The 57671-nt window shown below is 64.3% G+C and carries 46 protein-coding genes and 1 pseudogene (2 of these 47 cut by a window edge); 21 read left to right on the forward strand and 26 right to left on the reverse strand.

Annotated features, from left to right (window positions below; translation table 11 throughout):
• The 6 genes in view from LU671_RS03125 to LU671_RS03150 are tightly spaced (at most 9 nt apart) and all read right to left on the reverse strand, a layout consistent with a single transcriptional unit that may run on beyond the window.
• Positions 1-1110: the 5' portion of an AMP-binding protein gene (locus LU671_RS03125; protein ID WP_232854929.1), read on the reverse strand. Its footprint begins 570 nt before the window's first position; 1110 of the gene's 1680 nt are visible here — the first part of the coding sequence; its start codon is at positions 1108-1110; its stop codon lies beyond the left edge, outside the window.
• Complete coding sequence (locus LU671_RS03130; protein WP_203648436.1) at positions 1107-1652, reverse strand: hypothetical protein; 546 nt, start codon at positions 1650-1652, stop codon at positions 1107-1109. Before LU671_RS03130 ends, LU671_RS03125 begins: the two co-directional genes overlap by 4 nt.
• Positions 1649-1903: an acyl carrier protein gene (locus LU671_RS03135; RefSeq protein ID WP_203648434.1), complete on the reverse strand. Its 255-nt coding sequence runs from the start codon at positions 1901-1903 to the stop codon at positions 1649-1651. Before LU671_RS03135 ends, LU671_RS03130 begins: the two co-directional genes overlap by 4 nt.
• Positions 1904-1912: 9 nt before the next feature.
• On the reverse strand, positions 1913-2185 hold the full coding sequence (locus LU671_RS03140; protein WP_186711983.1) for a phosphopantetheine-binding protein: 273 nt from the start codon (positions 2183-2185) through the stop codon (positions 1913-1915).
• Positions 2154-2972: a lysophospholipid acyltransferase family protein gene (locus LU671_RS03145; RefSeq protein WP_232854930.1), complete on the reverse strand. Its 819-nt coding sequence runs from the start codon at positions 2970-2972 to the stop codon at positions 2154-2156. The genes LU671_RS03140 and LU671_RS03145 overlap by 32 nt, the downstream gene beginning before the upstream one ends.
• Positions 2948-3670, reverse strand: a complete 723-nt coding sequence (locus tag LU671_RS03150; RefSeq protein WP_232854931.1) for a beta-ketoacyl synthase chain length factor — start codon at positions 3668-3670, stop codon at positions 2948-2950. Before LU671_RS03150 ends, LU671_RS03145 begins: the two co-directional genes overlap by 25 nt.
• A gap of 317 nt (positions 3671-3987) precedes the next feature.
• Here LU671_RS03150 and LU671_RS03155 point away from each other — a divergent pair, with 317 nt between their 5' ends.
• The 3 genes from LU671_RS03155 to LU671_RS03165 all read left to right on the forward strand — a co-directional run bounded on the left by LU671_RS03155 (position 3988) and on the right by LU671_RS03165 (position 5478).
• Positions 3988-4761: a ParA family protein gene (locus LU671_RS03155; RefSeq protein ID WP_028688427.1), complete on the forward strand. Its 774-nt coding sequence runs from the start codon at positions 3988-3990 to the stop codon at positions 4759-4761.
• A gap of 62 nt (positions 4762-4823) precedes the next feature.
• The gene (locus LU671_RS03160) at positions 4824-5132 is read left to right on the forward strand and encodes a type II toxin-antitoxin system HigB family toxin (RefSeq protein WP_050707314.1); all 309 of its coding nucleotides are present in this window, start codon (positions 4824-4826) and stop codon (positions 5130-5132) included.
• On the forward strand, positions 5122-5478 hold the full coding sequence (locus tag LU671_RS03165) for a helix-turn-helix domain-containing protein (RefSeq protein WP_110735277.1): 357 nt from the start codon (positions 5122-5124) through the stop codon (positions 5476-5478). The genes LU671_RS03160 and LU671_RS03165 overlap by 11 nt, the downstream gene beginning before the upstream one ends.
• Before the next feature lie 6 nt (positions 5479-5484).
• Here the strand turns inward: LU671_RS03165 and trxC are convergent, their stop codons facing one another.
• The 7 genes from trxC to betI all read right to left on the reverse strand — a co-directional run bounded on the left by trxC (position 5485) and on the right by betI (position 16952).
• The gene (gene trxC / locus LU671_RS03170) at positions 5485-5919 is read right to left on the reverse strand and encodes a thioredoxin TrxC (protein ID WP_203648428.1); all 435 of its coding nucleotides are present in this window, start codon (positions 5917-5919) and stop codon (positions 5485-5487) included.
• Positions 5920-6048: 129 nt separating this feature from the next.
• Positions 6049-7509: a protein adenylyltransferase SelO gene (gene selO, locus LU671_RS03175; protein WP_232854932.1), complete on the reverse strand. Its 1461-nt coding sequence runs from the start codon at positions 7507-7509 to the stop codon at positions 6049-6051.
• Between the two features lie 162 nt (positions 7510-7671).
• Positions 7672-10977: a mechanosensitive channel MscK gene (gene mscK, locus LU671_RS03180; RefSeq protein ID WP_203648424.1), complete on the reverse strand. Its 3306-nt coding sequence runs from the start codon at positions 10975-10977 to the stop codon at positions 7672-7674.
• 35 nt (positions 10978-11012) lie between these two features.
• Complete coding sequence (locus LU671_RS03185; protein WP_110735265.1) at positions 11013-12755, reverse strand: potassium/proton antiporter; 1743 nt, start codon at positions 12753-12755, stop codon at positions 11013-11015.
• A gap of 255 nt (positions 12756-13010) precedes the next feature.
• Positions 13011-14708 carry a choline dehydrogenase gene (gene betA, locus LU671_RS03190; protein ID WP_203648422.1) on the reverse strand — a complete coding sequence of 566 codons (1698 nt, stop codon included), beginning with the start codon at positions 14706-14708 and terminating at the stop codon, positions 13011-13013.
• Between the two features lie 76 nt (positions 14709-14784).
• A complete protein-coding gene (gene betB / locus LU671_RS03195; protein WP_232854933.1) occupies positions 14785-16257 on the reverse strand; it encodes a betaine-aldehyde dehydrogenase in 1473 nt (490 codons plus the stop codon).
• 38 nt (positions 16258-16295) lie between these two features.
• The gene (gene betI, locus LU671_RS03200; RefSeq protein ID WP_110735256.1) at positions 16296-16952 is read right to left on the reverse strand and encodes a transcriptional regulator BetI; all 657 of its coding nucleotides are present in this window, start codon (positions 16950-16952) and stop codon (positions 16296-16298) included.
• A gap of 478 nt (positions 16953-17430) precedes the next feature.
• Here betI and LU671_RS03205 point away from each other — a divergent pair, with 478 nt between their 5' ends.
• Positions 17431-19434 (forward strand): BCCT family transporter, encoded by a 2004-nt coding sequence (locus tag LU671_RS03205; RefSeq protein WP_203648412.1) that lies wholly within the window; start codon positions 17431-17433, stop codon positions 19432-19434.
• Positions 19435-19569: 135 nt separating this feature from the next.
• Entirely contained in the window at positions 19570-24240 is a 4671-nt protein-coding gene (locus tag LU671_RS03210; RefSeq protein ID WP_232854934.1) for a dermonecrotic toxin domain-containing protein, read from the forward strand.
• A 40-nt stretch (positions 24241-24280) separates the two neighbouring features.
• On the opposite strand, the gene LU671_RS03215 is transcribed toward LU671_RS03210, so the two are convergent.
• From LU671_RS03215 to gpmI, 5 genes are all read right to left on the reverse strand, one after another.
• A complete protein-coding gene (locus LU671_RS03215; RefSeq protein ID WP_232854935.1) occupies positions 24281-25675 on the reverse strand; it encodes a trypsin-like serine peptidase in 1395 nt (464 codons plus the stop codon).
• Between the two features lie 212 nt (positions 25676-25887).
• Complete coding sequence (locus tag LU671_RS03220; protein ID WP_203648408.1) at positions 25888-26652, reverse strand: divergent polysaccharide deacetylase family protein; 765 nt, start codon at positions 26650-26652, stop codon at positions 25888-25890.
• A gap of 9 nt (positions 26653-26661) precedes the next feature.
• Positions 26662-27990 carry a S41 family peptidase gene (locus LU671_RS03225; RefSeq protein WP_062572581.1) on the reverse strand — a complete coding sequence of 443 codons (1329 nt, stop codon included), beginning with the start codon at positions 27988-27990 and terminating at the stop codon, positions 26662-26664.
• Positions 27991-28239: 249 nt separating this feature from the next.
• On the reverse strand, positions 28240-29538 hold the full coding sequence (locus tag LU671_RS03230) for a murein hydrolase activator EnvC family protein (protein ID WP_203648406.1): 1299 nt from the start codon (positions 29536-29538) through the stop codon (positions 28240-28242).
• A gap of 225 nt (positions 29539-29763) precedes the next feature.
• Positions 29764-31299, reverse strand: coding sequence for a 2,3-bisphosphoglycerate-independent phosphoglycerate mutase (gene gpmI / locus LU671_RS03235; protein WP_232854936.1), 1536 nt, complete (start codon positions 31297-31299; stop codon positions 29764-29766).
• Positions 31300-31505: 206 nt separating this feature from the next.
• Between gpmI and LU671_RS03240 the strand changes: the two genes are divergently transcribed.
• Genes LU671_RS03240 through secB form a run of 3 tightly spaced genes read left to right on the forward strand, consistent with a single transcriptional unit; the run spans position 31506 to position 32697 of the window.
• A complete protein-coding gene (locus LU671_RS03240; RefSeq protein WP_028688411.1) occupies positions 31506-31919 on the forward strand; it encodes a rhodanese-like domain-containing protein in 414 nt (137 codons plus the stop codon).
• Position 31920: 1 nt separating this feature from the next.
• Positions 31921-32175 carry a glutaredoxin 3 gene (gene grxC, locus LU671_RS03245; RefSeq protein WP_003249204.1) on the forward strand — a complete coding sequence of 85 codons (255 nt, stop codon included), beginning with the start codon at positions 31921-31923 and terminating at the stop codon, positions 32173-32175.
• A gap of 39 nt (positions 32176-32214) precedes the next feature.
• Positions 32215-32697, forward strand: a complete 483-nt coding sequence (secB, locus tag LU671_RS03250; protein ID WP_203648402.1) for a protein-export chaperone SecB — start codon at positions 32215-32217, stop codon at positions 32695-32697.
• A 265-nt stretch (positions 32698-32962) separates the two neighbouring features.
• On the opposite strand, the gene trmL is transcribed toward secB, so the two are convergent.
• Positions 32963-33424: a tRNA (uridine(34)/cytosine(34)/5-carboxymethylaminomethyluridine(34)-2'-O)-methyltransferase TrmL gene (gene trmL, locus LU671_RS03255; RefSeq protein WP_203648400.1), complete on the reverse strand. Its 462-nt coding sequence runs from the start codon at positions 33422-33424 to the stop codon at positions 32963-32965.
• On the opposite strand from trmL, the gene LU671_RS03260 reads away from it, so the two are divergent.
• Both LU671_RS03260 and LU671_RS03265 read left to right on the forward strand, forming a co-directional pair.
• Positions 33423-33860: a hypothetical protein gene (locus tag LU671_RS03260; protein ID WP_232854937.1), complete on the forward strand. Its 438-nt coding sequence runs from the start codon at positions 33423-33425 to the stop codon at positions 33858-33860. The genes trmL and LU671_RS03260 overlap by 2 nt on opposite strands.
• Positions 33861-34177: 317 nt before the next feature.
• Complete coding sequence (locus tag LU671_RS03265; protein ID WP_232854938.1) at positions 34178-34951, forward strand: RHS repeat-associated core domain-containing protein; 774 nt, start codon at positions 34178-34180, stop codon at positions 34949-34951.
• 109 nt (positions 34952-35060) lie between these two features.
• Here LU671_RS03265 and ntrC read toward each other — a convergent pair whose 3' ends face one another.
• The 3 genes from ntrC to glnA form a co-directional block, all read right to left on the reverse strand.
• Positions 35061-36497: a nitrogen regulation protein NR(I) gene (ntrC, locus tag LU671_RS03270; RefSeq protein ID WP_232854939.1), complete on the reverse strand. Its 1437-nt coding sequence runs from the start codon at positions 36495-36497 to the stop codon at positions 35061-35063.
• Entirely contained in the window at positions 36494-37579 is a 1086-nt protein-coding gene (glnL, locus tag LU671_RS03275; protein WP_110735235.1) for a nitrogen regulation protein NR(II), read from the reverse strand. Before glnL ends, ntrC begins: the two co-directional genes overlap by 4 nt.
• Positions 37580-37973: 394 nt before the next feature.
• Positions 37974-39380, reverse strand: coding sequence for a type I glutamate--ammonia ligase (gene glnA, locus LU671_RS03280; protein ID WP_203648383.1), 1407 nt, complete (start codon positions 39378-39380; stop codon positions 37974-37976).
• A 491-nt stretch (positions 39381-39871) separates the two neighbouring features.
• Here glnA and thiI point away from each other — a divergent pair, with 491 nt between their 5' ends.
• Positions 39872-41326, forward strand: coding sequence for a tRNA uracil 4-sulfurtransferase ThiI (thiI, locus tag LU671_RS03285; protein WP_203648381.1), 1455 nt, complete (start codon positions 39872-39874; stop codon positions 41324-41326).
• A gap of 127 nt (positions 41327-41453) precedes the next feature.
• Positions 41454-43274 carry a translational GTPase TypA gene (gene typA, locus LU671_RS03290; RefSeq protein ID WP_203648379.1) on the forward strand — a complete coding sequence of 607 codons (1821 nt, stop codon included), beginning with the start codon at positions 41454-41456 and terminating at the stop codon, positions 43272-43274.
• 204 nt (positions 43275-43478) lie between these two features.
• Here the strand turns inward: typA and LU671_RS03295 are convergent, their stop codons facing one another.
• Entirely contained in the window at positions 43479-43883 is a 405-nt protein-coding gene (locus LU671_RS03295) for a YkgJ family cysteine cluster protein (protein ID WP_203648377.1), read from the reverse strand.
• Positions 43884-44081: 198 nt separating this feature from the next.
• On the opposite strand from LU671_RS03295, the gene LU671_RS03300 reads away from it, so the two are divergent.
• The 3 genes from LU671_RS03300 (at position 44082) to LU671_RS03310 (ending at position 48402) form a co-directional block, all read left to right on the forward strand.
• Positions 44082-46547, forward strand: a complete 2466-nt coding sequence (locus LU671_RS03300; protein WP_232854940.1) for a glycogen/starch/alpha-glucan phosphorylase — start codon at positions 44082-44084, stop codon at positions 46545-46547.
• Between the two features lie 244 nt (positions 46548-46791).
• Positions 46792-47802, forward strand: coding sequence for a class 1 fructose-bisphosphatase (locus LU671_RS03305; protein ID WP_203648374.1), 1011 nt, complete (start codon positions 46792-46794; stop codon positions 47800-47802).
• 3 nt (positions 47803-47805) lie between these two features.
• On the forward strand, positions 47806-48402 hold the full coding sequence (locus LU671_RS03310) for a DUF924 family protein (RefSeq protein ID WP_203648373.1): 597 nt from the start codon (positions 47806-47808) through the stop codon (positions 48400-48402).
• Between the two features lie 122 nt (positions 48403-48524).
• Here LU671_RS03310 and LU671_RS29630 read toward each other — a convergent pair whose 3' ends face one another.
• Together LU671_RS29630 and LU671_RS29635 are read right to left on the reverse strand one after the other, a co-directional pair.
• Positions 48525-49355, reverse strand: a complete 831-nt coding sequence (locus LU671_RS29630) for a methyl-accepting chemotaxis protein (protein ID WP_442800014.1) — start codon at positions 49353-49355, stop codon at positions 48525-48527.
• A 24-nt stretch (positions 49356-49379) separates the two neighbouring features.
• Positions 49380-50417, reverse strand: a pseudogene (locus tag LU671_RS29635) (cache domain-containing protein); the annotation flags it as partial.
• 223 nt (positions 50418-50640) lie between these two features.
• Between LU671_RS29635 and bamE the strand changes: the two are divergent.
• On the forward strand, positions 50641-50895 hold the full coding sequence (bamE, locus tag LU671_RS03320; protein ID WP_028688397.1) for an outer membrane protein assembly factor BamE domain-containing protein: 255 nt from the start codon (positions 50641-50643) through the stop codon (positions 50893-50895).
• Complete coding sequence (locus LU671_RS03325) at positions 50892-51464, forward strand: lipocalin family protein (protein WP_232854942.1); 573 nt, start codon at positions 50892-50894, stop codon at positions 51462-51464. The genes bamE and LU671_RS03325 overlap by 4 nt, the downstream gene beginning before the upstream one ends.
• A gap of 146 nt (positions 51465-51610) precedes the next feature.
• On the opposite strand, the gene LU671_RS03330 is transcribed toward LU671_RS03325, so the two are convergent.
• Positions 51611-52975, reverse strand: coding sequence for a formimidoylglutamate deiminase (locus LU671_RS03330; protein WP_232854943.1), 1365 nt, complete (start codon positions 52973-52975; stop codon positions 51611-51613).
• A 144-nt stretch (positions 52976-53119) separates the two neighbouring features.
• On the opposite strand from LU671_RS03330, the gene hutC reads away from it, so the two are divergent.
• From hutC to hutH, 4 genes are all read left to right on the forward strand, one after another.
• Positions 53120-53830, forward strand: a complete 711-nt coding sequence (gene hutC / locus LU671_RS03335) for a histidine utilization repressor (RefSeq protein WP_203652717.1) — start codon at positions 53120-53122, stop codon at positions 53828-53830.
• Positions 53827-54399 carry a HutD/Ves family protein gene (locus tag LU671_RS03340; protein WP_232854944.1) on the forward strand — a complete coding sequence of 191 codons (573 nt, stop codon included), beginning with the start codon at positions 53827-53829 and terminating at the stop codon, positions 54397-54399. The genes hutC and LU671_RS03340 overlap by 4 nt, the downstream gene beginning before the upstream one ends.
• A gap of 201 nt (positions 54400-54600) precedes the next feature.
• A complete protein-coding gene (hutU, locus tag LU671_RS03345; protein WP_203648367.1) occupies positions 54601-56274 on the forward strand; it encodes a urocanate hydratase in 1674 nt (557 codons plus the stop codon).
• 87 nt (positions 56275-56361) lie between these two features.
• Positions 56362-57671: the 5' portion of a histidine ammonia-lyase gene (gene hutH / locus LU671_RS03350; protein WP_232854945.1), read on the forward strand. It continues 223 nt past the right edge of the window; only the first 1310 of its 1533 coding nucleotides appear in the window; the start codon lies at positions 56362-56364; its stop codon lies beyond the right edge, outside the window.

Genomic DNA, 57671 nt, shown 5'->3' on the forward strand with positions numbered 1-57671 from the left:
GAGGTAGGCGCGGCCTTCCTCGATCACCCCCAGGCGTGCTTCGGCGACCCAGGCATTGGCGCACAGGGCCTGTTCGAGCATGGGCAGCGAGATGCGTTTCTCTTCGAGCTTGACGATGCGGTCCAGCCGGCCGAGCAGGCGGAAGCGCCCGTCGTCGCTGAACTCGGCGGCGTCGGCGCTCTGCTCGACGTGACCGGCGGGCAGGTAGGGCGAGGCGATGCGCAGGGCGCCCCGTTCATCCTGGCTCAACTGCACGTCGGCAAAGGGTTGCCACAGCGGTTCGCCCTGACGCCAGGCGATACCGCCGGTCTCGGAGCTGCCGAGGATCTCGGTGGGCCATTGTCCCAGGCGTTGTTGCAGGCTTTCGGCGGCGGCTGGCGGCAGTTCACCGCCGGAGGAGAATACCCTGCGCACCGGGCTCAGGGCCGGCCAGTCGAGGTTGTCGCCCATGCGCTTGAGCAGTGCCGGGCTGGCCACCCAGGCGAACGCCGGGTGCTCGCGGCTGGCGCGTTGCAGGTCTTCGGGAAATGGCAGTTGGCGGCGCTCGAAGCCGCGCCCGGCACACAGTGGCCAGAGTACGCGCAAGAGCAGGCCGTAGATGTGCTGGGTGGCGACACTGCCGATGATCCAGGCCGTGCCGAGGTCCTTGCCCCAGAGCTGCTCCAGGGCATTGACCTCGTTGGCCAGCTGGCGCAGCTGCTTGTCGATGCGCTTGGGCTCGCCGCTGGAGCCGGAGGTGCACAGGCTGATGCGGCAGGTGTCGAGATCGAGGTCGGCAGGAGCGAGGGCCTCGCCCAGCACGTCGTCGAGCTGCTCGTCGGTGCTTAGCCACAGGTCGACCTGGGCCTGCCAGCGCTCACGGGTGGCGGGTTGCAGGTCGGCGGGCAGCAGCACCTCGGCGCCAGCGCGCCAGGCGCCGAGCAGGGCGATGGCCAGCGACGCGGCGTCTTCCAGGTGCACGGCCAGGCGGCGGATCCCGCGCTCACGCAGGCCGCCGGCCAGGCGCAGGGCCTGCAGGCTGAGCTGGGCGTGGTCCAGGGATGGTGCGTGGGTCACCTGGCGCGGGGCGTCCAGCGGGCGCAGCAGGTGTTCGAGGTTGATCCAGTTCATGAGCGTCCTCGCACACGTTGTCTTATCAGCCATTCGACGGCGAACAGCAGGCCCATCGCGGCATAGGCGATCAGCCCGTTGTACAGGGTCCACCAGGCCAGCGGCGCCCACAGGGTCAGGCCCGCGGCGACCAGTCCATTGGCCAGGAAGAACAGGCACCACACCTGCGTCACCCGCCGCGTGTAGCGCACCGCATGGGGCGGCAGATCGGGCTCGCGCAGGCGCGCCAGGCGTTCGGCCACCGGCATGCCGCGCAGCAGGCTGGCGCCGAACAGGGCCAGCATGAAGGCGCTGATCAGCACCGGGTACCAGCGCAGCAGATGCGGACTGTCGGACAGCCCCAGCAGGGCGCAGAACGCCAGCGCCGCCAGCGCCATCCACAGGCTGCCTGGGCGGCGCGGCGTGCTCAGGGCACGGGCCAGCCACAGGCCGCCGAGCAGCAGGCCGAATTGCCAGGGGGCGAAATGGGCCATGCCGAAGTGCACCGCGAAGGGGTACAGCAGCCCGGCCAGCAGCAGGCCGAGGCCGATCAGGCGTTTCATGCCGCCGGGTTGACCAGGCGGTGCACCGCCTCGACCACGTCACCCACGGTGCGTACCGACTTGAAGTCGTCGGCGGCGATCTTCTTGCCGGTCTGGCGCTTGATGTGGTCGATCAGGTCGACGGCGTCGATGCTGTCGATTTCCAGGTCCTGGTACAGGTTGGACTCCAGGGAAATGCTGGCCGGTTGCAGTTCGAACAGCTCGACCAGGGCGTCGCGCAGGATGTTGAAGATGTCTTCACGGGTTTGCATGGTGCGGTCTCAGGCTGCCTGACGAGCGGTGACGAACGCCGCGAGGGTGGCGACGTTGCTGAAATGGTTGCGGGTGTCCTTGGCGTCGGCGTCGATCTTGATGCCGTAGCGCTTCTGGATCGCCAGGCCGAGCTCGAGGGCGTCCACCGAGTCCAGGCCCAGACCTTCGCCGAACAGGGTCTGCTGGTCGTCGATGTCCTGCACGCTGATGTCTTCCAGGCCCAGGGCGTCGATGATCAGTTGCTTGAGGTCACGGTTCAGGTCTTGCTGTGGATCGCTCATCGGCGGCGAGCTCCTTTGTATAGTGCTGGTGCAGGAAATCGTTGAGTTGGCGCGACGCGATCGGCGCCGGGCCCATGGCGGCGAAGGCCTGGAGGTCGATGTCGGCGCCGACGCTGAGGCAGAAGTGCACACGGCGCCAGGGAATGCGGTACCAGGGCTCGTTCTTGGTCAGGGTGGTGGGGCTGACCCGGATGGTCACGGGTGTGATGATCTTCGCACCCCGCAGGGCGATGGCCGCGGCGCCGCGATGAAAGGCGGGGACATGGCCGGGCGCGGTGCGCGTGCCTTCGGGGAAGATGATCAGCGGCTGGCCTTGCTGCAAGGCGGCGACGGCGCTGTCGAGCATGTCCATGCTGCCGTCGTTGCCGATGTACTGGGCCTCGCGCACCGGGCCGCGAGTGAACGGGTTGGCGAACAGACTGTGCTTGACCACGCAGTTGGCCTGGCGCACCAGGCCGATGAGGAACACCACGTCGATCAGCGAGGGGTGGTTGGCAATGATCATCTGCCCGGGGCTGCCCAGGCGCTCGGCACCCTTGATCTCATAAGTGAGCACGCCGGTCACCTGCATGAAGCGGATGAAGCGCCAGAACAGCCAGCCGATGGTGCGCCGGGCGCGCTGGCGGTGGCGCGTGGCGTCACCCGGCAGGCAGGCGAGCAAGGGGAACACCAGCAGACGCAGGCACAGACCACCCAGGCCGAACAGGCCAAAGCTCAGGGCGGTTGCCAGCAGGCGCCACAGGTAGGCGTCCCGGGGGCGCTCTATGGCTGTCGTTGCCAGTTCCATGTGCGGCGGTTCCAGGTGTGGGAAAGGGATCGGGCACCGCCCAGCGTGGCTTGCAGCCAGCTCAAGGCGTGGGGCAGCGCGGGGCGGGGAGCATCGGGCGATGAGGGGTGGCCTAGTGCCAGTTGCCATTGTCGCCCAGGCGTGAGGCGCAATGCCAGCGCGTAGCCAAATGGCACATCGTCGATCCAGGGGCCGTAGACCGACGGCGGTTGTTCCTCGGCGATGATCAGCAGCACCGCCGGCGCCCCTTCGCGCAGCAAGGCCGCGGCTTCCAGCAGGCCTTGCTCGAAACCGTCGCCGGCCGCGGCCAGGGCGGTCATCTCGCACGTCTCGCCGCGCAGGATCGACCACAGGCCGATCACGGCATTGTGCACCGAGAGGCTGAACTGGGTGGGCGAGAGCGGCTGCTGTGCGGCCAGGTCGCTGAGGATCGAGAAGGTGCGCGGCGTTTCGCCGTGGCGCGAGACGAACACCAGTGGCATCGGTTCGCAACCCTCGGCCAGTGGCCAGCCCACGGCGAACGCCATGCGTGCGAGCGGGCTCAGGCGGCGGCGTTGCATGGCGGGCAGGAACGAGACGTCCGGTACCTGCTCCACGGCGCATGGGTGCAGGTCATGGTCGGCCCAGGACTGCCAGTCGTCGGGCGTCTGCAGGCCGGGCGCCCAGGCGCGCCATTGGCTGATATCAAAGGTGATCACGGTGCTTGTTACTTCCCGCCCTGTGGGACTTCCTTGCCTTGGGGATGACTCGGAACACAGACCTTGCGGGGTGGCGCTTTGCCGAGTGGCGCGCATTATCCCGGTGACGGAGGTGTGTAGCAATTAGTCGTTACATTCCTGTCAGTCAGACATTGCATTTGCGCAGAAGTATCGAATCGAATCTGCTGCGTAAGGGTTTTCCGACGGCTGGTCAGTGACAGGTTGTCGGTCGCTGGCCGCCCAACTTGAGTGAAGTGCTGGCCATAAGCGGTGCGGCGCCACATACTCGGGCATTCGTTGATACACGGAGGTCTGTCATGCGGCGCGTGGTGTTCAATCAGAAAGGTGGCGTGGGCAAGTCGAGCATTGCCTGCAATCTTGCGGCGGTCAGTGCCAGCGAAGGCTATCGGACCCTGCTGATCGACCTGGATGCCCAGGCCAACTCGACCCAGTACCTCACCGGCCTGACCGGCGACGACATTCCCATGGGCATCGCCGACTTCTTCAAGCAGTCGCTGTCCAGCGGGCCGTTCGCCAAGAAGAACAAGGTCGACATCTACGAAACCCCCTTCGACAACCTCCACGTGGTGACCGCCACCCCGGAGCTGGCCGACCTGCAGCCCAAGCTCGAGGCCAAGCACAAGATCAACAAGCTGCGCAAACTGCTCGACGAGCTGGATGAAGACTACGAGCGGATCTACATCGATACGCCGCCAGCGTTGAACTTCTACGCGGTTTCCGCGCTGATCGCTGCCGATCGCGTACTGATCCCCTTCGATTGCGACAGCTTCTCGCGCCAGGCGCTGTACGGCCTGCTGGCCGAGATCGACGAACTCAAGGAAGACCACAACGACGAGCTGGTGGTCGAGGGCATCGTGGTCAACCAGTTCCAGTCACGGGCCAGCCTGCCCCAGCAGATGCTCGACGAGCTGCTGGCCGAAGGCCTGCCGGTGCTGCCGGTTTACCTGGGCAGCTCGGTGAAGATGCGCGAGTCCCACCATGCCAGCCTGCCGCTGATCCACCTGGAGCCACGGCACAAACTGACCCAGCAGTTCGTCGAGTTGCATGATCTGCTGGAGCGCAGCGCCTAGACGGTACTTGCGAGCAGTACCGATCCTGACTAAAATCTCCCAAAACGGGAGATTGCGCCGGGATGCGTATTATTGCAAAGCGATCGTTGGTCCGGTTCTGGGAGCTGCCCGGGCATGAGGATGCCAAGGCGCCCCTGGAAAGCTGGCATGACCTGGTGCTCAAGGCCGATTGGTGTTCTCCACAGGACGTGAAGGCGCAGATCGGCAATGCCAGCATCTGCGCGAACAATCGTGTGGTGTTCAACATCGGCGGCAACAAGTATCGGCTCGTGGTGGAAATGCAGTATCGGGCAGGTATTGCCTGGGTGAAATTCGTCGGAACGCACAAGCGCTATGACGAGATCGACGTGGAGACGATCAATGAATATTAAGCCCATTCGCAGTGATGATGACCTGCAGGCCGCCTTCAAGCGGCTGGAAGCCATTTTCCAGGCCGAAGCCGGGACGCCGGAGGCGGATGAAATGGAAGTGCTTGTGACATTGATCGAAGTTTATGAGAACAAGCACTATCCGATTCATTCAGCGGGCCCGATCGAGGCGATCAAGTTCTGCATGGACCAGCAAGGGCTGACGCCGCGTGATCTTGAGCGCTATATCGGTCCGAGCGGTCGCGTTTCCGAAGTATTGAACGGCAAGCGAGGCTTGAGCCTCTCGATGATCAAGCGCTTGCATGATGGTCTGAGGATTCCCTATGAGTCCCTTCTGGCCAGTGTGTGAGCGTATCTAGACTCCTTGGCTGCGTAGCCACTCCAGCAACGACTGCAGCGGAAACGCCCCAGCCTGGCGCGCCACTTCACGGCCATTCCTGAACAGGATCAAGCTGGGGATCGAGCGGATACCGAGCTGGCCGGCGAGGTTACGGTTGGCCTCGCTGTCGAGCTTGGCCAGGCGGCAGCGGCCGGCGAGCTGGCGCGCGGCCTGTTCGAACACCGGGGCGAAACTCTTGCAGGGGCCGCACCAGTCGGCCCAGACATCCAGCAGCAACGGCAGGTCGCCCTTGATCTGGGCGGCGTAGGTGCTCTCGTTCAGGTCGAAGGGCTGAGCGAGCAGCACGTCCTGCTTGCAGCGGCCGCATTTGGGGCTGTCGCCCAGGCGCTCGGCGGGTAGGCGGTTGAGGCCGTTGCAGTGGGGGCAGGGGATTACCAGGGGTTCGGACATTTTATCTCCTTGATATTGCTGGGGCTGCTGTGCAGCCCTTTCGCGGCACAAGGCCGCTCCTACAGGGGTATGCGTTTTCCTGTAGGAGCGGCCTTGTGCCGCGAAAGGGCCGCGCAGCGACCCCGGGGTTCATGACGAGCAACTGATCTCCAGGTGCTTGCCCCACTCCGGCGGACGCTCGGCATAGGCCTGCATCCCGGGCTGCTCCTCGAACGGCTTGCCCAGTACCTGATGCAGCCGCCGCACTTCACTGTAGTCGCCCGCCTCGGCGGCTTCGATGGCCTTCTGCGCCAGGTAGTTGCGCAGCACGTACAGCGGGTTGACCGCATGCATGCGCTCACGCCGCCCTTCAGCGTTGCCCGGCTCGCGTTCGCAGCGCGCCTGGTACTCGATGCCCCAGGCGTCGAAGCCGGCCAGGTCGATGAAGTCATCCCGCAGCACCTGCAGGGCCTCGGCCACGGGCTGCTCGCCCAGACGGCGGAAGAACAGGGTGTAATCCACGCCACCCCGCTGCATGCACTGCAGCAGTCGTTCGACCAGTGCCATGTCGTCGTCCTCGGCGGTGGTCAGGCCCAGGCGGCGGCGCATCAGGTCCAGGTAGTGCGCCTGGTACAGCGGCAGGAACAGTCCCAGCGCCTCCTTCAGCGGCTCGACCTCGATCACCGTGGTCAGGGCCTGGGCCAGGGCGCTGAGGTTCCAGTGGGCGATCGGCACCTGGTTGGCGTAGCTGTAGCGGCCGCGATCGTCGGAATGGTTGCAGATGAAGTTGGCGTCGAAGTCGTCGAGGAAGGCGTAGGGGCCGAAGTCGAAGGTGATGCCCAGGATCGACATGTTGTCGGTGTTCATCACCCCGTGGCAGAAGCCATAGGCCTGCCAGCGGGCGATCAGTTCGGCGTTGCGTTCGACGATGGTGCGGAACATGGCCAGGTAGGGCTGCTCGGCGTCGCGGCACTCGGGGTAGTGCTGCTCCAGCACATGGTCGATCAGCACCCGCTGTTGTTCCGGTTGCTTGGTGTAGTAGAAGTATTCGAAGTGGCCGAAGCGCACGTGGCTCTGGGCCAGGCGCAGGAGCATGGCGGCGCTCTCGCGGGCTTCGCGCCATACCGGGGTGCTCGAGCCGATCACGCACAATGCGCGGCTGCTGGGAATGCCCAGGGCGTGCAGGGCCTCGGAGGCGAGAAATTCGCGGATCGACGAGCGCAGCACGGCGCGGCCGTCGCCCATGCGCGAATAAGGCGTCTGGCCGGCGCCCTTGAGGTGCAGGTCCCAGTGCTCGCCGGCCTCGTTGAGGACTTCGCCCAGCAGCAGGCCGCGGCCGTCACCCAGGCGCGGGTTGTAGGAGCCGAACTGGTGGCCGGAATACACCATCGCCCGAGGGTCGGCCTCTTCCCAGAGCTTGTGGCCGCTGAACAGCTCGGCGAACACCGGCAGTTTGGCCTGGGCCGGGTCGAGGTCGAGCAGGGCCATGGCCGATTCGCTGGCGACGACCAGGCGTGGATCGGCGATCGGGTCGGGCAGGACCTGGGTGGAAAACGCGTCGCCGAGTTGGGCGAAGCGGTTGTCGAAGGTGAGTTGGTCGAGGGACTTCACGGGGCCTGCTCCTGGATTCGATGCCATTGGGGCCGCTGTGCGGCCCTTCGCGGGTAAACCCGCTCCCACAGGGGGCGCGCTTGCTCCGTGGGAGCGGGTTTACCCGCGAACGAGGGCGAAGCCCTCGCCGGCATTCTGGGCGGTTACCCCTTTGACGTCCACTCAGACGGGAGGCGTGCTGTCCGGCTTGCGCTCCATCGGGATCAACTGCTGCTTGCCACCTTTGGTATCCATCAGGAACACCTCCACCTGGCGCACCGAAATCTTGATGTTGTGCGCCTTGAACTCGCGGTTGATATAGCGGTTCAGTTCGTCCAGCGTCGGGTTGCGGTCACCCAGGTCGCGCACGTGCATGCGCAGTTCGTGGTCCAGCGAGCTTTCGCCGAAGTTGAGGAAGTACACCAGCGGCTCCGGATCCTTGAGCACCCGTGGGTTTTCGTGGGCGCCCTTGAGCAGCAGGTCGCGCACCAGGTCCAGATCCGAGCCGTAGTCGATGCCCAGCTTCAGCGTCACCCGGGTGACCGTGTCGGTCAGCGACCAGTTGATCAACTGGCCGGTGATGAAGGTCTTGTTGGGAACGATGATGTCCTTGCGGTCAAAGTCGGTGATGGTGGTGGCGCGGATGCGGATCTTGCTCACCGTGCCGGACAGGTTGCCGATGGTGATGGTGTCGCCGATGCGCACTGGGCGCTCGAACAGGATCATGATGCCGGAGATGAAGTTGGCGAAGATCTCCTGCATGCCGAAGCCCAGGCCCAGCGACAGTGCCGCCACCAGCCATTGCAGCTTGTCCCAGCTGACCCCGAGGGTGGCCAGGGTGCTGACGATGCCGACGCCGGCAATCACATAGGACAGCAACGTAGTTATCGCGTAGGCGCTGCCCTGGGCCAGGTTCAGGCGCGACAGCACCAGCACTTCGAGCAGGCCCGGCAGGTTGCTGGCCAGGGCCACGGCGATACCGGCGATGACCATGGCGCCGAGCAGGTCGCCGAGGCTGATCGGCACCATGCTGGCCGCCGCGCCGGTGCCGCTGCTGTACTCGTAGAGGGTGATGTTGTTGAGGTAGGCGAACACCGTGATCAGGTCCGCCCATACCCAGTACAGCCCGCCGATGAAGCCGCCGAGCAGGGCCAGGCGGATCAGGCGCAGGGACTGCTGGTTGACCTGCTCGATGTCCAGGGTCGGCTCCTCGACCACCACTTCGCCGTCCAGCCCTTCCTTGGCCGCCTGGCGTTTGCTCAGGGCGCGCTGGTAGGCCAGGCGCCGTGCCGCCACCGACAGGCCGCGCACGAACGCGGCCTCGATCACCAGCCAGAACAGCAGCAGGTAGAGGGTGTAGATCAGCCGGTCGGTGAGCTTGAGGGCGGTGTAGTAGTAGCCGAAGCACACCGCCACGAACAGCGCGATGGGCAGAGCGGTGAAGGCCACCCCGACGGCCTTGCGGAACAGCGAGGTGTTCTGGTGCGCCGGGCTGCTCAGCAGCAGGCGGCTGAGCAGCCAGGCCATCAGAGCGTAGCAGGTCAGCACTACGCCGATGCCCAGCACGTCCTCGGCCAGTGCCGACGGCTGGTGTTCAGCCACCGCCACCACGCCGACCAGGGCCAGCACCACGGTGCCGAGTCGGCGCACCCAGCCGCGCAGGAACTCGACCTGCGGCTTGTGCCAGCGGAAGTGGATCTCGGCCACGCCGCCCGGGGCGAGGATGCGGTAGGCGGTATAGAAAACCAGCCAGGCCTGGGCGATCTGCCACAGGGCGGCGCCGAGGTTGGCGTTCTGCCCGCGGGCGTCGAGCTGCAGGGCGTAGCTGCCCAGGGTCAGGGCCAGGGCCACCGGCAGGGCGAGCAGGATGTTGATCAGGATCGCCTGGGGCGTATGCCACTGGCTGTCGCGCTTGAAGTGGCCGATGTCCTGGTGGACCTTGCCCAGGCGCCGGTACAGCGCCTTGCGCCGCCACAGCAGGGCGCCGATCACCAGGATCAGCGGCAGGAACAGCAGCGGCTGTTGCACCAGGCCGTCAGCCAGTTCCTTGATGCCCGCGCCCCAGGGCAGGCTGGCCACCTGAGTGGTCAGGCGCTCGGGTACTTCACGCAGCCATTGCCAGTCCAGCGGCTTGTTGCTGGGGATCCAGAACATCTGCTCTTCCAGGGTGGTGCGCAGGTTCTGGGCGGTGCTCAACAGTTGCTTCTGGTTCAGTTGCAGGGTGATGCATTCGTTGAGCAGCGCCGACAGCTCGCGGTTCAACCGCTCGAGCAGGTCGCTGCGGGTGATCGCCACTTCCAGCAGGGCCTTGCGCAGTTGCGGGGTGACATCTTCCTCGGGCTGGCTGGCCAGCAGCTTGTCCACATAGGTGGACGGGCTGCTCATCTGTTCGCGTTCCTGGTTGATCTCGAACTGGTAGAGGCGGATATCGGCGATCTGGTCGGCCAGGTTGCGGTCAAGCTTCAGGTGCGGCAGGGCCTGCTTCTGCTTGTAGAGGATCTTCGACAGCAGCAGGCTGCCCTTGAGCACGTTGATCTGTTCGTCCAGGGCTTGGTCGGCCTGGGTGAGGCTGTCGAGCTGCTGCTTGGTACGCAGGTTCTGCTGGGTCACCTCGTTGAGGCGGTCGGTGCTGCGCAGCAGGTAGTCGGACAGCTGCAGGTTGGCGGTGCTCTCGGTGGCCAGCAGGTTGCTGCCGCCGGCCTTCTGCGCCTCGATCGACTGGCGGGTGACGGCCTGTTGCGACTGGGCCAGGCGCTTTTCGTTGATCAGCGTCTGCAGGTCCTGGATTTCCTGCTCCAGGCGGGTGGCGCGCTCGATCAGCAGGTCGTGGCGGGCGTTGCCCAGGTCCTGCAGCACGCTGTTGCCGGCCAGTTCCTGGCGGCGCAGCAGGGTCAGGGCGTTGAGCGAGGCCAGTTCGGCGTTGAGCTGGTTGCGCTGGTCAGCGTTGATCGACTTGCCGTTGTCCTTGCCGCTCTTGAGGCTGTTGTTGATCTGCTGCACGCGCATCTGGTTGCTGCTGATCTCGGCCTGGGCGCGTTCAGGGCGGGTCTGCGAGTTGATGATCAGGCTGTTGGCTTCGGACAGCGCCTTCTGCAGGTCGCCCTGCTGGGTGCTGCGTTCGCTGAGCATCTGTTCGAGCTGCGGCACCGTCAGGCTGGCGTAGCGCTGCGCCACTGGCACGGCGTTGCTGGCCTTGAGCTTGATCAGCTCGCGCTGGCTGTCACGGATCTCCTGGGGAGCATTGGCCAACTGCTGCTTGAGGGCTTCGAGCTTCCTCTCGCTGTCGTCGCGGGCGTTGAGCAGCGCCAGGGTCTGTTCCAGCACCTGTTGCACGGCTTTCTGCTCGGTTTCCGGCAGCTTGCGCTCGGCGATCTTGCTCAGGCTGCTCTGGATGCCCGGGGTGGTCGGGATTTCCACCGCGCCGGCGGCGAACGAGAGGGTCAGGCACAGCCCCAGCAGGGCTGCGCGGCAATGGTCACGCAGGGACATAGGCAGAGTTCTTGTGTTACGCGGCAAATCGGAGTTTAGAGGAACAGCCCGGGGCCGGGGCGGGTACCTTCGGGGAATCTGACGCCCACTTTCTGGATCTTGTTCCCGTCCATGACCGCGACGGTCCAGATCGTGCCGTGCCATTCGATCTGGTCGCCTACTACTGGCGCGCCTCCGACCTTCTGTCGGATGAACTGCGCCAGCGGCATATTTGCGTCCAGACCGTCGAGTTTCAGGCCATAAAGTGCGGCCACCGCACCCAGCTCGGCATCGCCTTCGAGGACGAAGTCGCCGAAGAAACGCAGGTCCAGGCCACGTTGCGGCGCCTGGCTGAACAGCTTGCCCAGCGCCGGCAGGTTATGTTCGTGGCCGATCACGCAGAGCATGTCGCCGACTTCCAGCACGGTACTGCCCGACGGGTGCAGCAGTTGCTCGCCGCGGAACAACGCGGCGATGCGCGTGCCCTCGGGCATCTTCAGCTCGCGCAGGGCGGCGCCGATGCACCATTTCTCGGCACCCAGGCGGTAGACGAACAGCTCCCACTCGCTGGTGACGTGCACCTCGAGCGCGGAGCGGGAAATCGGCGCCGGGTCCGGCGGTACCGTGACCTTCAGCAGCTTGGCCATCCACGGCAGGCTGGTGCCCTGCACCAGCAGCGACACCAGCACGATGAAGAAGGCCAGGTTGAAGAACAGCTGGGCCTGGGGCAGGCCCGCCATCAGCGGGAACACCGCGAGGATGATCGGTACCGCGCCACGCAGGCCGACCCAACTGATGAAGCCCTTCTCGCGGCCATGGAAGGCCTTGAACGGCAGCAGGGCGGCCACCACCGACAGCGGGCGGGCCACCAGGATCATCCACAGCGCCAGGCCCAGGGCGGGCAGGGCGATGGGCAGCAGGTCGTGGGGGGTGACCAGCAGGCCCAGCACCAGGAACATGCCGATCTGCGCCAGCCAGGCCATGCCGTCGAGCATGTGCAGGATGCCGTGGCGGCTGCGGATCGGCCGGTTGCCCAGCACCAGGCCGCACAGGTACACGGCGAGGAAGCCGCTGCCGTGCAGGGCGTTGGTCAGGGAGAACACCACCAGGCCGCCGGCCACCACCAGGATCGGGTACAGGCCGCCGGCCAGGTTGATGCGGTTGACCAGTTGCAGCATCAGCCAGCCTCCACCCAAGCCCATCAGCCCGCCGATGCCGAACTCGCGCAGCAGGTGGGTCAGCAGGCTCCAGTGCAGGCCGGTCTGGCCGCTGGCGATCATGTCGATCAGGGTGACGGTGAGGAACACCGCCATCGGGTCGTTGCTGCCCGACTCGATCTCCAGGGTGGCGGTGACCCGCTCGTTCAGGCCCTTGCCGCCGAGCAGCGAGAACACTGCCGCGGCATCGGTGGAGCCGACGATGGCGCCGATCAGCAGGCCCTGGATCAGGCTCAGGTCGAACAGCCAGGCGGCGACCATGCCGGTCAGGCCGGTGGTGATCAGCACGCCGACCGTGGCCAGCGACAGGGCCGGCCACAGCGCCACGCGGAAGCTCGCCACCCGGGTGCGCAGGCCGCCGTCGAGCAGGATCACGGCGAGCGCCAGGTTGCCCACCAGGTAGGCGGTTGGGTAGTTGTTGAAGATGATGCCGCCACCATCGACCCCGGCGATCATGCCGACCGCGAGGATGATGACGAGAATGGGGATGCCCAGGCGCGAAGACAGCGAGCTGACCAGGATACTGGCCCCGACCAGCAGGGCGCCGATCAGGAACAGGCTGTTGATGGTGCTCGCATCCAAAGGCGGTACTCCGGGACATCGCAGAGAAAAGGGACTTGTAGCGTGAACTAGCAGGTCGCGTGCCAATCGATTCTAACCTGATGAATTGGCAGGCTGTAAAGCGTTTCTGCAGATGTAGAAAAGGCACCTCGAGAGGTGCCTTTTGGATCAGGGTGGGAGCGTGGGAGCGGGCTTGCCCCGCGATGGTGTCCGTCAGAACAGCGATGTCAGCAGATCTCTCGCTATCGCGGGGCAAGCCCGCTCCCACGGGCCTGATCAGGCCTGCTTCACTTCACGCATCGGCTTGCCCTTCACCGGTGCATCGCCCGCCACGTAGTACTTGGCGGTGCTGCGCGGCAGCGGCTTGCGGCCACGGATCTTGTCCGAGATCTTCTCGGCGATCATGATCGTGGTGGCGTTCAGGTTGCCGGTGATGATCAGCGGCATGATCGATGCGTCGACCACGCGCAGGCCCTGCATGCCATGCACGCGACCTTCGCCGTCGACCACTGCCATGTCGTCGGTGCCCATCTTGCACGAGCAGGACGGGTGGAAGGCGGTTTCGGCGTGCTCGCGGATGAACTTGTCCAGCTCTTCATCCGTTTGCACGTGGGCGCCCGGGCTGATCTCGCGACCACGGAACGCGTCCAGCGCCGGCTGGGCCATGATTTCGCGGGTCAGGCGGATGCCGTCGCGGAATTCCTGCCAGTCTTGGTCGGTGGACATGTAGTTGAACAGGATGCTCGGGTGCTGGCGCGGGTTCTTCGACTTGGCCTGGATGCGACCACGGGCCGGCGAGCGCATGGAGCCCATGTGCGCCTGGAAGCCGTGCTCTTTCACGCCGTTGGAGCCGTTGTAGTTAATCGCGACCGGCAGGAAGTGGTACTGGATGTTCGGCCACTTGAACTCAGGACGGGTGCGGATGAAACCGCCGGCCTCGAACTGGTTGCTGGCGCCGATGCCAGTGCCGTTGAACAGCCACTCGGCACCGATTTTCGGCTGGTTCCACCACAGCAGCGACGGGTACAGCGACACCGGTTGGGTGCAGGCGTACTGCAGGTACAGTTCCAGGTGGTCCTGCAGGTTCTCGCCGACGCCCGGCAGGTCGTGGACCACCGGAATGTCGAGGCTTTCCAGCAGGGCGCGCGGGCCGACGCCGGAACGCTGCAGCAGCTGCGGCGAGGCGATGGCGCCGGAGGAAACGATCACTTCCTTGCGGGCGCGGGCTTCGACGCGCTCTTCGCTGTCACCCACCAGGTAGGTCACGCCAACGGCGCGCTTGTTGTCGAACAGCACGCGATCGCTCAGGGCGTGGGTGACGATGGTCAGGTTCGGGCGCTTCTTGGCCTGGTCCAGGTAGCCACGGGCAGTGCTGGAGCGACGGCCGTTCTTGGTCACCGAACGGTCCATCGGGCCGAAACCTTCCTGCTGGTAGCCGTTGAGGTCTTCGGTGCGCGGGTAACCGGCCTGCACGCCGGCCTCGACCATGGCGTGGAACAGCGGGTTGTTGCCGGCTTTCGGCGTGGCCACGCTGACCGGGCCTTCGCCGCCGTGGTAGTCGTTCGGGCCGATGTCGCGGGTTTCGGCTTTACGGAAGTACGGCAGGCAGTCCAGGTAGGTCCAGTCTTCCAGGCCCGGCAGTTCAGCCCAGCCGTCGAAGTCCATGGCGTTACCACGGATGTAGCACATGCCGTTGATCAGCGACGAGCCGCCCAGGCCCTTGCCGCGACCGCATTCCATGCGGCGGCCGTCCATGTGCGGCTCCGGATCGGTCTCGTAGGCCCAGTTGTAGCGGCGACCCTGCAGCGGGAAGGCCAGGGCGGCCGGCATCTGGGTGCGGAAGTCGAAGCGGTAGTCGGGGCCGCCGGCTTCCAGCAGCAGCACGGTGACGCTGGCGTCTTCGGTCAGGCGGGTGGCCAGGGTGTTACCGGCGGAGCCGGCACCGACGATGATGTAATCGAATTCTTGGGACATGAGAAGTACCCTCGTTGGCGGTGGTCAGGGAGCGGAAACGCCCGTGCGCGAAGGCACGGGCGTGGCTAAACGGGGTTTAGAAAACCGAGTTGTAGCCGCCCAGCTCGACCTGGACCGACTTGATGCGAGTGTATTGAGCCAGCGAGCTGACACCGTTCTCACGGCCGACGCCCGACTGCTTGTAACCGCCAACCGGCATTTCCGCCGGCGACTCGCCCCAGGCGTTGATCCAGCAGATGCCGGCCTCGAGCTTGTGGATGATGCGGTGGGCGCGGCTGATGTCGTTGGTGCAGACGCCGGCGGCCAGGCCGTATTCGGTGTCGTTGGCGCGACGGATGACTTCTTCCTCGGTCTCGTAGCTGAGGATGCTCATTACCGGGCCGAAGATCTCTTCCTTGACGATGGTCATGTCGTCGCTGCAGTCGGTGAACACGGTCGGGGCCACGAACGCGCCCTTGGCGAAGTCGCCGTCCAGCAGACGCTCACCGCCGCACAGCACGCGGGCGCCTTCTTCTTTACCCTTGGCGATGTACGACAGCACGCTTTCCATGTGCTGGAAGCTGACCAGCGGGCCGAAGTTGGTGTTCTCGTCTTCCGGGTTGCCGGCACGGATGCGGGCGACGCGCTCGGCGATCTTGGCTTCGAAGGCGGCTTTCATCGCGGCTGGGATGAACACGCGGGTGCCGTTGGTGCAGACCTGACCCGAGCTGTAGAAGTTGGCCATCATGGCGATGTCGGCGGCCTTGTCCAGGTCGGCGTCGTCGCAGATGATCAGTGGCGACTTGCCGCCCAGTTCCATGGTCACTTCCTTCAGCGAGGAGCTGGAGGCGCTGGCCATGACTTTCTTGCCGGTGGTGGTGCCGCCGGTGAAGGAGACTTTTTCGATGCGCGGGTGCTCGGTCAGCCAGGTGCCGACTTCGCGGCCGCTGCCGGTCAGGACGTTGAACACGCCGTTCGGCAGGCCGGCCTCGGTGAAGATCTCGGCCAGTTTCAGGGTGGTCAGCGAGGTGACTTCCGACGGCTTGAAGATCATCGCGTTGCCGGCGGCCAGGGCCGGGGCGGATTTCCACAGGGCGATCTGGATCGGGTAGTTCCAGGCGCCGATACCGACGGTCACGCCCAGCGGCTCGCGGCGGGTGTAGACGAAGGACGATTCGCGCAGCGGGATCTGCTCGCCTTCGATGGCCGGTACCAGGCCTGCGTAGTACTCCAGCACGTCGGCGCCGGTGACGATGTCGACGTAGCGGGTCTCGGAGTACGACTTGCCGGTGTCCAGGGTTTCCAGCATGGCCAGTTCGTCGTTGCGCTCGCGCAGGATGTCGACGGCGCGGCGCAGGATGCGCGAACGCTGCATGGCGGTCATCGCGGCCCAGACTTTCTGGCCGCGCTCGGCGCTTTCGACGGCCTTCTCGACGTCGGCTTGGGTCGCGCGCTGCACGTGAGCGAGGACTTCGCCGGTGGCCGGGTTGATGGCTTCGAAGGTGGCGTCGCTGCCAGCGTCGACGTAAGCGCCATCAATGTAGAGTTTTTGCGTTCCGAAACGGGCCATAGTGTCCTCGCAAGTGCAGTGTGTGGTTGGCTGCCGCGTCACGCTCCTGCCGGTTGGCTGGTCGCTGCGCGCGGCTGTTCAGAGGCCTGGTCGGTTGTGCCCAGGGACTGCTGTTTAGCCAGTTGTAGATCCATGTATTCGTAAGCAATTCGTATTGCCTGGTCGGTGTCGAATGCATCTCCCGACAGGGCGCCACGCAGCCACAGGCCGTCGATCAGGGCTGCCAGCCCGCGGGCAGCCTTGCGCGCATGGTAGAGCGGCAGGACGCGGCGGAACTGGCAGCACAGGTTGGAATACAGGCGGTGATCGTTGATCCGCTGCAACCTGTGCAAAGACGGCTGGTGCATGCTGGAGGCCCAGAAGGCCAGCCAGGTTTTCATTGCCGGGCCATTCACCTGGCTCGCATCGAAGTTGCCTTCGATGATCACCTTCAGGTGGGCACGCGGGCTGTCGTCCGTGAGTGCCTGACGACGCGCGATCACACCCTCGTTGAGCATGTTCATGATGTAGCGCATCGTCGCTGCGATCAGGCCGTTCTTGTCCTGAAAGTAGTGACTGATGATGCCGTTCGACACACCGGCCAAACGGGCAATCAGCGCAATGCTGGCATCGCCCAGTCCGACCTGATCGACTGCCTGCAATGTGGCTTCGATCAACTGCTGGCGGCGGATGGGTTGCATACCGACCTTGGGCATCTTGCTATCTCCTCAGGCCTGCGGGCAGACGACAAGCGGCTACCTCGGCGAGGCCAGTCTATTTTGTTTTGATTGAACGTTCAATCAATAAAGAATAAGCTCTGCGACAATTTGTGCCATTGACAGTTTTCAGGACGGTCAAGAGGACACGAATCGACACCCCAGGAAATCGTGTAACCCCCGGAATACAAGGCGTTGACGGGCATGAGCGATGCAAAGGACAGATTCTGCCGAGCGGTCATGGACTGCGCGGTCGGCCCTTGGAGCGGGCCAGGTGGTCTGTGGCGAATGCGCGCACCTTCTGCTGAGTGCGTGGCAAGGCGACAGGCGGCCGGTCTGTTTTTTTTGCAGCGTTTCGATTCGGGATCACGGTTTCCAGGTGCCTTTTATAACACCTTGCGCAGTAGGGCTATTGCACCAATTGCGCGGGAAATAACTGTATAGCCTCCACTGCCGCACTGCCCGGAGCATTCGTGCAATGAGTTCTGCCTCCCTGACAACCCCCCCCGCCGAGCGGGTACGGGTCAACCGCGTGGTGTTCTACACCTCGGCGCTGATGATCCTTGTTCTGACTGCCCTGCTGATCGCTGTCCCCGAAGCCGCCGGCCAGGCGCTGGGCGTCGCCCAGAAATGGCTGACCCGTACCTTCGGCTGGTACTACATGCTGGTGATCTGCGGTTACCTGCTGTTCGTCGTCTACCTGGCCTTCTCCGACTACGGCAAGCTCAAGCTTGGCGGCAAGGACGACACCCCCGACTTCAGCTACGGCGCCTGGGCCGGCATGCTGTTTTCCTCGGGCATCGGTATCTCGCTGCTGTACTTCGGCGCCTCCGAGCCGCTGGACCATTACTTCAACCCACCAGAAGGCACCCCTGCCAGCCTCGAGGCCGCACGCCAGGGCCTGCAGCTGACCTTCCTGCACTGGGGCCTGCACGGCTGGGCGATCTACGCCCTGGTCGGTCTTGCCGTGGGTTACTTCGCCTACCGTCACAACCAGCCGCTGGCACTGCGTTCGGCGTTGTACCCGCTGGTCGGTGAGCGTTGGGTCAAGGGCGGCGCGGGCCATGCCGTGGACATCTTCGGCATGTTCGTTACCCTGCTGGGCCTGGTGACCAACCTCGGCATCGGTTCGATGCAGGTGGCCTCGGGCCTGGAATACCTGTTCGGCATGGACCACAGCAAGACCAACCTGCTGGTGGTGATCCTGGTCATGGCGGGCGTTGCCACCGTGGCCGCGGTGTCGGGCGTGGAGAACGGCATCCGCCGCCTGTCCAACCTGAACATCCTGCTGTTCAGCGGCCTGCTGATCTTCGTGCTGCTGGCCGGCAACACCCTGCACCTGCTCAACGGTTTCGTGCAGAACGTCGGTGACTACCTCAACGGTGTCGTGCTGAAGACCTTCGATCTGTATGTCTATGAAGGCGACAACGACAAGTCCGAGCGCTGGCTGGGCCTGTGGACCGTGTTCTACTGGGCCTGGTGGATCTCCTGGGGCCCGTTCGTCGGCATGTTCATTGCCCGTATCTCCAAGGGCCGTACCGTGCGTCAGCTGGTCAGCGGCGTGCTGCTGATCCCGCTGGGCTTCACCCTGGCCTGGCTGTCGATCTTCGGTAACACCGCGCTGGACCTGGTGATCAACCAGGGCGCCGTCGAGCTGGGCAAGACCGCGCTCGAACAGCCGTCGATGTCGATCTACCAGCTGCTGGAATTCTTCCCGGCCGCCAAGATCGTCATCGGTGTGGCGGTGTTCGTCGGCTTCGTGCTGTTCCTGACCCCGGCCGACTCCGGCGCGGTGATGATGGCCAACCTGTCGTGCAAAGGCGGCAAGGTCGACGAAGACGCCCCGCACTGGATGGTGGTGTTCTGGTCGGTGGTCATCACCCTGGTCACCATCGGCCTGCTGTTCGCCGGTAACTTCGAAGCCATGCAGACCATGGTGGTACTGGCCGGCCTGCCGTTCTCGGTGGTCCTGGTGCTGTTCATGTTCGGCCTGATGAAAGCCATGAAGCAGGACGTCGCGGTCGAGAGCGAGCGCGCCGAACTGGCCGCCCGTGGCCGTCGCGGCTTCAGCGAGCGCCTCAGCCAGCTGGACCTGCAGCCGACCCAGGCCGTGGTCCAGCGCTTCATGGACAAGCAGGTCAGCCCGGCGCTGAAGGAAGCCGCCGAGCAGCTGCGCACCCTGGGCTTCGAAGTCGAGACCCGTGTTGGCCAGTCGCGCAACATGATGGGCCTGCGGGTGATGATGGAAGAGGGCAACCCGTTCGTCTACGAAGCCAGCCTGGACGGTTACATGGCCGCGCCGAGCGAGGCGCCGGTCGAAGGCGAGCCGGAAGTGCGCCAGCGCTTCTACCGTGCCGAGGTGTACCTGCACGATGGCAGCCAGGAATACGACCTGATGGGCTTCACCCGCGAGCAGATCGTGCGTGACGTGCTCGATCAGTTCGAAAGCCACCGCCAGCTGCTGGGGCGTGTGTACAGCTGATCACGGCTGATGTGAACAAGGGGCCCGGCGCGCAAGTGTCGGGCCCCTTGTCGTATCCGGGGGGCAATATGTAGTGCCAGTGGTGTGCGGGTGCGGGGGCATGGTGGTGGCTCATCAATGAACGGGGCCTTTTCCATGACCAACACCTCAACACCGATCTTCGACTTCAAGAACGCCGTCGCCCGGCAATTCGCCAGTCGGCCGACCTTGCGCCAGGTGGTCAGCGAGCAGCTGCTGCACGTGCTGTTCAGGGAGCTGCCATGGCTGGCCTTCGTCGAGCCGGCGCTGGAGTCCGCCGATCCGTTGATCCTGGACAGCCCGGATCCAGACACCCACTACTGGACGACCGCCCCGCTGGTGGAGGTTGTGCTGCAGGCGATGCTCGATGGTACGCCGTTGGACCTGGAGGCCATCGGCGAACGCCATCACAATCTGGGCCTGGCGGGGCCTCACCGCTTCGCCGGCTCGCACGGTGCCTGGGATACACGTCGTCTGACGGGCATCACGCCTGTGCTCAACAGGCTGCTGGCGCGACTGATCGAGCACTTCAGCCAGGCTCAGGTGAGCTATTGGAACGGGCTGGGTACATCCGGCAAGCGCCGCGATAGCTGGTTGCAGCTGCTGTTGAAAATGGCGTTGCTGCGCAACCTGCCCCTGCAGGGGCTGGACGACCAGCAGCAGGCTTGTGTCCGTGGCCTGATTCGGGGAAGTGATGATCAGCCTGCGGTGTTCGTCGTCCAGGCCAGCCTGCGTGCGGACCAGCAGCAATTCAGACGGCTCCAGCCCGGCTTGCTGGTGACGGCCGAGTGGGACGAGCGAGCGGTTGTGCTCTGGCTTGAGCCGTCGGGCCAGGTCAGGGCCTTCGATTCGCTGGACGATTTCGCCCTGGCGCTGCGTGACGAACTTGCGCTGCGCTACCGGTTCACTGCCCTGACCTGGGATCGCCACGAACTCGAGGGCGATGTATTCGCGCAATGGAGCGCCTTGCTGCTCGGGCACATGCTCGAGCGCATCGGGCAACTGCGTCTGCAGGGGCTGACACTGGCGCAAATGGAGGCGCTGTTCGCCGAGCTGAGCGACCCCGCGCAGTGGTTGGTGGCGGGCTACTTCGTCGAAGAAACGGGTGCGCCCGCGATACCGCCAGGCATAGCCGATTCGTCGGCCAGCACCAGCTTCGCCTATCAGTCGGCGTTGCTGGATATGGCGCTGGACCAGATTGACGCAAAGGGCGTGGCGGCGCTGGATGGGATACTCGACCTGCAGGCTTATGCCCGCCAGCAACTACGCATGCAGATGCTCGAGGACTATCCGTTGGAAGCCAACTATTTCTCCGATGAACTGATCCTGGCGCTTCAGGTCGCCAACGGAGTTCCGGGGGGCGCAGGAGCAGGCACCGGTGGTGGCGAACCGCTGGAGTCGGCGGGCGAGCTGACCCTGACCGAGTTCGCCATCGCCAATCTCAGCTCACTGGGTGATGCCTTCATCCAAAACATCAGGCATGCCAACGGTCAGCTGATCATGCCCTGGATGACTATCGACTACGTGAAGGCACTGGTGCGCAAGGTCGATATCGGTGGCCGTTATCCCAAGTACGTGGCCGACGCCCTGGATGACCCGGCGGCCCGCCCCGAGCGCACTCGCCGCTTTGCCCGGGAGTGGCGCCAGGCGCTGCGTTTCAGCGCCTTGCAGGCGAAACTCGATCACAAGCTCAGCGAAGCGGGCCTGCAGTGTGTCATCGATCTGTGCAAAGACCTTGGCGACAAGAGCTTGAAGGCAAGCGGCCTGATGCCGCTCACCTTCAAGCGGCAGCCGACTTCCAGCCGGCATGATCGGGTCCAGGGCATGTTCGTACTGTTTTCGACCGAGCCCCGTGTGGTGCTGCTCTACCGCCCGCTGTACGCGGATGAACCGCTACGGCAGTTCTCCAGCCTCGATGCGCTGATGGCGGCCATCCGCGAATCGGGCCCGCTGCAGGCGAGCATCCTGGCCTGGATGGATGAGCATGCTCGGCCGATCTACGACAAGGGTGGGTTTGCAGAGCCCCACGTCGTGCATCTTGGTATTGATCCTTTCCAACTACCCGAAAGGCCCGAGCCGGCCCGGTTGGACGGGGTGCTGTGGCTAGACGATGTGGATGAAAAATTGTACGCGGCAAATCGGGCGCTACTTTTGGACCTGGCCGAGAAGCAGAGCACGTCCACTGCCGAAAGCCGTTGGGCGGTGCTCGGCAAAGGCGCCTGGCTGCTGTTCGATACCGCCACGGTGCTGATGAGTGGGCCGATCGCTACGGTTGCCTGGTTGATCCAGACCCTTGATAGCCTGCGTGGCGATGGCCAGGCGCTGGCGCAAGGTGGCGCGTTCGAGCGCTCCACGGCCGCCGTCGACCTGGTCATCAACCTGGGCATGGCGCTGTTGCATGCGCGACTGCCGAAAGGCCGCCAGGCAGTGCCGCGGCGCTTGCTCCAGGCCGCCGGTTTCGAAGGGCCTCCCACCCAGGACGGTGGCTACGCGGCGGCAAGGGTCGAGCCGGCCCAAGGCAAGGTGGGTATGCCGGGGCCACTGCCGCGTGCCGCCACGGGTTTGCAGCTCGACCTGAGCTGGCGCGGCAACCAAGGGTTCAACTGGCTTACCCCGGAGCAACGCAACGCCTTGATGGCCATGCGTGCGAGTGTTCCGCTGGCGGGCTTGCAGCCCTCGCTAGCCGGGCTGTACACGGTCGACGGGCGGCACTATGTCTCGATGCTGGGGGAGGTCTTCGCCGTCAGTGTGGAAGGCGATGACATCCGGATTGTCGACGGCGCGCGGCAGCCGGGGCCGTGGCTGGTCTTCGAGCAAGGTGCCTGGCGCATCGATACCCGGCTGCGCCTCGGTGGTGGCATGCCCGGCGGGCGTCTCGAGCGGCAGTTCGCCAGGCTGCGAGTCGCCACCCACAAATTGACCGATCAGGCAAACCGGGAGCTGCAAACGTTCGGCCGTTTTAGCCAGGAAGTCGTCACGGTCCAGGAGCGTCTTCAGCATCTGGAAAGGTTGAGGATTCAGGAAAGGGGCAGGCGACTCGCAGCTGAGGAGCACGAGGATGACACGTTCGACAGGGCCGCCTCCGACCGGATCATGGCGTCTTATGATCAGCGCATCGCCGCGCTCGCTGGCGAACTGGACGCCAAGCGCCTGCAAGCCGTCGCCCAGGCCGAAGCGGTGGTCCGCCTGGATCGCGAGCACTGCGGTGTCCTGCAGAGCATGCTCGAGCCCAAGTACGGCAGCCTCCGCAAGCCGGGCTTCGCACAGACCCTCGGCCTGCATCGGGCCACGCTGACGGCTGCGCTGCTGCGCAACAGCGATTTCATCCTGGGTGAGCTGCAGCACCTTGCGAACTTTCCGCGCATGACCGAGTTGGCGGCGCAGTTCGATGACGGTGTAGGCGCCCATGTGCGCGGCGAGTACCGGCATTTTCGCGTGGAGCTGGCGAAGGTCGTCGACCTCCAGGAGCGCATGCTGGTCGCGCAAGGTGGCCTGGATGAGTTGCTGGCCGAGGTCCCCGACGACCTTGACTTCGGCATTGCCGGAGCCCGGCGAACGGTCGCCCGGTTGATAGCCGAGCGTACCTTCACCGTTGTCGATCTTCGCTTCCATCACGCCCTGAACCTGGCAGACCTGGCATTGCACCTGGACTCGCAAAATGGCCGGCATCAACTGCTGAGGTACCGCGACGATCTGGCGGGCACCACACTCAGGAGCGCCGCCACGGCCCATGGCGAGTCGCTGATGTCCAACCTGGGCGTGGCCGATCGCATCAGCATTCTCCAGGAAGCGTGGGACGCCTATGCGGCGGCGATCATCAATGCGCTGCACCTGGAGCGCACGGGCGGCGACCTGGTGGAAGTCGACCGGCTTCAGCGCTACCGGACCCATATGCAACTGCTCAAGGATGATGCCGGGCGCCGTCTGGTGGATGCCCTTGCGGAGCAGGACGGCGCGCCAGGGTTGATCAAGCGAGTGCCTTATCCGCGCACCGAGGAGTTGCAGCGGGCCGTGCGCACCCGTGAAGGCCTGCTGGTCATCGGGACTGAAGTGCAGGGGCAGGCGGGGACACTGCTCGAGGTGCGTGACCCGATCAGCAAGGCGGTCCTGCAGGTCTTCGACTTCAAGGACGGTGACTGGGTGGAGCGCGAAGGCGATGGGGCAAAGGCCGGCGCCGAGGAAGAGGGCACGGAGCAAGCCAAGGCTCTGGTGCAGGGGCTGCTGAAGGATAGCGAAGACGTGCTGGCCATCGCCTGGGCCTATGTGAAGGATGACGTCAATGGGCGCATGCTGGAGCGCTTGCTCAACCGCCAGGCCGACCGCTTGCAAGGTACGGCCGCGCTCCTGGCCGGGCAGGGAGCGGCTGAAGCGCTGGTGGACGCCTTGAATGCCGCGGTGAGCGACCTGCAGGCGCAGATGAAGCGCCTGCTGACCGAGCTGTACGACAAGACCCGCTATCCCTCTGCGCACGGGCTGCGTTTTCTCCATGCTCAGGGGTTGATCCAGGTGGACTACATCAGGCGTGATACCTCGGCCACTACCAGCCCGTTCGACGAGTTCAGGGTAACCCGCCTGGAAGCCCCAGGGGAAACCAGGGGGCGCAGCCTCTGGGCGGCGCATTTCCACCTGCCCTCCCAGGCAGCGCCGCTCGAGGCGTTCACCCATGGGCACCTGAAGGTCTGGAGCCAGCGTTTTCTGGGCAGACAGTACGAGGCCGTCAGCGGTGAGCGGGTGCACAGGGGGCGCCTGACTGCCAGCGATGTGGCAGGGATCATTCCCTTGGCTTGAGGGGGCGGCCCTGCCTGAGCGGCGCAGGCAGGGCCTGAAATCAATGGCCGTGCACCGGCAGCAGTTCGCTGTGGGTCGACGCCACTTGTCCGTCGATGTCGATGGCGCGGCTACAGAGCGTGGCCGGCAGGCGTGAGGCCGGGATGACCTGGGCGGGTGTCAGGGCGCGGCGGTAACCGAAGGCGTTGTCGCAGTCCATCCGGTCCGCGGCGCCGTACTTGACCAGGTAGTGGCTCAGGTAGGGCTGCCTGGTCTGCCAGTTGAGCATGACGTGGCCTTGCTCGTGGCGATCAAGGGTGTAGCGGATTTGCGGAAGACCTGCCGGAATCACCTCGACAGGCAGGCTAAGGGCGTTGGCCAGCAGGGCCGGGTAGGGACGCTGATCCGGCGATTGTACGCCGACCAGACACAGGTAGTAGCGGCCCGGCTCGCTGGCGATCGGGTTGTCGATGCGCCGTTCGCTGGCGGGGATCGTGCCGCTGTAGCCGGCCGCGTCCTCGCACTTGAGTGCATCGCGTACCTGCTTGTAGCGGTAGCGCGGGGTGTCGATGTCGAGGGCCAGGTCCCAGGTGGCGGCGGATGAGCCGTTGCCGAGCCGCCTGAGCAAGCGGGCCCGCCCTTTCTGAGTGATTTGGAAGGCGGGCAGCAGGATGCAGCGTTCGAGGCTCAGATCGGCGTGGCCTTGGTGAAAGCAACCGAGTACACGCTGGACCGGGATGGCGTAATTGTTTTGCGTCGCTCCGACGGGCACGCTGTTGACGACGCTGACCAAGTGTCCGCTGACCTGGTCGATCACCGCGCTGCCTGATGCGCCTTTGCCGCCGGAGGGGCAGTCATTGACCTTGAGCCTGCGCCATACCCAGGGAAACTCGGTCACGCTGGCCTGGTCCCGTTCTGTGCATTGGGCCGCGCGCAGTCCGAGGTCTGGCCTGCCGGCCTCGCCCACCATCACCACCGCGCTGCCTGATGCTGGACTGACGCCAAGCGCCAGCGGCTGGATGCCTGCGGCCATCACCTGAGCGAGGCTGGCGTCCAGTTCCAGCAGCGCCAGGTCGCTGCCTTGCATGCTGCTCCACAGCGTGCGCTTGAGGGCGAATGTCGGGCGGGCATCCGGGGTGTCGGCGAAGTAGTTGAAGGTGATGCTGCCCTGCGCCGGCTGATCGTGGATGATCCGGCCATTGCGAGTCTCCAGGCAGTGGCCGCTGGTCAGCAGGTAAGCGGGGCCTGTCGTGGTGGATGCGGGGCCGCGGCTGTCGATCAGCGTGGCGATGCATTGGCGGCCGCGCTCCATGTTAAGGCGGCCGATGCCGCTCCAATGGGCGTGCTCGCCCTGGGCGTTTTTCAGCAGTGTGGGTGTGTCGCTGGTGGCGGCGAGGGTTTCGGTCGCGGCCCAGAGCATCGTCAGGGCAAGCAGAGAGGTGGCTTTGGTCGACATCGGTTGAGCTCCTGTATGGATTACCGATGCGAGCGTGCCTGCGGGGAAGGGGCGCCAGGTGGTGCTTATGGATATGCGCGGTACGTTGGCTGTGGCGGCATAGGTATCACCAGCGTGGGAGCGGGCTTGGCCCGCGATGCCCTGCCAGCACCGGCCTAGCCGGTGATCGCGGGGCTAGCCCGCTCCCACGTTGGTCTGGATCGGGCGACGCCTCAGCGATTGCTGTAGCGACCCTGGTGACCATGGGCGGGCATGGCCTGATTGCCGCGTTCGGCGATCATCTGCGGTAGACCGATCAACTCGATGCCCTGGGCCTTGAGTCGGGGGATTTCACGGGCCAGTACCTCAAGCGTCTGCGGGTAGGGGTGGCCGATCAGTACCGCAGAGCCTTGTTTGCGGGCCTGGGCGATACCCAGCTGCAATTGTCCGCTGATCGCCTCCGTGGTGCGCACGTCATCGAGGAACACATCCCGTGAGACATGGGCCAAGCCCAATGCCTGGGCCTCTGCCGCCGCCACAGTGGCGGCGCTGGTGCGGCTGTCGACGAAGAACAGGTGGCGGCGTTGCAGCTCTTCCATCAGCCAGCGCATCGGTTCGCGCTGGGCGGTCATGCGGCTGCCCATGTGGTTGTTGATACCCGCGACGTAAGGCACCTTGGCCAAGGCGGCGTCCAGGCGCCGGGCCAGCTCCTCGATCGGCGTGCCGGGGTGCCAGGCGTAGGGGCCGGTGGCCGGATCCATGGGCATGTGCAGGATCACCGTGCGTCCGGCCTTGTGGGCCTGGCGGGCGAACTCGGTGGCGTGCGGGGTGTCGGGCATGATCGCCATGGTCACCGGCCCGGGCAGGGCGAGGGTGCGGCTGTCACGCTCGCTGCTCTGCCCCAGGTCGTCGATGATGATGCTCATGTAGGCCTTGCCCGGCGCCGCCTGGGCGGTGCCGAGCATGAGGCAGAACAGCGTGAACAGCAGGTAACGCATGGGTAGCGGTCAGTCGCCCTTGGTGATGTTCAGGCCCTTGAGCAGGCTGAGGGCCTGGCTGAGCTGGAAGTCGTTGTCCTGTGGGCGATCCTTGCGCTTGCTGCTGCCGCTCGGGCGGTCGGCGCCGCCATTGCCGTTGCCCAGGTGGCCCTGCAGGTCGGCTTCCTTGAAGTTGTCGTTGTCGGCCTCGGCGGTGAGCTTGGCCGGACGCACCTCGATGTCCGGGACGATGCCCTGGGCCTGGATCGAGCGACCGTTGGGGGTGAAGTACAGCGCGGTGGTGAGCTTCAACGCACGGTCGTTGGCCAGTGGCAGCACGGTCTGCACCGAGCCCTTGCCGAAGCTGTCGGTGCCCATCAGCACGGCGCGTTTCTGGTCCTGCAGGGCGCCGGCGACGATTTCCGAGGCCGAGGCGCTGCCGCCGTTGATCAGCACCACCAGCGGCACGCCTTCGCTGGCGTCGGCCGGGTCGGCGGAGTAGCGCAGTTCGGAGTTGGCGATGCGGCCCTTGGTGTAGACGATCAGGCCCTTGGTGAGGAAGTGGTCGGCCACTTCCACCGCCGACTGCAGCACGCCACCGGGGTTGTTGCGCAGGTCGAGGACCACGCCACGCAGCTTCTTGCCGTTGTCCTTGCGCAGCTTGGCCAGGGCCTTGCCTACCTCGTCGCCGGTCTTGACCTGGAACTGGGTGATGCGGATGTAACCGTAGTCGTTCTCCAGCAACTGGCTCTTGACGCTCTTGACCTGGATCACCGCGCGGGCCAGCGTCACGTCGAACGGCGTGCCGCCGTCGCGCACCAGGGTCAGGGTGATCTTCTCGCCGATCTTGCCGCGCATCTTGTCCACGGCCTCGGTCATGGTCTGGCCACGGGTCGGCGCGCCGTTGATCTTGACGATCAGGTCTCCGGCCTCGATGCCGGCGCGGGAGGCCGGGGTGTCGTCGATGGGCGAGACCACCTTGACGAAGCCGTCTTCCATGCCCACTTCGATGCCCAGGCCGCCGAACTCGCCGCTGGTGCTTTCCTGCAGCTCCTGGAAATCCTCGGGGCCGAGGTAGGCAGAGTGTGGGTCAAGGTTGCTGAGCATGCCCTTGATGGCGTTCTCCAGCAGGGTCTTGTCGTCCACAGGCTCCACATAGGCGGCCTTGATGCGGTCCATGACCTCGGCAAAGGTGCGCAGCTCTTCAAGCGGCAGCGGCGCCTTGGCGGTCACCTCGGTGGCCGGCACCGCAGCCGGCTTGGCCGCTGGCTTGGCCGGCTCGGCAGCAACGGCCAGGGGCGCGCCGATGACCAGGGCGATGGTCAGGGCCAGCTGGGTGAGGCGAGGCGAGTGCAGCATGTCGAACGAACTCCTGATCCTGTTGGTGCTCCCGTCGGGAGCATCGGCGCCGCCGTTTCGTGGGCGGCGCCGTAAAAGTAGCATTATCCAGTGTCCTGTCTCGGAAATAAGCTGTTCACTTTTGGCGGCGTCTTGGGCGCCCGGCCGGCGTTGCCACTCCTCGCCATAGCCCTGCTATGACTCGTCGCGGCGCCTTGGCCGAACACCCAAGCCACTCGCCAAAAGAGAACGTATTTCCGAGACAGGACACTAGCCTCGGCACCATTGCGCAGGGTCGGTGGGCCGGCCCTGCTGGCGAATCGCGAAGTACAGGCCGGCGTTGTCCTGGCCACCGCTGTCGCCGACGGTGGAGATGGCATCGCCGGCCTTGACGATATCGCCGGCGCTCTTGAGCAGGCTCTGGTTGTGGCCGTACAGGCTCAGGTAGCCATTGCCATGGTCGAGAATGACCAGAAGTCCAGCGCCGCGCAACCAGTCGGCGAACACCACGCGCCCGCCGTGCACGGCGCGCACCTGGGTGCCGGCGCTGGCGCCGATCATCACTCCGTCCCATTTGGCCCGGGCGTCGCCGCCGCGGGTATCGCCGAAGCGTGCCAGCAATCGACCATTGACGGGCCATGGAAGTTTGCCCCGGGCCGCAGAAAAAGCGCCGCCGTAGCTGGCGCCATCGCTGGAAACCACCGGGCCGAGGGTGGTGCGGGCCTTTTTCGGCGCCTCCTCGGGCTCCTGGGCACGGGCTGCCGCAGCCAGGGCCTGCTCCTTGCGGCGTTTCTCTTCTTCCTGCCTGGCCAGCAGGGCGCGCTGGCGCGCCTCTTCGGCCTCGCGGGCCTGGCGGGCCAGGGTTTCCTCGATGGTCTTGAGCACCTTGCCCAGGTCGGCCTGGTCCTGCTCGCGGCTCTGCAGCTTCTGGTCGCGCTCTTTCATGTCGCTGTTGAGCTTGGCCAGCACCTGCTGGCGCTTGTCGCGTTCGGCCACGAGCGCCTGGCGGCGACCGTCGAGGTCGGCGCGTTGGGTCAGCAGCTGTTCCTGCTGGCGGGCGATGTCCTGCTCGACGTTGGCCAGCTGGCGCAGGGTCTCGTTGAAGGCGCGCAACTGGTCCATGCGCGCCTTGCTGAGGTAGTCGTAATAGGTGAGGGTGCGGGCGAACTTCTCGGGGTTCTGCTGGTTCAGCAGCAGCTTGAGGTATTCCTCGCGGCCGTTGTTCTGGTAGGCCGAACGGGCCTGGATGGCAATCAGGCGTTGCTGTTCAACGCGGGCGCTCTGGAGTTTTTTTTTCTCGTGATCAAGGCGCTCCAGCTCGCCCTCGGTCTTTTTTAGTTCTTGCTGCAATGCCTCCACCTGTTTCTCGAGGCTGCCGATGTCGGTCTCGGTGGACTTGAGGTCTTTCTGCACGCCGGCTTTCTCCTCCTGAAGCTTGCCCAGCATCTTCTTCAGCTCGGCGATGTCCTGGCGGGTGGCGTCCAGCTGTTGCTGGGTCTGTGCGCGCTCGTCGGCGAAAGCCGGGGTGAGCAGGCATGACAGGGCTAGTAAGAAGAGGGCGCGGAGCATGGGGTTTGGCGTACCGGGGATGGAGACTGGCCTAGTATGCCCTTGCGGGCCTGCAAAAAAAACGCCCCGCGGCATGCGCGGCGGGGCGTTGGTCTGGAATTCAGGTATTTCGGGGCTGCTGCGCAGCCCTTTCGCGGCACAAGGCCGCTCCTACAGGTTATGTGCGATCACCTGTAGGAGCGGCCTTGTGCCGCGGAAGGGCCGCAAAGCGGCCCCGTACAAGCATCAAGCATCGACCAGGATCGAGATGCCGGTCATCTCGACCGGCTTTTCCAGCCCCAGCAGCTTGAGCATGGTCGGCGCTACATCGGCCAGCACGCCGCCTTCGCGGACCTTGACCTGGCGCTTGCCGACATAGATGAACGGCACCGGCTCGCTGGTGTGGGCGGTGTGCGCCTGGCCGGTGCACTCGTCTTCCATCTGCTCGACGTTGCCGTGGTCAGCGGTGATCAGCGCTTCGCCGCCGACCTTGTCCAGGGCCTCGACGATACGGCCGACGCAGATGTCCAGGGCTTCGACGGCCTTGACCGCCGCTTCGAACACGCCAGTATGGCCGACCATGTCGCCGTTGGCATAGTTGACCACGATCACGTCATAACGCTGCTGCTCGATGGCCTCGACGATGCGGTCGGTGACCTCGGGAGCGTTCATTTCCGGCTGCAGGTCGTAGGTGGCGACCTTCGGCGACGGGATCAGGATGCGTTCTTCGCCTTCGAACGGCTCTTCGCGACCACCGGAGAAGAAGAAGGTGACATGGGCGTACTTCTCGGTCTCGGCGATACGCAGCTGGGTCTTGCCGTTCTTCGCCAGGTATTCGCCCAGGACATTGTCCAGACTGGACGGGGCAAACGCGGCAGGCGCCGGAATTTTCGCCGAATACTGGGTCAGGCCGATGTACGCCGCCAGCTTGGGCAGGCGTGCGCGTGGGAATTCGCTGAAGTCCGCTTCGACGAACGCACGGGACAGCTCGCGGGCACGGTCGGCGCGGAAGTTCATGAAGATGACCGCGTCGCCATCCTCGACCTTGACGGCTTCGCCAATGCGCGTGGCCTTGACGAACTCGTCGTTCTCCTCGCGGGCGTAGGCGGCTTGCAGGCCGGCGAGAGCGCTGTCGGCGGTATATTCGGCGGTGCTGTCGACGATCAGGTTGTAGGCGGCTTGTACGCGATCCCAGCGGTTGTCGCGGTCCATGGCGTAGTAGCGGCCGATCAGGCTGGCGATGCGGCCCTTGCCCAGGCGGGCGAAGGTGGCGTCGAGCAGTTCGATGGACGACTGGGCGCTGCGCGGCGGGGTGTCGCGGCCGTCGAGGAAGGCGTGCAGGTAGATCTTCTCGGCGCCACGCTGCGCGGCCAGCTCGGCCATGGCGATCAGGTGGTCCTGGTGGCTGTGCACGCCGCCGTCGGAGAGCAGGCCGAGGATGTGCACGGCCTTGCCGGCGCCGACGGCCTTGTCCACCGCGCCGCCGAGCACGGGGTTCTCGAAGAACTCGCCGTCACGGATGGCCTTGGTCACCCGGGTGAAGTCCTGGTACACCACGCGGCCGGCGCCGAGGTTCATGTGACCGACTTCGGAGTTGCCCATCTGCCCGTCGGGCAGCCCCACGTCCATGCCGGAACCGGAGATCAAACCGTGCGGCTGGGTGGCGCGCAGGCGGTCGTAGACCGGCGTGTTGGCAGCGAAGATGGCGTTGTATTCGGGGCTTTCGCTGTGACCGAAGCCATCCAGGATGATCAGGACCAGGGGTTTAGGCGTACTCGTCATCAATCAAACTCACGGTTGTTCAAAGATGATAAAGACACGCATTTTAGGGCAAATCCGCCAGCGACGGCGAATATTCCTCCCCTTGCCCGACAGGCGCGGTCGGGCATGCAACATGAAGACGCGTTTACCGCCAGCCCAGCGGGCTTTGGCGGTCATGGGGCGCTGTGTATACTGGCCGCCATTTTCAATCGCCTGGAACACCCCTGATGGTTGCTCACCTGATTCAATTCGCGACAGATCACTACATCCTGGTGGCCATTTTCGTCGTCCTGCTGGTCCTGCTGCTGATCAATGAAGTCCGCCGTGGCGGCCAGAGCCTGAGCAACGGCCAGCTGACCGCCCTGGTCAACGCCGACAAGGCCGTAGTGATCGATATCCGTACCGCCAAGGAATACTCGGCCGGGCATATCGTCGGTGCGCTGAACATTCCCCAGGACAAAGTCGCCGGCCGCATGAGCGAGCTGGAAAAACACAAAGAGAAGACCCTGATCGTCGTCGACGCGATGGGCCAGCAGTCCGGCACCCTGTGCCGCGAGCTGCTCAAGGCTGGTTACACCGCCGCCAAGCTCAGCGGTGGCGTTTCCAGCTGGAAAGCCGATAACCTGCCCCTGGTGAAGTGATATGAAGCCCGTCATCGTCTATTCCAGCGACTACTGCCCCTACTGCATGCGCGCCAAGTACCTGCTCGAGAGCAAGGGCGTGGCGTTCGAGGAGATCAAGGTCGACGGCAAGCCCCAGGTTCGCGCCGAAATGAGCCAGAAGGCCGGCCGTACCTCGGTGCCGCAGATCTGGATCGGCAGCACGCACGTCGGTGGATGCGATGACCTCTATGCCCTGGAGCGCGCGGGCAAGCTCGACGCGCTGCTGGCGGCCTGATTCGCACTGCATTCAAGAACATTAGGAAAAGGATCTGCCATGACCGAGCAACAGACCAACGGCGCCACTGACGCCACCGCTCCACAATTCTCCCTGCAGCGCATCTACGTGCGCGATCTGTCATTCGAGGCCCCGAAAAGCCCGCAGATCTTCCGCCAGCAGTGGGAGCCGAGCGTCTCGCTGGACCTGAACACCCGTCAGAAAGCCCTGGAAGGCGACTTCCACGAAGTCGTGCTGACCCTGTCGGTGACCGTCAAGAATGGTGACGAAGTGGCCTTCATCGCCGAAGTGCAGCAGGCTGGCATCTTCCTGATCGCCAATCTGGACGCGTCCTCGATGAGCCACACCCTCGGCGCGTTCTGCCCGAACATCCTGTTCCCGTACGCCCGCGAGACCCTGGACAGCCTGGTGACCCGTGGCTCGTTCCCGGCGCTGATGCTGTCGCCGGTCAACTTCGACGCCCTGTACGCGCAAGAGATGCAGCGCATGCAGGAAGCCGGTGAAGTGCCAACTGTGCAGTGATTGCTGCCGGTAAAGATAAAGGCGACCTTCGTGGTCGCCTTTTTCATGGTGTGTCGCCTGCCCCGGCCCTTTCGCGGGTAAACCCGCTCCCACAGGATTTATGCTGCTCTCAGCAATCACACAGTACCTGTGCTCCCAAAGGATTTGTGCTGTTCTCAGCAACCACACAATATCTGTGCACCCACAGGTAATGTGCTGCTCTTGGCAACCCCGCAATACCTGTGGGAGCGGGCTTGCCCGCGAAAGGGCCGGTACAGGCAGCGCATCAGCTACCGGCAAACCCCTGCTGCCGCCACGCCTCGTACACTGTCACCGCCACGGTATTGGACAGGTTCAGGCTCCGGCACCCCGGCCGCATCGGCAGGCGCAGGCGCTGCTCGGGGGCCAGGCTGTCCAGCACCTCGGCCGGCAGGCCACGGCTTTCAGGCCCGAACAGGAAGGCGTCGCCAGGCTGGTACTCGACCTCGTGAAACGGGTGCGAGCCCTTGGTGGTGAAGGCGAACAGCCTTGGCTGATTCAGGCTTTCCAGGCAGTCGGCCAGGCTTTGGTGACGCTTGAGCGTGGCATACTCGTGGTAGTCCAGCCCTGCCCGGCGCAGGCGCTTGTCGTCCAGTTCGAAGCCGATCGGCTCGATCAGGTGCAGGTCGCAGCCGCTGTTGGCGCACAGGCGGATGATGTTGCCGGTATTCGGCGGAATTTCTGGTTGAAAAAGGATGACGTGAAACATGCACGGCTCCAAGCATGAAGATGACGGGCATTCTACCCCCGAACCCGACCCGCGTTCGAAGGCCTTCCCGCGGGTGATCCTGTCGCTGGCCCTTGTCGGGCTGATGGTCGGCATGATGATCGGGCGTTTGACCACCCCGGAAGAACGGGTGCTCGAGCAGGTGCAGGTGGTGCAGGATGGCCTGGACCTGTGGTTCAACGAAGAGCCCAGGCTGCATGGCGAGAACGTCCAGGGCACCGTGGCCATCGTGTTCGAGGCCCAGGGCAAGACCCAGCGTGGTCAGCTGACGCTGCAGGACAAACCGGTGGGCTGGCGCCTGCAGAAGAGCGAGGAAGGGCTGGTACTGACCGTGGTGGCCGCCCGCCCCCTGCGTGGCGAGTGGAACGCGACGGAGGAGGCGGGGCGCTGGCGGGTGCAGGTGAGGCTGCACGAATAAAAGAGGGGATTTCCCGGCCTGCCTGTACCGAGGTCCCCAAAACTGGAGGTGCTGAGTACTTAGCAGGGAGCGTGCCAGGTCTGGTATAGGCCCAAGAATGCGGTGTTCCGGCCATTCTTTGAGGGCTTTTGAAGGCAAATTTGCCTTTTGCTGGTGCGCGCAGCACAGCAACGGTGCAAATGGCTCTATCTAGGATGTGGGGTGGTGAAGTAGGCGCGGTGGCACCTGCTGAACCTGATAATTTTGCCAGTATCGGACACTGCCAGTCTCGGTTAGCTTTCGGCTCATGACTTATGGTCTTGCGGGAGTGACTGTTCATGAGCGTGTATTTGCCGATGCTCGATCACCAGCGATCGCCGTTCGGGAGTAGCAATTTCTCCAGGGTGTATACGCCTTACGGTGCTTTTACAGGTACAGGGGGGCCGACCCTTGGTTTCTGCGGGCAGCGTAAAGAATCGCTGATCGATTTGTATCCATTAGGTAATGGCCATCGCTATTATTCTCCATGCCTGAGGCGCTTCATTTCGTCTGACCAATTGAGCCCGTTTGGTAAGGGCGGGATTAATGCCTATGTTTATTGTGGTGACGACCCAGTAAATAGGCATGATCCTGATGGGCGGAATTATGGGCAGGTAGCGGAAACCGCAGCGAAACTGTTCCTTGCCTCTTTCGCATCTCTAGAGAGTCTTAAAACTTTTGTAGATAGGGTCGACAGCACGATGTTCCCTGCCCCAGGTCAGGTCAATAAGCCCAGTAAGCTTATAACGGCTTTAGAAGGTGCCACGGCTATTTTCGCTGCGCATGCGGCTGTCAAGGAGGTTAGTAGTCTGGTGGGTGGCGAGATGCCGCAAGAATTTGACCAAATTGCTGCAACGGCGACTCTTACTTTATGGTTTGCTAAGAAGTTTGCAGAGGATCGTGAAGGTTTTAGGCGGCCAGACTTAAAGGTGGAGTGGAAGTCCTTCATGAATAATTTCTACGACCCAGAGTTGGCTAAGAGGGTTCTAACAAACTTGGGGCTTTTGAAGCAGCAGGCACCCACTGAGGATGCGCATAAACTTAGAGGGCAGAGTTTGGATGACCTTGCGTAGTTTTGCTTTTTTACAAATTAATCATAATATGAGAAAGGTTTCAGTTGGAATAACTATGTGAGCCTCATGAGGCCATGGTCGGCCTCATGGGTCATATTTTTTGACTGTCTCAGTGCTCGTCCCCTTCGTCCTCATCCCCCCCATCCACCTTCATCCCCAATTCCTTGATCTTGCGCGTCAAGGTATTGCGCCCCCACCCCAGCAACAACGCCGCATCACGACGACGCCCAGCCGTATGCTTGAGCGCGGTCTCGATCATGATCCGCTCGAAGCTGGGCACGGCGCTGTCGAGCAGGCTCGACTGGCCGCGGGCCAGGGCCTGGTCGGCCCACTGGCGCAGGGCCTGCTCCCAGTTGGTCACGGGTGCTGCGTCCTGGGGCAGGTTGAGCAACTCCGGCGGCAGGTCGCCGACCAGCACTTCGCGACTGGAAGCCATCACGGTGATCCAGCGGCAGGTGTTCTCCAGCTGGCGCACGTTGCCCGGCCACGGCAGGTTGCGGATGAACTCCTCGGTCTCGGGCTTGAGCAGCTTGGGCTCCACCGCCAGCTCCTGGGCAGCGCGGCCGAGGAAGTGGCGGGCCAGGGCCGGGATGTCCTCGCGCCGATCCGCCAGGCGCGGGATATGGATGCGGATCACGTTGAGGCGGTGGAACAGGTCTTCACGGAACTTGCCGGCCTGCACCAGCGACTCGAGGTTCTGGTGGGTGGCGGCGATGATGCGTACATCCACCTTCACCGGCACATGGCCACCGACCCGGTAGAACTCGCCGTCGGCCAGCACCCGCAGCAGGCGGGTCTGGGTGTCGGCGGGCATGTCGCCGATCTCGTCGAGGAACAGCGTGCCGCCGTCGGCCTGCTCGAAACGGCCGCGACGCAGGTTGGCGGCGCCGGTGAAGGCGCCTTTCTCATGGCCGAACAGCTCGGATTCCATCAGGTCCTTGGGGATCGCCGCCATGTTCAGGGCGATGAACGGCGACGCCGCACGCGGGCTGTGGCGGTGCAAGGCGTGGGCCACCAGCTCTTTACCCGTGCCGGACTCACCGTTGATCAGCACGGTGATATTGGAGTGGCTGAGGCGACCGATGGCGCGGAATACCTCCTGCATCGCCGGCGCCTCGCCGATGATCTCGGGCGTGCGGGCCAGCGCCTGGGGCACTTCCAGGGCTTGCTGCTCCTGGGCATGCTGGTTGGCGCGCTTGACCAGCGACACCGCCTCGTCGACATCGAACGGCTTGGGCAGGTACTCGAAGGCGCCGCCCTGGTACGAGGCCACGGCGCTGTCCAGGTCGGAGTGAGCGGTCATGATGATCACCGGCAACCCCGGGTGCTGCTCGCGGATCTGGGCCAGCAGGTCGAGGCCGCTGGCGCCCGGCATGCGGATGTCCGAGATGATCACGTCCGGCTGCTGGCGGGCCAGGCGGCCCATGACGCCGTCGGCGCTGTCGAAGCTCTGGGTGGTCATGCCTTCCTGCTGCAGGGCCTTTTCCAGGACCCAGCGGATGGAGCGATCATCATCGACGATCCAGACGGTTTCACTTCGGCTCATGGGGCGGTGGCTCCTTGTTCCAGGGGCAGGTAGATCGAGAAGGTGGTGTGGCCGGGGTGGCTCTCGCACTCGATCAGGCCCTGGTGCTGGCTGATGATGTTCTGGGTGATGGCCAGGCCCAGCCCGGTACCGTCCGGACGGCCGCTGACCATGGGATAGAAGAGGGTGTCCTGCAGTTCCGCTGGGATGCCGGGGCCGTTGTCGACGATCTCGATCCTGGCGACCAGGCGGTGGCGCACATGGCCGATGGTGAACTGGCGCACGGCGCGGCTGCGCAGGGTGATGCGGCCTAGGCGCAGTTCGTTCTGCCCGCCGATGGCCTGCATGGCGTTGCGCACGATGTTGAGCACGGCCTGGATCATCTGCTCACGGTCGATCAGCACGTCCGGCAGGCTCGGGTCATAGTCGCGCACCAAGGTGATGCAGCCCTGGCTCTCGGCCTCGACCAGGCTGCACACGCGCTCGAGCACTTCGTGGATGTTGGTCATGGCCAGCGACGGCAGCTTGTTCGAGCCGAGCATGCGGTCGACCAGGTTACGCAGGCGGTCGGCCTCCTCGATGATCACGTTGGTGTAGTCGCGCAGGCTTTCTTCCGGCAGTTCACGGGCCAGCAACTGGGCCGCGCCACGGATGCCGCCGAGAGGGTTCTTGATCTCGTGGGCCAGGCCGCGCACCAGCATCTTGGTGGTCTCCTGCTTGCTCAGCTGGGCCTCTTCCTTGGTGATGCGCAGCAGCCGGTCGCGAGGATGCACCTCCAGCAACAGCAGGGTCTGGCCCAGATGCAGGATGGGGGTGACGGCATAGTCGACGGTGATGGTCTGGCCGGTCAGCGAGGTCAGCTGCGCTTCACGCTTGGTGAACGGGTGCGCCTGCTCGACCGCCTGGCGCAGCGAATTGAGCGCCTCGGTCGATTCGGTGAACAGCTCGCTGATGAACTGCCCGTGGCTGCGCTGGCCGCTGACGGCCAGCAGCATCTCCGCCGCCGGGTTCATGTACTCCAGGCGCAGTTCGGCATTGAGCAGCAGCGTGGCCGTGGTCAGGTTGTCCAGGAGCAGACGGTGCTGTGCATCGCTGATGGTCATGGGGCGTCGTTGACCTCTTTTGGCACATGGGCTGGCGCGGGTGGTGCGCTTGGTACCGTGAAAATGCAAGAAACAAACCAAGGCTCCGAAAAGAAGCGAGAAACCCGGATAAACACCTGTTAATGCGCAAATTCGGAACAGAAAGTCCAGGTTAAACGTTTCACTTGAACCATATTGGGGTGCATCACGGGGCATGCCCGAAAATAGTGCACCAATATAGAGCATAGCCCGGAGGGTGAGGTTTTGATTTTGGCTGGGAGCCAATGGCCTCCGCGCGGGTGAGCCCGCTCCCACAGAGGGCGTGCGGTTTGCCCGCGAGGGATTCGATACGGAAATGAAAACGGCCTCCCGAGGGAGGCCGTCCTGATGTCATCGACGCGGGGCGCCGATCAGATCAGCAGCTGTAGTACAGCTCGTATTCCAGCGGGTGCACGAAGGTGCGGACCTTGATCTCTTCTTCGCTCTTCAGCTCGATGAAGGCATCGATGAAGTCGTCGGAGAACACGCCGCCCTTGGTCAGGAACGCACGGCCCTTGTCCAGCTCTTCCAGGGCTTCCTTCAGGCTGCCGCACACCTGCGGGATGTCCTTGGCCTCTTCAGGCGGCAGGTCGTACAGGTTCTTGTCGGCGGCATCGCCTGGGTGGATCTTGTTCTGGATGCCGTCCAGGCCGGCCATCAGCAAGGCCGCGAAGGCCAGGTACGGGTTGGCCGATGGGTCCGGGAAGCGTGCTTCGATACGGCGGGCTTTCGGGCTGCCGACGTAAGGAATACGGATCGAGGCGGAACGGTTGCGCGCCGAGTAGGCCAGCATCACCGGGGCTTCGAAACCTGGGACCAGACGCTTGTAGGAGTTGGTCGACGGGTTGGTGAAGCCGTTCAGGGCCTTGCCGTGCTTGATGATGCCGCCGATGAAGTACAGGGCGGTATCGGACAGGCCGGCATAGCCTTCGCCGGAGAAGGTGTTCTTGCCGTCTTTCCAGATCGACATGTGCACGTGCATGCCCGAGCCGTTGTCGCCGTACAGAGGCTTGGGCATGAAGGTGGCGGTACGGCCGTAAGCGTCGGCAACGTTGTGCACGACGTACTTCAGGGCCTGTACTTCGTCAGCTTTCTTCACCAGGGTGTTGAACTTGACGCCGATCTCGTTCTGGCCGGCGGTCGCCACTTCGTGGTGGTGGACTTCGACGGTCTGGCCCATTTCTTCCAGGGCGTTGCACATGGCGGTGCGGATTTCGTGGTCGTGGTCGAACGGCGGAACCGGGAAGTAACCGCCTTTCACGCCCGGACGGTGGCCTTTGTTGCCGCCTTCGACGTCAGCGCCGGTCATCCACGAGCCTTGCTCGGAGAAGATCTTGAACATCGAGCCGGAAATGTCCGACTGGAACTTCACTTCGTCGAAGATGAAGAACTCAGGCTCGGGGCCGGCGAACACGGTGTCACCGATGCCGGTGCTCTTCAGGTACTCTTCGGCGCGCTTGGCGATGCCGCGCGGGTCGCGATCGTAGCCCTGCATGCTCGACGGATCGACGATATCGCAGGTGATGATCAGGGTCGGCTCTTCGGTGAACGGGTCCAGCACGGCGGTGTCGTCGACCGGCATCAGGATCATGTCGGAGGCTTCGATGCCTTTCCAGCCAGCGATGGAGGAACCGTCGAACATCTTGCCGACTTCGAAGAAGTCTTCGTCCAGGCCATCGCGCGCCGGCATGGTCACGTGATGCTGAACGCCCTTGGTGTCCGTGAAACGCAGATCAATCCACTTGACGTCATGATCTTTGATGAGTTGAACCGACTTCGACATGTTGTCCTCCGGATGGTCTAGGGCGCAGTTGGCCGCTGCCCTGGAAAAAGGGTGTCGCTGGGCGCGGATAGTCGGCCAAGCGTACCTGCCTCACAAGGGAGCAAATTGCATGCCAGTGCCCAAAAATGGCGAGGGCGGGATGAAAGGGGGCGTTGGCGGGCATTTGCGAGGTTGTGGGATGGAAAGAATGCACCCTTAAAAGGCACTTTTTGAATGTTAAGCACTATTTTGGTGCGCGCCTGAGGCCTTGTGCTGCTTTCGGGGGCCCTTTCGCGGGCAAGCCCGCTCCCACAGGATCTTCACTGGCTTCAATGATTGTGCGATCCCTGTGGGAGCGGGTTTACCCGCGAAAGGGCCGGTACAGGTGCTGCACAAGCCCCCTGCTGCATTCATCGCAAAGCTTCTGATCAAAAGTTGCTCAAACCTTGAGCGATTTCCGCTATAATTCGCGCCCCCTATTTTCGGCAGGCCCTGCGCGCGCTGTTAAACCAATGAAACTTATCGTCAAAGTCTTCCCAGAGATCACCATCAAGAGCCGGCCGGTGCGCAAGCGCTTCATCCGCCAGCTCGCCAAGAACATCCGCAACGTGCTCAAGGATCTGGATCCCGAGCTCGCGGTTGATGGTGTCTGGGACAACCTCGAGGTGGTGACCCGCGTCGAGGACGAGAAGATCCAGCGCGAGATGATCGAGCGCCTGTCCTGCACCCCGGGTATCACCCACTTCCTGCAGGTCGAGGAATACCCGCTGGGCGACTTCGACGACATCGTCGCCAAGTGCAAGCACCACTTCGGCCACCTGCTGGCCGGCAAGTACTTCGCCGTGCGCTGCAAACGCGGTGGTCACCACGACTTCACCTCGATGGACGTCGACCGCTACGTCGGCAGCCAGCTGCGCCAGCAGTGCGGCGCCGCCGGCATCGAGCTGAAGAAGCCGGAGGTGCTGGTGCGCATCGAGATCCGCGACCAGCGCCTGTACGTGATCCACAACCAGCACAACGGCATCGGTGGTTATCCGCTGGGTGCCCTGGAGCAGACCCTGGTGCTGATGTCCGGTGGCTTCGACTCCACCGTGGCGGCCTATCAGATGATGCGCCGCGGCCTGATGACCCACTTCTGCTTCTTCAACCTCGGTGGCCGCGCCCACGAACTGGGTGTGATGGAAGTGGCCCATTTCCTGTGGAAGAAGTACGGCAGCAGCCAGCGCGTGCTGTTCATCAGCGTACCGTTCGAGGAAGTGGTCGGCGAAATCCTCAACAAGGTCGACAACAGCTACATGGGCGTCACGCTCAAGCGCATGATGCTGCGCGCGGCTGCGCGCATGGCCGACCGCCTGCAGATCGACGCCCTGGTGACCGGCGAGGCGATTTCCCAAGTGTCCAGCCAGACATTGCCGAACCTGTCGATCATCGACTCGGCCACTGACAAGCTGGTGCTGCGCCCGCTGCTGGCCAGCCACAAGCAGGACATCATCGACCAGGCTACCGAGATCGGCACCGCCGATTTCGCCAAGCACATGCCCGAGTACTGCGGCGTGATCTCGGTGAACCCGACCACCCATGCCAAGCGTCACCGCATGGAGCACGAAGAGAAGCAATTCGAGATGGAAGTGCTGGAGCGTGCCCTGGAGCGCGCCAGGTTCATTTCCATCGACCACGTGATCGATGAACTGGGCAAGGACATCGAAGTCGAGGAAGTGGCCGAGGCGCTGCCAGGCCAGATCGTCATCGACATTCGTCACCCTGATGCCCAGGAAGACGAACCCCTGGCGCTGGAAGGTATCGAAGTCCAAGCCATGCCGTTCTATGCGATCAACAGCAAGTTCAAGCATCTGGATCCCACGCGCCAGTACTTGCTGTATTGCGACAAGGGTGTGATGAGCCGTCTGCACGCACACCACCTGCTCAGTGAGGGACATGCCAATGTGCGTGTTTATCGTCCGACATAAGACGCCAGGGCTGTATGGCGGCAGCATCCGCCATCGCCCTCCCGACCGCCGGGCCCGCTGAGCCTTAAACAGTACATATTGGCCGCCTACACTGGCGGCAACCGAATCCTCTGATCGAGATACAGTTGTGATCGAAAATCTGCGTAACATCGCCATCATCGCCCACGTTGACCATGGTAAAACCACCCTGGTCGACAAACTCCTGCGCCAGTCCGGCACCCTGGAGCGTAACGAGCTCAACGACGAGCGCGTCATGGACTCCAACGACCAGGAAAAAGAGCGCGGCATTACCATTCTGGCGAAAAACACCGCCATCAACTGGAACGGCTACCACATCAACATCGTCGACACCCCCGGCCACGCCGACTTCGGTGGCGAGGTTGAGCGTGTAATGTCGATGGTCGACTCCGTGCTGCTGCTGGTCGACGCGCAAGACGGCCCGATGCCGCAAACCCGCTTCGTGACCAAGAAGGCCTTCGAAGCCGGCCTGAAGCCGATCGTCGTGATCAACAAGGTCGACCGTCCGGGCGCGCGTCCTGACTGGGTTCTGGACCAGATCTTCGACCTGTTCGACAACCTCGGCGCCACCGACGAACAGCTGGACTTCAAAGTCGTCTACGCCTCGGCCCTGAACGGCATCGCCGGCCTGGACCACACCGCCATGGGCGAAGACATGACCGCCCTGTACCAGTCGATCGTCGACAACGTACCGGCGCCGGATGTTGACCGTGAAGGCTCGTTCCAGATGCAGATCTCCGCACTGGACTACAACAGCTTCCTCGGCGTTATCGGTGTTGGCCGTATCGCCCGCGGTCGCGTCAAGCCGAACACCCCGGTTGTCGCCATCGACACCAACGGCAAGAAGCGTAACGGCCGTATCCTGAAACTGATGGGTCACCACGGTCTGCACCGTGTGGACGTCGAAGAAGCCCAGGCTGGCGACATCGTCTGCATCAGCGGTTTCGACGAGCTGTTCATCTCCGACACCCTGTGCGCCCCGGATGCGGTAGAAGCGATGAAGCCGCTGACCGTTGACGAGCCAACTGTTTCGATGACCTTCCAGGTCAACGACTCGCCGTTCTGCGGTAAAGAAGGCAAGTTCGTCACCAGCCGTAACATCAAGGACCGTCTGGACAAGGAGCTGCTGTACAACGTTGCCCTGCGCGTTCAGGAAACCGATTCCCCTGACAAGTTCAAGGTATCGGGCCGTGGCGAGCTGCACCTGTCGGTACTGATCGAAACCATGCGCCGTGAAGGCTTCGAGATGGCCGTAGGCCGTCCTGAAGTGATCATCCGCGAAGTCGACGGCGTCAAGCAGGAGCCGTTCGAGAACGTCACCATCGACATCCCTGAGGAATCCCAGGGCAAGGTCATGGAAGAGATGGGCCTGCGTAAAGGCGACCTGACCAACATGGTTCCGGATGGCAAGGGCCGTGTGCGCCTGGAATACAACATTCCAGCCCGTGGTCTGATCGGTTTCCGTAACCAGTTCCTGACCCTGACCAACGGTGCAGGCATCCTGACCTCGATCTTCGATCGCTACGACACCATGAAGTCGGGCCAGATGTCCGGCCGCCTGAACGGTGTCCTGGTTTCGGTCGAGACCGGCAAGGCCCTGACCTACTCGCTGGAAACCCTGCAGGCTCGCGGCAAGCTGTTCGTTGAGCACGGCCAGGAGATCTACAACGGTCAGATCATCGGCCTGAACAGCCGTGACAACGACCTGGGCGTGAACCCGACCAAAGGCAAGAAGCTCGACAACATGCGTGCTTCGGGCAAGGATGAAGTCATCGCCCTGGTTCCGCCGGTTCGCCACACCCTCGAGCAGGCCCTGGAATTCATCCAGGACGACGAGCTGTGCGAAGTCACGCCGAAGTCGATCCGTCTGCGCAAGAAGATCCTCGACGAAGGCGAGCGTACCCGCGCTGCCAAGAAAGCCAAGAACTGAGTCATTAGTTCAGGCTGAATGAAAACGCCCCCGGTCGAAAGGCCGGGGGCGTTTTTGTTTGTTTGCCTTCAGAATTCAGGGGCCGCTTTGCGGCCCTTTCGCGGCACAAGGCCGCTCCTACAGGAGATCGCGGTCCCCTGTAGGAGCGGCCTTGTGCCGCGATGGGCTGCAAAGCAGCCCCAGAATTTCAAAGGTAAAGCAGGATCAGCGGGTAGCCACCTTGGGCTTGTACGCACAATACCCCGGCCGCGGCCCGATCTTCGGGTGATTGCGGCAGGTGTCCGGGCGCTTGTCATAAATGGTGCACAGCCGGCTCTTGCGGTCCAGATACATGCAGTCGTCGTTGCTCATCCGGGTCAGGGTGAAGATCCCCGACTTCTGGTTGAAACGCTCGATGATGCCTTCCTTCTGCAGGCGTTTGGCCACGTTTTTCGGGGGTTCGTCTTTTTCGAACTCGTCCACCACGCCGATGCGGATCAGATCCTTGATCTTCACCTCCACCGGCAGGGTGCAGCAGGTCGAGTGGCAGCCACCGCACATGTGGCTGGCATAGCGCTGCCAGGTCTCCAGGCGGTCGACTTCGGCGGCGGCGATCAGGGTCGGTTTCATGGTTGCGGTTTTATTCTTGCAAGGAAAATCACGGTTTTGGGGCGCGCGATGATACCGGAGTTGTTCAATTTGTGAACAACCTTTTGCCGGTTTCGCCAGCGGTGGATGAAAACCGCGAACCGTCGCTGTCGCTCCGTGTCAGAGCGTCTAGGCTGAACAATCTCCCTGCGCTTTCGCCCATTTGCCCGAGGATGCCTCATGTCCCAGGAAACCGAAGCCCGTGACGAAAAGGACCATAGTGCAGAGGTGGCGGCCTTTCGCGCCGCCGTGCTGGCCAAGCTGACCTACGCGGTCGGCAAGGACCCGGAACACGCTTTCGACCACGACTGGTTCGAGGCCATCGCCCTGGCCGCCCGCGACCACATGGTCGATCACTGGATGGACCATACCCGGCGGGCCTACCGACGCAGCCAGAAGCGTGTCTATTACCTCTCCCTCGAATTCCTCATCGGCCGCTTGCTGTACGACAGCCTGAGCAACCTCGGCTACCTGGAGATCGCCCGTGAGGCGTTGCAGGGGTTGGACGTGGACCTTGAGCGCATCCGCCTGCTCGAGCCCGATGCGGCGCTTGGCAATGGCGGCCTCGGGCGCCTGGCGGCGTGCTTCATGGAGAGCATGTCGACTTTGGGCATCGCCGCCCATGGTTACGGCATCCGCTACGAGCATGGCCTGTTCCGCCAGGCGGTAGTCGATGGCTGGCAGCAGGAGCAGACCGAGAACTGGCTGGATTTCGGCAACCCCTGGGAGTTCGAGCGCGCCGAGGTGATCTATCCGATCAGCTTCGGCGGCAGTGTCGAAACCGTGCACGAGGGCAATGGGCAGCAGCGCCAGGTCTGGTGGCCGGGCGAGACGGTGCGGGCGGTGGCCTACGACACACCGGTGGTCGGTTGGCGCGGCGCCAGCGTCAACACCCTGCGCCTATGGAGGGCCCGGGCGTTGGAAGAACTGCACCTGGAGCGCTTCAACGCCGGCGACCACCTGGGCGCAGTGGCCGAGGTGGCCCGCGCCGAGAGCATCTCGCGGGTGCTGTACCCGGCCGACAGCACCGAGGCCGGCCAGGAGCTACGCCTGCGCCAGGAATACTTCTTCGTCTCGGCCTCGCTGCAGGACCTGTTGCGCCGCCACCTGAACATGCATAAAGACCTGCTCAACCTGCCGGATGCCGCAGCGATCCAGCTCAACGACACCCACCCGTCGATCGCCGTGGCCGAGTTGATGCGCCTGTTGGTGGACCAGCACGAAATCCCCTGGGACAAAGCCTGGGAGCTGACCGTCGGAACCCTGGCCTACACCAACCACACCCTACTGCCCGAGGCCCTGGAAACCTGGCCGGTGGCGCTGATGGAGCGCATGCTGCCGCGGCATATGCAGATCATCTACCTGATCAACGCCTACCATATCGATGCCTTGCGGGCCAAAGGCCTGCACGACTTCGATGTGCTGCGCGCGGTGTCGCTGATCGAGGAGGACAACGGTCGCCGGGTACGCATGGGCAACCTGGCGTTTCTCGGCTCGCACAGCGTCAACGGCGTGTCGGCGCTGCACAGCAAACTGATGAAGAGCACGGTGTTCGCCGAACTGCACAAGCTTTACCCGCAACGGATCAACAACAAGACCAACGGCATCACCTTCCGTCGCTGGCTGTACCAGTCCAACCCGCAGCTCACGGCGATGCTGATCGAGGCGTTGGGCCCGCAGGTGCTGGACGACCCGGAAGGCAAGCTCAAGGGGCTGGCGCCTTTTGCCGACAAGGCCACCTTCCGCAAGCAATTCGCCGCCCAGCGCCTGCACAGCAAGCGCGCATTGGCCAGCATCATTCAGGACCGGCTGGGGGTGACAGTCAATCCGCAGGCGCTGTTCGACGTCCAGGTCAAGCGCATCCACGAGTACAAGCGCCAGCTGCTCAACCTGTTGCATACGGTGGCGCTGTACCAGGCGATGCGCAATGACCCCGGGACCGACTGGGTACCGCGGGTGAAGATCTTCGCCGGCAAGGCGGCGGCCAGCTACCACCAGGCCAAGCTGATCATCAAGCTGGCCAACGACATCGCCCGGGTGGTCAACAACGACCCCACGGTGCGTGGCCAGCTCAAGGTGGTGTTCCTGCCCAACTACAACGTCAGCCTGGCCGAGAGCATCATCCCGGCGGCGGACCTGTCCGAGCAGATCTCCACCGCCGGCTACGAGGCGTCCGGTACCAGCAACATGAAGTTCGGCCTCAATGGCGCGCTGACCATCGGCACCCTGGATGGCGCCAATGTCGAGATGTGCGAGCAGGTGGGCGCCGAAAACATGTTCATCTTCGGCCTGACCGCCCAGCAGGTGGAGGCGCGCAAGCGCAGCGGCGATTTCGGCGCCGCCGCGGCGATTGCCGCCTCCCATCGGTTGGGCGATGTGCTGCAGGCGATCCGCAGCGGCGTGTTTTCGCCGGACGACCCGGCGCGCTACGCCGGGCTGGTGGACGGGCTGATCGCCTATGACCGCTTCCTGGTATGCGCCGACTTCGATGCCTACTGGGACGCCCAGCGGCGGGTCGAGGAGCTGTGGCACGCGCCGCAGGACTGGTGGCGCATGGCAGTGCTGAACACGGCGCGGATGGGCTGGTTCTCGTCGGACCGGACCATTCGTGAGTATGCGACCGAGATCTGGAAGGCGCTGGATTGAGGTGAGGCCATTCGCGGGTAAACCCGCTCCCACAGGGACCTCACAGGTTTCAAAGCCTGCGCAGTACCTGTGGGAGCGGGTTCACCCGCGAATGAGGCAGATGCCGACTATCGGCCTGGCGCGGGCTGAACTACCGACCTAATGTGCCGTCTGACAGCCCAGGCAAGTCTCTTTGCTCGCTAGCCCGCAACTCTCCCTGTAAACTGCGGGGGTTTTTCTCCCCCTATTCCTTTCGGAGCCATACATGTCCCGCGTTACCCTGAGTCGCTATCTGATTGAGCAGACCCGCAGCAACAATACCCCTGCCGATCTGCGCTTCCTGATCGAAGTGGTGGCGCGTGCGTGCAAGGAGATCAGCCACCACGTGTCCAAGGGCGCCCTGGGCGGCGTGCTGGGCAGCATGGGCACCGAAAACGTGCAGGGCGAAGTGCAGAAGAAGCTCGACGTGATCTCCAACGACATCCTGCTCGAGGCCAACGAGTGGGGCGGCCACCTGGCCGGCATGGCGTCCGAGGAAATGGACAACGCCTACCAGATCCCGGGCAAATACCCGAAAGGCGCCTACCTGCTGGTCTTCGACCCGCTGGACGGCTCGTCGAACATCGACGTCAACGTTTCGGTCGGCACCATCTTCTCGGTACTGCGTTGCCCTAACCAGTACCTGAGCCAGAACGAAAGCCTGAACGAAGAAGCGTTCCTGCAGCCAGGCACCGAGCAGGTCGCCGCCGGTTACGCCATCTACGGCCCGCAGACCATGCTGATCCTGACCCTGGGCAACGGCGTCAAGGGCTTCACCCTGGACCGCGAGCTGGGCAGCTTCGTCCTGACCCACGAGAACATCCGCGTGCCGGAAACCACCGCCGAGTTCGCCATCAACATGTCCAACCAGCGTCACTGGGAAGCCCCGGTGCAGCGCTACGTGGGCGAGCTGCTGGCCGGCGAGACCGGTCCGCTGAAGAAGAACTACAACATGCGCTGGATCGCCTCGATGGTGGCCGACGTGCACCGCATCCTGACCCGTGGCGGTCTGTTCATGTACCCGCGCGACGCCCGTGAGCCGAGCAAGCCGGGCAAGCTGCGCCTGATGTACGAAGCCAACCCGATGTCCTTCATCATCGAACAGGCTGGCGGCGCCTCCACCAACGGTTACGAGCGCATCCTCGACATCAAGCCGGAGAGCCTGCACCAGCGCGTGTCGGTGATCCTCGGCTCGAAGGAAGAGGTCGAGCGCGTCACCGCCTACCACAAGGAGTAAGTCATGCTCGCACCTTGGCAGCCGTTGCTGGAGTGGTGGTTCGGTTGGGGCAGCAGTGCCCAGGCCGTGGCTGACGAGAAGAACACGCTGTGGTTCGGCAAGCACCATGACGCCGAAGCCCAGGCCCAGTTCGGCCATCTGGTCGAGCAGGCCCTCTCGGGCGGGCTCGACGAGTGGCAGCAGAGCCCGCAGGGCTGGCTTGGCCTGCTGATCCTGCTGGATCAGCTGCCGCGCATGATCCACCGCGACACGCCGCGCGCCTTCGAGGGCGACCGGCGGGCGCAGGTGGTGGCGATGCAGGGCCTGCAAAAGGGCTGGGACTACCAGTTGCTGCCGATCCAGCGGGTGTTCGTGCTGCTGGTGCTGGAGCACGCCGAGGTGCTGGACTGGCAGAACCTGTGTGTCGAGCGTTACCAGATGCTGCTGGATGAACAGCCCGAGGCCAACCGCCGGTTGTTCGAAGGCTTCCTCGACTATGCCGAGCAGCACCAGCGGGTGATTGCCAGGTTCGGGCGCTTCCCGCACCGCAACCTGGTGCTGGAGCGGCCGAGTACCAGCGAGGAGATGGATTTCTTGCTGGAGCCTGGGTCCCGCTTCTGAATAGCCGGGCCTGCTGCGCAGGCCTTTCGCGGCACAAGGCCGCTCCTACAGGGAATCGCATCCCCCTGTAGGAGCGGCCTTGTGCCGCGATGGGCCGCAAAGCGGCCCCCAGGGCCTTCGAATCAGATCCTGAAACTCCCCACCAGATGCTTCAACCGCTCGACCTGATGCTCAAGGTCGGTGCAGGCACGCAACGTGCTCTGCAGGTTGTGCACCCCTTCCTGATTCAGCGTATTGATCTCGTTGATGTCGACATTGATCGACTCGACCACGGCCGTCTGCTCCTCGGTGGCGGTGGCCACCGACTGGTTCATGCCGTCGATCTCGCCGATGCGCTGGGTAACGCTGCCCAGGCGCTCGCCGGCCTGGTTGGCGATGCCCACGCTGCGATCGCTGTGCTGCTGGCTCTGGTTCATGGTGCTGACCGCCACCTGGGCGCCGGCCTGCAGCTCCTCGATCAGGCGCTGCACCTGCTGCGCCGAGTCCTGGGTACGGTGGGCCAGGTTGCGCACCTCGTCCGCGACCACCGCGAAGCCGCGCCCGGCCTCGCCGGCACGGGCGGCCTCGATGGCGGCGTTGAGCGCCAGCAGGTTGGTCTGCTGCGAGATGCCGCTGATCACATCGAGGATCTGGCCGATGTTCGCCGTGTGGTTGTTCAGCGTCTCGATATTGCCGCTGGCGTCGCTGATGCGCGCCGACAGCTGGTTCATCACGTCGATGGTCTCGCCGACCACCTGCTGGCCTTCCTCGGCCAGGCCGCGGGCGGCGCTGGAGTGCTGCGAGGCGAGGGCGGCGTTCTGGGCGATTTCCTGGGCGGCGGCACCCAGCTGGTTGATCGCCGCGGCCACGCTGCTGGTGCGGCTCGATTGCTGGTCGGCATTGTGGATCGAGGCGTTGGAGGCGTTGACCACCTGGCCGGCCACGGCATTCACCTGGCCGGTGGCCGAGGCCACTTCACGGATCGACTCGTGGATCCGCTCGACGAAACGGTTGAACGACTGCGCCAGGCTGCCGAACTCGTCCTGGGCGTGGATGTTCAGGCGCCGGGTCAGGTCGCCCTCGCCCTCGGCGATGTCGCGCATGGCGCGGCCCATGACGTGCAGTGGCTCCATCAGCACACGGATCAGCAGGCCGAGCAGGGCGATGATCACCACCACCGCGATCAGCGTCGCCACCACCGCCGAGGTGCGCAGCTCGCCGAGCATGGCGAAGGCCGCGTCCTGGTCCAGCACCAGCGCCACGTACCAGTCCGCCGACGGCACGCCGTCGACGTGGGTGAAGCTGATGAACTGCCGGCGGCCCTCGACCTCGACCTCTTTCAGGCCGCTGCCGATGCGCAGGTCGCTGCCGGGGTAGACATCGGCCAGGGTCTTGAGCGCCAGTTCGCCCTTGGGATGGATGAGCACCTTGCCTTCGCCGTTGACGATGAAGGCATGGCCGTGGCCGCCGAAGTCGAGGGTGTTGATCAGGTTGCTGATGGTCTGCAGGTCGGTGTCGACACCGCTCACGCCGATCATGCGCCCGCCCTGTTGCACCGGGGTGGCCAGGGTGATCACCAGCTTGCCGGCCGAGACCGAGATGTACGGCTCGGTGACGATGGTCTGGCCCGCCGCGCTGGCCGCCTTGTACCAGCCGCGCACGCGCGGGTCGTAGTCGGCGGCGCGGTTACCCACCGGCACCGACTGCATGCTGCCGTCCTGGCCGCCGAAGTAGGTGAGGATGAAGTTGCCGCTGTACACCGGCAACGCCAGGATGCGGTCGAGGCTGTTCTTGGCCGGGCCGTCGACGGCGATCTGCTGGGCCACCGAGCTCACCAGCTGGATGCGGCTGTCGAGCCAAGTGCGGATGTTGCCCGCGGTCAGGTTGCCCAGTGACTGCAACGTCGATTCAGTGTCGCTGCGCAGCGACTGGCGCTGCCTGTAGTCGTTGAACAGGACGAAGCAGGTGAAGGCGACGGCCACCACGAGGGCGGCGGCCAGCAGGATCTTGTGGCTGAACTTGAGGTTCTTGGTCATTTTTCTTGGAATCTGCGCACGGGCACGAAGGGGAGGGGTGCGGCAAAAGGCCACACCACCGCTCTATGTCGACGCGCAGGAATAAAACATTAATCGTTTGCGCGCCAGGCGACCAACGGCGCACAACGAAACCTGGGCCGCCAGGGAACCGCGGAGCCTTTTTCCCTTCTAAGCTCCCTGCAGGCCTTCGTACCTGCGTATCCACCTCCAGGAGTGTCCCTTCATGTCGTTGCGTTCCCTCGCCCTGTTGTCCTTGTGCGTCGTCCTGACCGCCTGCAGCAAGATCAACCAGGAAAACTATTCCAAGCTCAAGGCCGGCATGAACAAGGCCGAGGTCGAGCAATTGCTCGGTTCGCCCAAGGAGTGCTCCGGGGCACTGGGCATGAGCAGCTGCACCTGGGGTGACGAGAAGAGCTTCATCAGCGTGCAGTACGCGGCGGACAAGGTCCTGATGTATTCCGGGCAGGGCCTCAAATGAGGCGTCTGCACCTGCTGCTGGGCGTGTGCCTGGTGATGCTGTTGGGTGGCTGCGCCACCTCGGCCACCGACCCGCTGGCGCCGAAGACCGCAGGTGCGGTCGACCTCAAGCGTTACCAGGGCAAATGGTTCGAGCTGGCGCGCCTGCCGATGAAGTACCAGGATGGCTGCGCCCAATCCGAAGCCCACTACAATCTCAAGCCCGACGGCACGGTCGGCGTGCTCAATCGCTGCCGCACCATGGGCGACGAGTGGCTGCGCGCCGAAGGCCATGCCACGCCGCAGGAGGCCGGGCACACCGACAAGCTGTGGGTGGAGTTCGACAACTGGTTCACCCGCCTGGTGCCGGGCGTGGCCAAGGGCGACTACTGGATCCTGTTCGTCGACGAGCGCTACCGTACGGCGATTGTCGGCAGCCCGGATCGCAAGTACCTGTGGATTCTTTCGCGTACGCCTTCGTTGCCGGCCTGGGAACGCGAGAACCTGCTGGCCAGGGCGCGGCAGCAGGGGTATGACACCAATCGGCTGATCTGGCGAGTGTCCGACAAGCAGATTGTTGCCAGGCATTGAGATCCAGGTGGTTGCGATCCCTGTAGGAGCGGCCTTGCGCCGCGAAAGGGCCGCAAAGCGGCCCCGGCGATCTTTGCGTCAACACTGAACCTGGGGCCGCTACGCAGCCCTTTCGCGGCACAAGGCCGCTCCTACAGGGACCGCGTTCAGGCTAGAAGTTGGCGCAGGACTGCCACAAACGCCACCGCGCTTTCCTCTTCCTGCCCATGCCGCCCCTGGCGCACCACCCACCGTCCGTTGACCATCACATCGCGCACCTGGCGGTCGCCGCCCGCGAACAGCCAGCGGTTGAGGATGGCATCACCGTCGGCCACGGCCAGATACGGATCCTGTCCATCGAGCACCAGCCAGTCCGCGCGCTTGCCCACGGCGAGCTCGCCGATCGGTTGCCCCAGCGCCTGGGCGCCGCCAGTCAGCGCGGCATCGTAGAGGGTACGGCCCACCATCGGCTGGTCTGCGCGATACAGGCGGTTGCGCCGTTGGTCGCGCAGGCGCTGGCCATACTCCAGCCAGCGCAGCTCCTCGACCACGCTGAGCGACACATGGCTGTCCGAGCCGATGCCCATGCGCCCGCCCTGGGCCAGGTAGTCCACCGCCGGGAAGATCCCGTCGCCCAGGTTCGCCTCGGTGGTCAGGCACAGCCCTGCCACCGCGCCGCTGCGGGCCATGGCGGCAACTTCGTCGGCTTCGGCGTGGGTGGCGTGGACCAGGCACCAGCGCTGATCGACTTCGACATGCTCATACAGCCACTGCAGCGGACGGCGGCCGCTCCAGGCCAGGCAGTCATCGACCTCCTTCTGCTGCTCGGCAATGTGGATATGCACCGGGCAGGCCGCATCACTGGCGCCCAGCACATCGGCGATCTGGCCCGGCGTCACCGCGCGCAGGGAGTGGAAGCACAGTCCCAGCGCCTGCGCCGGTTGTTGCGCCAGCAAGGGTACAAGCTGCTGTTGCAGGCGCAGGTACTGCTCGGTGGAATTGATGAAGCGTCGCTGACCGTCGTTGGGGGCCTGGCCGCCGAAGCCGGAATGGCTGTACAGCACCGGCAGCAAGGTCAGGCCGATGCCGCTGGCACTGGCGGCGGCGCTGATGCGGCGTGACAGCTCGGCAGGGTCGGCATAGGCCTGGCCGTTCTGGTCATGGTGGACATAATGGAACTCGGCCACTGAGGTGTAGCCGGCCTTGAGCATCTCGATGTACAGCTGGCGGGCGATCACCTGCAACTGCTCCGGGGTGATCCGGCCGACCAGGCGGTACATCAGCTCGCGCCAGGTCCAGAAGCTGTCGTTGGGGTTGCCGGCCACTTCCGCCAGCCCCGCCATGGCCCGCTGGAACGCGTGCGAGTGCAGGTTGGGCATGCCCGGCAGCAACGGCCCGGCCAGGCGCTCGGCGCCATCGGCGCTGGCATCGGCCTCGATTGAGGCCAGTCGGCCGTCGGCGGCGACCTCCAGGCGGACATTGCGGGCCCAGCCCGAGGGCAGCAGGGCGCGTTCGGCGAAGTAGGCGGACATCGGTGAAATCCTGTTATTGTTAACTTGTATATACATATACAGCCGTTTGCCTGCCGGGTAAACTCCGGCAAGCTACCGTTCACTCCAACCGCACAAGGATTCAACGCCGTGCCGACACTTCCTGTCTCCGCGCTGGTTGCCCAGATGGGCGAAGGGCCGGCGCCGCTCTACGCCCGGGTGAAACAGATGATCATCCAGCAGATCGAGAGCGGCAGCTGGCCGCCTCATCATCGGGTGCCCTCGGAGAGCGAACTGGTCAGCGAGCTGGGCTTCAGCCGCATGACCATTAACCGCGCCCTGCGCGAGCTGACCGCCGAGGGCCTGCTGGTGCGCATGCAGGGTGTCGGCACCTTCGTCGCCGAGCCCAAGACCCGCTCGGCGCTGTTCGAGGTCAACAACATCGCCGACGAAATCGCCGGCCGTGGCCACCAGCATAGCTGCCAGGTGATCACCCTGGCCGAGGAGGCCGCTGGCTCCGAGCGCGCCCTGGCCCTGGACATGCGCGAAGGCCAGCGGGTGTTCCACTCGTTGATCGTGCATTACGAGAACGGCGTGCCGGTGCAGATCGAGGACCGCTACGTCAACGCCGCCATCGCCCCGGACTACCTCAAGCAGGATTTTACCCGGCAGACGCCCTACGCCTACCTGTCGCAGGTCGCGCCGCTCACCGAAGGCGAGCATGTGGTCGAGGCCATCCTCGCCGAGCCTGAAGAATGCACGCTGTTGCAGATCGAGCGGGGCGAGCCGTGCCTGCTGATCCGCCGCCGCACCTGGTCGGGACGCCAGCCGGTGACCGCCGCGCGCCTGATCCACCCCGGTTCCCGTCACCGTCTGGAAGGACGATTCAGCAAATGACTCAGTTGCAGCTGTTGCGTGCGCGGGATTATCCGCGCATGCCCTGGAAGAACGGTGGTGGCTTCACCGAAGAGATCACCCGCGATGTCGGCGACAGCCTGGACGGTTTCGGCTGGCGCCTGTCGATTGCCGATATCGAGGAGTCCGGTGGCTTTTCCACCTTTGCCGGGTACCAGCGGATCATCACCGTATTGCAGGGCGACGGCATGCGGTTGCTGGTCGACGGCCAGGCCAGCCGGCCGCTGTTGCCGTTCGATGCGTTCGCCTTCAGTGGCGAGAGCCAGGTCAGTTGCAAGCTGCTGGGTGGGGCGATTCGCGATTTCAACCTGATCTATGCGCCGCAGCGCTATCGGGCGCGGTTGCAGTGGTTCGATGGCGGCAACCAGATATTCAGTTCGGCGTCGACGCTGTTGCTGTTTGCCGCCGGCAATCATGTCGAGGTGGGGCTGGCTGGGCAGGGCACGCAGCAGCTTGGGCGGTATGACTGCCTGCGGATCGATGGTAACGAGGGGTTGCTGGAGCTGGATGTACAGGGGCGATTCTGCCTGATCGAGCTGACACCAAGCTGATTCTGTCGCAAGTACATCGCGGGGCAAGCCCGCTCCCACGCCAGATCTTGTCCGGCGTGGGAGCGGGCTTGCCCCGCGATGCTTTTCGGAGGAATGGTCCGGTTTTTTGGTTGCCTATGCTTGTACATACAAGTAAAGGTGTGTTTGTATAGTCGCCACGACACACACACATGCCGTCGGACGACCGCAGAGGACATCCCCGTGACTGACAACAACAAATACCGTGACGTAGAAATCCGTGCCCCGCGTGGCAACAAGCTGACCGCCAAGAGCTGGCTGACCGAAGCCCCGCTGCGCATGCTGATGAACAACCTCGACCCGCAGGTCGCCGAAAACCCGAAAGAGCTGGTGGTGTACGGCGGCATCGGCCGCGCCGCGCGCAACTGGGAGTGCTACGACAAAATCGTCGAGACCCTGACCCGCCTGGAAGACGACGAAACCCTGCTGGTGCAGTCGGGCAAGCCGGTCGGCGTGTTCAAGACCCACAGCAACGCCCCGCGCGTGCTGATCGCCAACTCCAACCTGGTGCCGCACTGGGCCAACTGGGAGCACTTCAACGAGCTGGACGCCAAGGGCCTGGCCATGTACGGCCAGATGACCGCCGGCAGCTGGATCTACATCGGCAGCCAGGGCATCGTCCAGGGCACCTACGAAACCTTCGTCGAAGCCGGCCGCCAGCACTACAACGGCAGCCTGAAAGGCAAGTGGGTACTGACCGCGGGCCTCGGTGGTATGGGCGGCGCCCAGCCACTGGCTGCAACCCTGGCCGGTGCCTGCTCGCTGAACATCGAGTGCCAGCAGAGCCGCATCGATTTCCGCCTGGAAACCCGCTACGTCGATGAGCAGGCCAAGGACCTGGACGACGCCCTGGCGCGCATCGCCAAGTACACCGCCGAAGGCAAGGCCATCTCCATCGCCCTGCACGGCAACGCCGCCGAGATCCTGCCGGAGCTGGTCAAGCGTGGCGTGCGCCCGGACATGGTCACCGACCAGACCAGCGCCCACGACCCGCTCAACGGCTACCTGCCGGCCGGCTGGACCTGGGAGCAATACCGCGACCGCGCCCAGACCGACCCGGCTGCCGTGGTGAAAGCCGCCAAGCAATCGATGGCCGTGCACGTCAAGGCCATGCTCGACTTCCAGGCGCAAGGCATCCCGACCTTCGACTACGGCAACAACATCCGCCAGATGGCCAAGGAAGAAGGCGTGGCCAACGCCTTCGACTTCCCGGGCTTCGTACCGGCCTACATCCGCCCGTTGTTCTGCCGCGGTGTCGGTCCGTTCCGCTGGGCCGCGCTGTCCGGCGACGCCGAGGACATCTACAAGACCGACGCCAAGGTCAAGGAACTGATCCCGGACGACGCTCACCTGCACCGCTGGCTGGACATGGCCCGCGAGCGCATCAGCTTCCAGGGCCTGCCGGCGCGTATCTGCTGGGTCGGCCTGGGCCTGCGTGCCAAGCTCGGCCTGGCGTTCAACGAAATGGTGCGCAGCGGCGAGCTGTCGGCGCCGGTGGTGATCGGTCGCGACCACCTGGACTCGGGCTCGGTATCCAGCCCCAACCGCGAAACCGAAGCCATGCGCGACGGCTCCGACGCGGTCTCCGACTGGCCGCTGCTCAACGCCCTGCTCAACACTGCGGGTGGCGCCACCTGGGTTTCGCTGCACCACGGCGGTGGCGTGGGCATGGGCTTCTCCCAGCACTCGGGCATGGTCATCGTCTGCGACGGTACCGATGAAGCCGCCGAGCGTATCGCCCGCGTGCTGACCAACGACCCGGGGACCGGCGTGATGCGCCACGCCGATGCCGGTTACCAGATCGCCATCGACTGCGCCAAGGAGCAGGGCCTGGACCTGCCGATGATCACCGGCTGATCGCCGCGCTTTGGATCGCACCCTTCACGGGTGATACTGAACAACAAGAAGGGGCCCCGCGTGGCCCCAAGCGATTGGAGTAGCGAAGTGACCGAATTGACCCTCAAGCCCGGCACCCTGACCCTGGCCCAGCTGCGCGCCATCCATGCCACCCCCGTGCGCCTGCAGCTGGATGCCAGCGCCGCGCCGGCCATCGACGCCAGCGTTGCCTGCGTCGAGCAGATCATCGCCGAAGACCGCACCGCCTACGGCATCAACACCGGTTTCGGCCTGCTGGCCTCGACCCGCATTGCCAGCCATGACCTGGAGAATCTGCAGCGCTCGCTGGTGCTGTCCCACGCCGCCGGTATCGGCGCACCGCTGGACGACAGCCTGGTGCGCCTGATCATGGTGCTGAAGATCAACAGCCTCAGCCGCGGTTTCTCCGGCATCCGTCGCAAGGTGATCGACGCGCTGATCGCCCTGGTCAACGCCGAAGTTTATCCACACATCCCACTCAAGGGCTCGGTCGGCGCTTCCGGCGACCTGGCACCGCTGGCGCACATGTCGCTGGTGCTGCTGGGCGAGGGCAAGGCCCGCTACCAGGGCCAGTGGCTGCCTGCCACCGAGGCCCTGGCCGTCGCTGGCCTGGAGCCACTGACCTTGGCCGCCAAAGAGGGCCTGGCCCTGCTCAACGGTACCCAGGCGTCCACCGCCTACGCCCTGCGCGGCCTGTTCCAGGCCGAAGACCTGTATGCCGCAGCCATCGCCTGTGGCGGCCTGACCGTGGAAGCGGCACTGGGTTCGCGCTCGCCGTTCGATGCACGTATCCATGAAGTGCGTGGCCAGCGCGGCCAGATCGACACCGCCGCCTGCTTCCGCGACCTGCTGGGCGACACCAGCGAAGTGTCGCTGTCGCACAAGAACTGCGACAAGGTCCAGGACCCGTACTCCCTGCGCTGCCAGCCACAGGTCATGGGTGCCTGCCTGACCCAGATCCGCCAGGCCGCCGAAGTGCTCGGTATCGAAGCCAACGCCGTGTCGGACAACCCGCTGGTGTTCGCCGCCGAAGGCGACGTGATCTCTGGCGGCAACTTCCACGCCGAGCCTGTGGCCATGGCCGCCGACAACCTGGCCCTGGCGATCGCCGAGATCGGCTCGCTGAGCGAGCGCCGCATCTCGCTGATGATGGACAAGCACATGTCCCAGCTGCCGCCGTTCCTGGTGGAAAACGGCGGGGTCAACTCCGGCTTCATGATCGCCCAGGTCACCGCCGCCGCGTTGGCCAGCGAGAACAAGGCCTTGTCGCACCCGCACAGCGTTGACAGCCTGCCAACCTCGGCCAACCAGGAAGACCATGTGTCGATGGCCCCGGCCGCCGGCAAGCGCCTGTGGGAAATGGCCGAGAACACCCGTGG

Source organism: Pseudomonas sp. NMI760_13 (assembly GCF_021283245.1).
Lineage (GTDB): Bacteria > Pseudomonadota > Gammaproteobacteria > Pseudomonadales > Pseudomonadaceae > Aquipseudomonas > Aquipseudomonas peradeniyensis.

Bases quoted from the DNA above. Each gene is read 5' to 3' on its own strand.
- thiI (WP_203648381.1), top strand. From the start codon at position 39,872: ATGAAACTTATCGTCAAAGTCTTCCCAGAGATCACCATCAAGAGCCGG.
- LU671_RS03210 (WP_232854934.1), top strand. From the start codon at position 19,570: ATGACCAACACCTCAACACCGATCTTCGACTTCAAGAACGCCGTCGCC.
- LU671_RS03155 (WP_028688427.1), top strand. From the start codon at position 3,988: ATGCGGCGCGTGGTGTTCAATCAGAAAGGTGGCGTGGGCAAGTCGAGC.
- LU671_RS03265 (WP_232854938.1), top strand. From the start codon at position 34,178: ATGAGCGTGTATTTGCCGATGCTCGATCACCAGCGATCGCCGTTCGGG.
- LU671_RS03135 (WP_203648434.1), bottom strand. From the start codon at position 1,903: ATGCAAACCCGTGAAGACATCTTCAACATCCTGCGCGACGCCCTGGTC.
- LU671_RS03160 (WP_050707314.1), top strand. From the start codon at position 4,824: ATGCGTATTATTGCAAAGCGATCGTTGGTCCGGTTCTGGGAGCTGCCC.
- LU671_RS03220 (WP_203648408.1), bottom strand. From the start codon at position 26,652: ATGCGTTACCTGCTGTTCACGCTGTTCTGCCTCATGCTCGGCACCGCC.
- LU671_RS03145 (WP_232854930.1), bottom strand. From the start codon at position 2,972: ATGGAACTGGCAACGACAGCCATAGAGCGCCCCCGGGACGCCTACCTG.
- LU671_RS03140 (WP_186711983.1), bottom strand. From the start codon at position 2,185: ATGAGCGATCCACAGCAAGACCTGAACCGTGACCTCAAGCAACTGATC.
- trxC (WP_203648428.1), bottom strand. From the start codon at position 5,919: ATGTCCGAACCCCTGGTAATCCCCTGCCCCCACTGCAACGGCCTCAAC.
- LU671_RS03165 (WP_110735277.1), top strand. From the start codon at position 5,122: ATGAATATTAAGCCCATTCGCAGTGATGATGACCTGCAGGCCGCCTTC.
- betA (WP_203648422.1), bottom strand. From the start codon at position 14,708: ATGTCCCAAGAATTCGATTACATCATCGTCGGTGCCGGCTCCGCCGGT.
- hutC (WP_203652717.1), top strand. From the start codon at position 53,120: ATGGGCGAAGGGCCGGCGCCGCTCTACGCCCGGGTGAAACAGATGATC.
- LU671_RS03330 (WP_232854943.1), bottom strand. From the start codon at position 52,975: ATGTCCGCCTACTTCGCCGAACGCGCCCTGCTGCCCTCGGGCTGGGCC.
- betB (WP_232854933.1), bottom strand. From the start codon at position 16,257: ATGGCCCGTTTCGGAACGCAAAAACTCTACATTGATGGCGCTTACGTC.
- LU671_RS03325 (WP_232854942.1), top strand. From the start codon at position 50,892: ATGAGGCGTCTGCACCTGCTGCTGGGCGTGTGCCTGGTGATGCTGTTG.
- LU671_RS03310 (WP_203648373.1), top strand. From the start codon at position 47,806: ATGCTCGCACCTTGGCAGCCGTTGCTGGAGTGGTGGTTCGGTTGGGGC.
- LU671_RS03240 (WP_028688411.1), top strand. From the start codon at position 31,506: ATGGTTGCTCACCTGATTCAATTCGCGACAGATCACTACATCCTGGTG.
- LU671_RS03295 (WP_203648377.1), bottom strand. From the start codon at position 43,883: ATGAAACCGACCCTGATCGCCGCCGCCGAAGTCGACCGCCTGGAGACC.
- LU671_RS03225 (WP_062572581.1), bottom strand. From the start codon at position 27,990: ATGCTGCACTCGCCTCGCCTCACCCAGCTGGCCCTGACCATCGCCCTG.
- grxC (WP_003249204.1), top strand. From the start codon at position 31,921: ATGAAGCCCGTCATCGTCTATTCCAGCGACTACTGCCCCTACTGCATG.
- LU671_RS03230 (WP_203648406.1), bottom strand. From the start codon at position 29,538: ATGCTCCGCGCCCTCTTCTTACTAGCCCTGTCATGCCTGCTCACCCCG.
- LU671_RS03205 (WP_203648412.1), top strand. From the start codon at position 17,431: ATGAGTTCTGCCTCCCTGACAACCCCCCCCGCCGAGCGGGTACGGGTC.
- mscK (WP_203648424.1), bottom strand. From the start codon at position 10,977: ATGTCCCTGCGTGACCATTGCCGCGCAGCCCTGCTGGGGCTGTGCCTG.
- LU671_RS03300 (WP_232854940.1), top strand. From the start codon at position 44,082: ATGTCCCAGGAAACCGAAGCCCGTGACGAAAAGGACCATAGTGCAGAG.
- LU671_RS03215 (WP_232854935.1), bottom strand. From the start codon at position 25,675: ATGTCGACCAAAGCCACCTCTCTGCTTGCCCTGACGATGCTCTGGGCC.
- gpmI (WP_232854936.1), bottom strand. From the start codon at position 31,299: ATGACGAGTACGCCTAAACCCCTGGTCCTGATCATCCTGGATGGCTTC.
- LU671_RS03130 (WP_203648436.1), bottom strand. From the start codon at position 1,652: ATGAAACGCCTGATCGGCCTCGGCCTGCTGCTGGCCGGGCTGCTGTAC.
- trmL (WP_203648400.1), bottom strand. From the start codon at position 33,424: ATGTTTCACGTCATCCTTTTTCAACCAGAAATTCCGCCGAATACCGGC.
- glnA (WP_203648383.1), bottom strand. From the start codon at position 39,380: ATGTCGAAGTCGGTTCAACTCATCAAAGATCATGACGTCAAGTGGATT.
- glnL (WP_110735235.1), bottom strand. From the start codon at position 37,579: ATGACCATCAGCGATGCACAGCACCGTCTGCTCCTGGACAACCTGACC.
- secB (WP_203648402.1), top strand. From the start codon at position 32,215: ATGACCGAGCAACAGACCAACGGCGCCACTGACGCCACCGCTCCACAA.
- LU671_RS03340 (WP_232854944.1), top strand. From the start codon at position 53,827: ATGACTCAGTTGCAGCTGTTGCGTGCGCGGGATTATCCGCGCATGCCC.
- bamE (WP_028688397.1), top strand. From the start codon at position 50,641: ATGTCGTTGCGTTCCCTCGCCCTGTTGTCCTTGTGCGTCGTCCTGACC.
- betI (WP_110735256.1), bottom strand. From the start codon at position 16,952: ATGCCCAAGGTCGGTATGCAACCCATCCGCCGCCAGCAGTTGATCGAA.
- LU671_RS03260 (WP_232854937.1), top strand. From the start codon at position 33,423: ATGCACGGCTCCAAGCATGAAGATGACGGGCATTCTACCCCCGAACCC.
- ntrC (WP_232854939.1), bottom strand. From the start codon at position 36,497: ATGAGCCGAAGTGAAACCGTCTGGATCGTCGATGATGATCGCTCCATC.
- LU671_RS03305 (WP_203648374.1), top strand. From the start codon at position 46,792: ATGTCCCGCGTTACCCTGAGTCGCTATCTGATTGAGCAGACCCGCAGC.